This window comes from Oceanimonas sp. CAM02, assembly GCF_032842915.1.
Taxonomy (GTDB): domain Bacteria; phylum Pseudomonadota; class Gammaproteobacteria; order Enterobacterales; family Aeromonadaceae; genus Oceanimonas; species Oceanimonas smirnovii.
This window is the reverse complement of sequence record NZ_JAWJBK010000029.1, coordinates 341,866-396,511: the sequence shown is the minus strand read 5'-3', so window position 1 is coordinate 396,511 and position 54,646 is coordinate 341,866. Positions and strand designations below refer to the sequence as shown.

60 protein-coding genes and 1 other RNA gene (2 of these 61 running past the window's edge) are annotated in these 54,646 nt (G+C 57.1%); 38 read left to right on the top strand and 23 right to left on the bottom strand.

Annotated features, from left to right (window positions below):
- The 4 genes in view from cmoB to R0I78_RS11115 are tightly spaced (at most 5 nt apart) and all read left to right on the top strand, a layout consistent with a single transcriptional unit that may run on beyond the window.
- Positions 1 to 308, top strand: partial view of a tRNA 5-methoxyuridine(34)/uridine 5-oxyacetic acid(34) synthase CmoB gene (gene cmoB, locus R0I78_RS11130; RefSeq protein WP_019936138.1) — the 3' portion only. It extends 700 nt beyond the left edge of the window; only the last 308 of its 1,008 coding nucleotides appear in the window; the start codon falls outside the window, past its left edge; the stop codon is at positions 306 to 308.
- Positions 305 to 1,069, top strand: a complete 765-nt coding sequence (locus R0I78_RS11125; protein ID WP_019936139.1) for an ATP-dependent zinc protease — start codon at positions 305 to 307, stop codon at positions 1,067 to 1,069. The genes cmoB and R0I78_RS11125 overlap by 4 nt, the downstream gene beginning before the upstream one ends.
- Positions 1,070 to 1,074: 5 nt before the next feature.
- Positions 1,075 to 2,586 (top strand): inactive transglutaminase family protein, encoded by a 1,512-nt coding sequence (locus R0I78_RS11120; protein WP_317075350.1) that lies wholly within the window; start codon positions 1,075 to 1,077, stop codon positions 2,584 to 2,586.
- The gene (locus tag R0I78_RS11115; protein WP_019936141.1) at positions 2,583 to 3,554 is read left to right on the top strand and encodes an alpha-L-glutamate ligase-like protein; all 972 of its coding nucleotides are present in this window, start codon (positions 2,583 to 2,585) and stop codon (positions 3,552 to 3,554) included. The genes R0I78_RS11120 and R0I78_RS11115 overlap by 4 nt, the downstream gene beginning before the upstream one ends.
- A 69-nt stretch (positions 3,555 to 3,623) precedes the next feature.
- Here R0I78_RS11115 and R0I78_RS11110 read toward each other — a convergent pair whose 3' ends face one another.
- From R0I78_RS11110 to rnm, 4 genes are all read right to left on the bottom strand, one after another.
- Positions 3,624 to 3,938 (bottom strand): GIY-YIG nuclease family protein, encoded by a 315-nt coding sequence (locus tag R0I78_RS11110; RefSeq protein WP_317075349.1) that lies wholly within the window; start codon positions 3,936 to 3,938, stop codon positions 3,624 to 3,626.
- Between the two features lie 191 nt (positions 3,939 to 4,129).
- Positions 4,130 to 5,065 carry a 23S rRNA pseudouridine(2605) synthase RluB gene (rluB, locus tag R0I78_RS11105; protein ID WP_040614648.1) on the bottom strand — a complete coding sequence of 312 codons (936 nt, stop codon included), beginning with the start codon at positions 5,063 to 5,065 and terminating at the stop codon, positions 4,130 to 4,132.
- A 9-nt stretch (positions 5,066 to 5,074) separates the two neighbouring features.
- Complete coding sequence (locus R0I78_RS11100; protein ID WP_019935613.1) at positions 5,075 to 5,695, bottom strand: L-threonylcarbamoyladenylate synthase; 621 nt, start codon at positions 5,693 to 5,695, stop codon at positions 5,075 to 5,077.
- 18 nt (positions 5,696 to 5,713) lie between these two features.
- The gene (gene rnm / locus R0I78_RS11095; RefSeq protein ID WP_019935612.1) at positions 5,714 to 6,538 is read right to left on the bottom strand and encodes an RNase RNM; all 825 of its coding nucleotides are present in this window, start codon (positions 6,536 to 6,538) and stop codon (positions 5,714 to 5,716) included.
- 383 nt (positions 6,539 to 6,921) lie between these two features.
- Here rnm and R0I78_RS11090 point away from each other — a divergent pair, with 383 nt between their 5' ends.
- From R0I78_RS11090 to R0I78_RS11060, 7 genes are all read left to right on the top strand, one after another.
- On the top strand, positions 6,922 to 8,469 hold the full coding sequence (locus tag R0I78_RS11090; RefSeq protein ID WP_317075348.1) for an anthranilate synthase component 1: 1,548 nt from the start codon (positions 6,922 to 6,924) through the stop codon (positions 8,467 to 8,469).
- Positions 8,466 to 9,062: an aminodeoxychorismate/anthranilate synthase component II gene (locus R0I78_RS11085; protein WP_317075347.1), complete on the top strand. Its 597-nt coding sequence runs from the start codon at positions 8,466 to 8,468 to the stop codon at positions 9,060 to 9,062. Before R0I78_RS11090 ends, R0I78_RS11085 begins: the two co-directional genes overlap by 4 nt.
- Positions 9,059 to 10,066: an anthranilate phosphoribosyltransferase gene (gene trpD / locus R0I78_RS11080; protein ID WP_019935609.1), complete on the top strand. Its 1,008-nt coding sequence runs from the start codon at positions 9,059 to 9,061 to the stop codon at positions 10,064 to 10,066. The genes R0I78_RS11085 and trpD overlap by 4 nt, the downstream gene beginning before the upstream one ends.
- The gene (gene trpCF / locus R0I78_RS11075; protein ID WP_317075346.1) at positions 10,060 to 11,445 is read left to right on the top strand and encodes a bifunctional indole-3-glycerol-phosphate synthase TrpC/phosphoribosylanthranilate isomerase TrpF; all 1,386 of its coding nucleotides are present in this window, start codon (positions 10,060 to 10,062) and stop codon (positions 11,443 to 11,445) included. Before trpD ends, trpCF begins: the two co-directional genes overlap by 7 nt.
- The gene (trpB, locus tag R0I78_RS11070; protein ID WP_317075345.1) at positions 11,442 to 12,635 is read left to right on the top strand and encodes a tryptophan synthase subunit beta; all 1,194 of its coding nucleotides are present in this window, start codon (positions 11,442 to 11,444) and stop codon (positions 12,633 to 12,635) included. Before trpCF ends, trpB begins: the two co-directional genes overlap by 4 nt.
- On the top strand, positions 12,632 to 13,438 hold the full coding sequence (trpA, locus tag R0I78_RS11065; RefSeq protein ID WP_317075344.1) for a tryptophan synthase subunit alpha: 807 nt from the start codon (positions 12,632 to 12,634) through the stop codon (positions 13,436 to 13,438). Before trpB ends, trpA begins: the two co-directional genes overlap by 4 nt.
- Positions 13,439 to 13,587: 149 nt before the next feature.
- Positions 13,588 to 14,721, top strand: a complete 1,134-nt coding sequence (locus R0I78_RS11060; RefSeq protein WP_317075343.1) for a DNA cytosine methyltransferase — start codon at positions 13,588 to 13,590, stop codon at positions 14,719 to 14,721.
- Here R0I78_RS11060 and R0I78_RS11055 read toward each other — a convergent pair.
- Entirely contained in the window at positions 14,707 to 15,342 is a 636-nt protein-coding gene (locus tag R0I78_RS11055) for a GIY-YIG nuclease family protein (protein ID WP_317075342.1), read from the bottom strand. The genes R0I78_RS11060 and R0I78_RS11055 overlap by 15 nt on opposite strands.
- The gene (locus R0I78_RS11050) at positions 15,326 to 15,811 is read right to left on the bottom strand and encodes a nucleoside deaminase (RefSeq protein ID WP_317075341.1); all 486 of its coding nucleotides are present in this window, start codon (positions 15,809 to 15,811) and stop codon (positions 15,326 to 15,328) included. The genes R0I78_RS11055 and R0I78_RS11050 overlap by 17 nt, the downstream gene beginning before the upstream one ends.
- A 144-nt stretch (positions 15,812 to 15,955) precedes the next feature.
- On the opposite strand from R0I78_RS11050, the gene fabG reads away from it, so the two are divergent.
- Entirely contained in the window at positions 15,956 to 16,711 is a 756-nt protein-coding gene (fabG, locus tag R0I78_RS11045) for a 3-oxoacyl-ACP reductase FabG (protein ID WP_317075340.1), read from the top strand.
- Between the two features lie 32 nt (positions 16,712 to 16,743).
- Here the strand turns inward: fabG and R0I78_RS11040 are convergent, their stop codons facing one another.
- Both R0I78_RS11040 and miaE read right to left on the bottom strand, forming a co-directional pair.
- Complete coding sequence (locus R0I78_RS11040; RefSeq protein WP_019935602.1) at positions 16,744 to 17,826, bottom strand: membrane protein; 1,083 nt, start codon at positions 17,824 to 17,826, stop codon at positions 16,744 to 16,746.
- Positions 17,827 to 18,034: 208 nt separating this feature from the next.
- Positions 18,035 to 18,826 (bottom strand): tRNA isopentenyl-2-thiomethyl-A-37 hydroxylase MiaE, encoded by a 792-nt coding sequence (gene miaE, locus R0I78_RS11035; RefSeq protein ID WP_317075339.1) that lies wholly within the window; start codon positions 18,824 to 18,826, stop codon positions 18,035 to 18,037.
- Between the two features lie 240 nt (positions 18,827 to 19,066).
- On the opposite strand from miaE, the gene rbsD reads away from it, so the two are divergent.
- The 16 genes from rbsD to galU all read left to right on the top strand — a co-directional run bounded on the left by rbsD (position 19,067) and on the right by galU (position 32,698).
- A complete protein-coding gene (gene rbsD / locus R0I78_RS11030) occupies positions 19,067 to 19,486 on the top strand; it encodes a D-ribose pyranase (RefSeq protein WP_317075338.1) in 420 nt (139 codons plus the stop codon).
- An 8-nt stretch (positions 19,487 to 19,494) separates the two neighbouring features.
- Complete coding sequence (gene rbsA / locus R0I78_RS11025) at positions 19,495 to 20,997, top strand: ribose ABC transporter ATP-binding protein RbsA (RefSeq protein WP_019935599.1); 1,503 nt, start codon at positions 19,495 to 19,497, stop codon at positions 20,995 to 20,997.
- A complete protein-coding gene (rbsC, locus tag R0I78_RS11020) occupies positions 20,994 to 21,959 on the top strand; it encodes a ribose ABC transporter permease (RefSeq protein WP_019935598.1) in 966 nt (321 codons plus the stop codon). Before rbsA ends, rbsC begins: the two co-directional genes overlap by 4 nt.
- Positions 21,960 to 21,985: 26 nt before the next feature.
- Entirely contained in the window at positions 21,986 to 22,867 is an 882-nt protein-coding gene (gene rbsB / locus R0I78_RS11015; RefSeq protein ID WP_019935597.1) for a ribose ABC transporter substrate-binding protein RbsB, read from the top strand.
- Positions 22,868 to 22,880: 13 nt separating this feature from the next.
- Entirely contained in the window at positions 22,881 to 23,792 is a 912-nt protein-coding gene (gene rbsK / locus R0I78_RS11010; protein WP_317075370.1) for a ribokinase, read from the top strand.
- Between the two features lie 3 nt (positions 23,793 to 23,795).
- A complete protein-coding gene (locus R0I78_RS11005; protein WP_317075337.1) occupies positions 23,796 to 24,800 on the top strand; it encodes a substrate-binding domain-containing protein in 1,005 nt (334 codons plus the stop codon).
- A 46-nt stretch (positions 24,801 to 24,846) separates the two neighbouring features.
- Positions 24,847 to 25,722, top strand: a complete 876-nt coding sequence (locus R0I78_RS11000) for a DMT family transporter (RefSeq protein WP_317075336.1) — start codon at positions 24,847 to 24,849, stop codon at positions 25,720 to 25,722.
- A gap of 16 nt (positions 25,723 to 25,738) precedes the next feature.
- Complete coding sequence (locus tag R0I78_RS10995; protein WP_317075335.1) at positions 25,739 to 26,653, top strand: LysR family transcriptional regulator; 915 nt, start codon at positions 25,739 to 25,741, stop codon at positions 26,651 to 26,653.
- A gap of 116 nt (positions 26,654 to 26,769) precedes the next feature.
- On the top strand, positions 26,770 to 27,801 hold the full coding sequence (gene dctP / locus R0I78_RS10990) for a TRAP transporter substrate-binding protein DctP (protein ID WP_317075334.1): 1,032 nt from the start codon (positions 26,770 to 26,772) through the stop codon (positions 27,799 to 27,801).
- Positions 27,802 to 27,879: 78 nt separating this feature from the next.
- Entirely contained in the window at positions 27,880 to 28,329 is a 450-nt protein-coding gene (locus tag R0I78_RS10985) for a TRAP transporter small permease (protein WP_228211848.1), read from the top strand.
- Complete coding sequence (locus R0I78_RS10980; protein WP_317075333.1) at positions 28,326 to 29,612, top strand: TRAP transporter large permease; 1,287 nt, start codon at positions 28,326 to 28,328, stop codon at positions 29,610 to 29,612. Before R0I78_RS10985 ends, R0I78_RS10980 begins: the two co-directional genes overlap by 4 nt.
- The gene (locus R0I78_RS10975; RefSeq protein WP_317075332.1) at positions 29,609 to 30,358 is read left to right on the top strand and encodes a M15 family metallopeptidase; all 750 of its coding nucleotides are present in this window, start codon (positions 29,609 to 29,611) and stop codon (positions 30,356 to 30,358) included. The genes R0I78_RS10980 and R0I78_RS10975 overlap by 4 nt, the downstream gene beginning before the upstream one ends.
- 79 nt (positions 30,359 to 30,437) lie before the next feature.
- Complete coding sequence (locus R0I78_RS10970) at positions 30,438 to 30,977, top strand: septation protein A (RefSeq protein ID WP_317075331.1); 540 nt, start codon at positions 30,438 to 30,440, stop codon at positions 30,975 to 30,977.
- A 21-nt stretch (positions 30,978 to 30,998) separates the two neighbouring features.
- Positions 30,999 to 31,298, top strand: coding sequence for a YciI family protein (locus R0I78_RS10965; RefSeq protein WP_317075330.1), 300 nt, complete (start codon positions 30,999 to 31,001; stop codon positions 31,296 to 31,298).
- Between the two features lie 107 nt (positions 31,299 to 31,405).
- Entirely contained in the window at positions 31,406 to 31,699 is a 294-nt protein-coding gene (locus tag R0I78_RS10960) for a helix-hairpin-helix domain-containing protein (RefSeq protein ID WP_317075329.1), read from the top strand.
- A 96-nt stretch (positions 31,700 to 31,795) separates the two neighbouring features.
- Positions 31,796 to 32,698 (top strand): UTP--glucose-1-phosphate uridylyltransferase GalU, encoded by a 903-nt coding sequence (gene galU, locus R0I78_RS10955; protein ID WP_317075328.1) that lies wholly within the window; start codon positions 31,796 to 31,798, stop codon positions 32,696 to 32,698.
- Here the strand turns inward: galU and R0I78_RS10950 are convergent, their stop codons facing one another.
- The gene (locus R0I78_RS10950) at positions 32,699 to 33,679 is read right to left on the bottom strand and encodes a response regulator (RefSeq protein ID WP_317075327.1); all 981 of its coding nucleotides are present in this window, start codon (positions 33,677 to 33,679) and stop codon (positions 32,699 to 32,701) included. It abuts the gene before it with no gap.
- A 126-nt stretch (positions 33,680 to 33,805) separates the two neighbouring features.
- On the opposite strand from R0I78_RS10950, the gene R0I78_RS10945 reads away from it, so the two are divergent.
- Positions 33,806 to 34,489 carry a DnaT-like ssDNA-binding domain-containing protein gene (locus R0I78_RS10945; protein WP_019935588.1) on the top strand — a complete coding sequence of 228 codons (684 nt, stop codon included), beginning with the start codon at positions 33,806 to 33,808 and terminating at the stop codon, positions 34,487 to 34,489.
- On the top strand, positions 34,473 to 35,321 hold the full coding sequence (locus R0I78_RS10940; protein ID WP_317075369.1) for a DnaA ATPase domain-containing protein: 849 nt from the start codon (positions 34,473 to 34,475) through the stop codon (positions 35,319 to 35,321). Before R0I78_RS10945 ends, R0I78_RS10940 begins: the two co-directional genes overlap by 17 nt.
- Here R0I78_RS10940 and R0I78_RS10935 read toward each other — a convergent pair.
- Genes R0I78_RS10935 through R0I78_RS10925 form a run of 3 tightly spaced genes read right to left on the bottom strand, consistent with a single transcriptional unit; the run spans position 35,318 to position 36,278 of the window.
- Positions 35,318 to 35,557 (bottom strand): hypothetical protein, encoded by a 240-nt coding sequence (locus R0I78_RS10935; RefSeq protein WP_317075326.1) that lies wholly within the window; start codon positions 35,555 to 35,557, stop codon positions 35,318 to 35,320. The two genes, R0I78_RS10940 and R0I78_RS10935, sit on opposite strands and share 4 nt — an antisense overlap.
- A 9-nt stretch (positions 35,558 to 35,566) precedes the next feature.
- A complete protein-coding gene (locus tag R0I78_RS10930; protein WP_317075325.1) occupies positions 35,567 to 35,959 on the bottom strand; it encodes a phage holin family protein in 393 nt (130 codons plus the stop codon).
- Positions 35,960 to 35,963: 4 nt separating this feature from the next.
- Positions 35,964 to 36,278 carry a YqjD family protein gene (locus R0I78_RS10925; protein WP_317075324.1) on the bottom strand — a complete coding sequence of 105 codons (315 nt, stop codon included), beginning with the start codon at positions 36,276 to 36,278 and terminating at the stop codon, positions 35,964 to 35,966.
- A gap of 182 nt (positions 36,279 to 36,460) precedes the next feature.
- On the opposite strand from R0I78_RS10925, the gene R0I78_RS10920 reads away from it, so the two are divergent.
- Positions 36,461 to 37,033 carry a YceI family protein gene (locus R0I78_RS10920; RefSeq protein ID WP_019935583.1) on the top strand — a complete coding sequence of 191 codons (573 nt, stop codon included), beginning with the start codon at positions 36,461 to 36,463 and terminating at the stop codon, positions 37,031 to 37,033.
- Positions 37,034 to 37,086: 53 nt separating this feature from the next.
- On the opposite strand, the gene R0I78_RS10915 is transcribed toward R0I78_RS10920, so the two are convergent.
- The 7 genes from R0I78_RS10915 to R0I78_RS10885 form a co-directional block, all read right to left on the bottom strand.
- Positions 37,087 to 37,491: a host attachment protein gene (locus R0I78_RS10915; RefSeq protein WP_019935582.1), complete on the bottom strand. Its 405-nt coding sequence runs from the start codon at positions 37,489 to 37,491 to the stop codon at positions 37,087 to 37,089.
- A gap of 129 nt (positions 37,492 to 37,620) precedes the next feature.
- Positions 37,621 to 40,503: an aminomethyl-transferring glycine dehydrogenase gene (gcvP, locus tag R0I78_RS10910; protein ID WP_317075323.1), complete on the bottom strand. Its 2,883-nt coding sequence runs from the start codon at positions 40,501 to 40,503 to the stop codon at positions 37,621 to 37,623.
- Positions 40,504 to 40,637: 134 nt separating this feature from the next.
- On the bottom strand, positions 40,638 to 41,027 hold the full coding sequence (gcvH, locus tag R0I78_RS10905) for a glycine cleavage system protein GcvH (protein WP_317075322.1): 390 nt from the start codon (positions 41,025 to 41,027) through the stop codon (positions 40,638 to 40,640).
- Between the two features lie 20 nt (positions 41,028 to 41,047).
- On the bottom strand, positions 41,048 to 42,151 hold the full coding sequence (gene gcvT, locus R0I78_RS10900; RefSeq protein ID WP_317075321.1) for a glycine cleavage system aminomethyltransferase GcvT: 1,104 nt from the start codon (positions 42,149 to 42,151) through the stop codon (positions 41,048 to 41,050).
- Between the two features lie 331 nt (positions 42,152 to 42,482).
- Positions 42,483 to 43,697, bottom strand: a complete 1,215-nt coding sequence (locus R0I78_RS10895) for an FAD-dependent monooxygenase (protein ID WP_317075320.1) — start codon at positions 43,695 to 43,697, stop codon at positions 42,483 to 42,485.
- Between the two features lie 3 nt (positions 43,698 to 43,700).
- A complete protein-coding gene (gene ubiH, locus R0I78_RS10890; protein WP_317075319.1) occupies positions 43,701 to 44,891 on the bottom strand; it encodes a 2-octaprenyl-6-methoxyphenyl hydroxylase in 1,191 nt (396 codons plus the stop codon).
- Between the two features lie 21 nt (positions 44,892 to 44,912).
- Positions 44,913 to 45,479, bottom strand: a complete 567-nt coding sequence (locus R0I78_RS10885) for a UPF0149 family protein (protein WP_019935576.1) — start codon at positions 45,477 to 45,479, stop codon at positions 44,913 to 44,915.
- Positions 45,480 to 45,623: 144 nt separating this feature from the next.
- Here R0I78_RS10885 and R0I78_RS10880 point away from each other — a divergent pair, with 144 nt between their 5' ends.
- The 5 genes from R0I78_RS10880 (at position 45,624) to rpiA (ending at position 47,856) form a co-directional block, all read left to right on the top strand.
- Positions 45,624 to 45,923, top strand: coding sequence for a cell division protein ZapA (locus R0I78_RS10880; RefSeq protein ID WP_019935575.1), 300 nt, complete (start codon positions 45,624 to 45,626; stop codon positions 45,921 to 45,923).
- A 15-nt stretch (positions 45,924 to 45,938) separates the two neighbouring features.
- Positions 45,939 to 46,120: non-coding RNA, 6S RNA (gene ssrS, locus R0I78_RS10875), on the top strand.
- A gap of 57 nt (positions 46,121 to 46,177) precedes the next feature.
- On the top strand, positions 46,178 to 46,408 hold the full coding sequence (locus R0I78_RS10870) for a VF530 family protein (protein ID WP_317075318.1): 231 nt from the start codon (positions 46,178 to 46,180) through the stop codon (positions 46,406 to 46,408).
- Positions 46,409 to 46,425: 17 nt separating this feature from the next.
- A complete protein-coding gene (locus tag R0I78_RS10865) occupies positions 46,426 to 47,004 on the top strand; it encodes a 5-formyltetrahydrofolate cyclo-ligase (protein WP_019935573.1) in 579 nt (192 codons plus the stop codon).
- A 192-nt stretch (positions 47,005 to 47,196) separates the two neighbouring features.
- The gene (rpiA, locus tag R0I78_RS10860; protein ID WP_317075317.1) at positions 47,197 to 47,856 is read left to right on the top strand and encodes a ribose-5-phosphate isomerase RpiA; all 660 of its coding nucleotides are present in this window, start codon (positions 47,197 to 47,199) and stop codon (positions 47,854 to 47,856) included.
- A gap of 2 nt (positions 47,857 to 47,858) precedes the next feature.
- Here the strand turns inward: rpiA and modC are convergent, their stop codons facing one another.
- Genes modC through modA form a run of 3 tightly spaced genes read right to left on the bottom strand, consistent with a single transcriptional unit; the run spans position 47,859 to position 50,354 of the window.
- The gene (modC, locus tag R0I78_RS10855) at positions 47,859 to 48,920 is read right to left on the bottom strand and encodes a molybdenum ABC transporter ATP-binding protein (RefSeq protein ID WP_317075316.1); all 1,062 of its coding nucleotides are present in this window, start codon (positions 48,918 to 48,920) and stop codon (positions 47,859 to 47,861) included.
- Positions 48,917 to 49,597: a molybdate ABC transporter permease subunit gene (gene modB, locus R0I78_RS10850; RefSeq protein ID WP_317075315.1), complete on the bottom strand. Its 681-nt coding sequence runs from the start codon at positions 49,595 to 49,597 to the stop codon at positions 48,917 to 48,919. Before modB ends, modC begins: the two co-directional genes overlap by 4 nt.
- 1 nt (position 49,598) lies before the next feature.
- Positions 49,599 to 50,354: a molybdate ABC transporter substrate-binding protein gene (gene modA, locus R0I78_RS10845; RefSeq protein WP_317075314.1), complete on the bottom strand. Its 756-nt coding sequence runs from the start codon at positions 50,352 to 50,354 to the stop codon at positions 49,599 to 49,601.
- A gap of 126 nt (positions 50,355 to 50,480) precedes the next feature.
- On the opposite strand from modA, the gene R0I78_RS10840 reads away from it, so the two are divergent.
- The gene (locus R0I78_RS10840; protein WP_317075313.1) at positions 50,481 to 51,254 is read left to right on the top strand and encodes a TOBE domain-containing protein; all 774 of its coding nucleotides are present in this window, start codon (positions 50,481 to 50,483) and stop codon (positions 51,252 to 51,254) included.
- Positions 51,255 to 51,330: 76 nt separating this feature from the next.
- Here R0I78_RS10840 and acnA read toward each other — a convergent pair whose 3' ends face one another.
- Complete coding sequence (gene acnA / locus R0I78_RS10835) at positions 51,331 to 54,024, bottom strand: aconitate hydratase AcnA (RefSeq protein ID WP_317075312.1); 2,694 nt, start codon at positions 54,022 to 54,024, stop codon at positions 51,331 to 51,333.
- A gap of 284 nt (positions 54,025 to 54,308) precedes the next feature.
- Between acnA and rimK the strand changes: the two genes are divergently transcribed.
- Positions 54,309 to 54,646, top strand: the beginning of a protein-coding gene (gene rimK / locus R0I78_RS10830) for a 30S ribosomal protein S6--L-glutamate ligase (protein ID WP_019935566.1). Its footprint extends 565 nt past the window's final position; only the first 338 of its 903 coding nucleotides appear in the window; it begins with the start codon at positions 54,309 to 54,311; the stop codon falls past the right edge of the window.

Sequence of the window (54,646 nt, the reverse complement as noted above, 5' to 3'; positions counted from 1 at the left end):
ATCAAGTACTGGTACCCGGTGAGCGCTACGGCAAAATGCGTAATGTCTGGTTTATTCCAAGCTCGGCCGCTCTGGTAAACTGGCTGGCCAAATGCGGCTTTGAACATATTCGGGTAGTGGATGAAAGCGTCACCACCCTGGACGAGCAAAGACGCACCGACTGGATGCGTAATGAATCACTGGCAGACTTTCTCGACCCGGTTGATGCCAGCAAAACCATAGAAGGCTATCCGGCTCCCAAGCGCGCCATCATTATTGCCAACAAGCCGGTAGACCCCCAATACAGACCACAAGAGAGTAAAGGATGAAAAAAGCAGCGTTATCATTGCTTACCCCCCTGTTGCTGAGTGCCTGTGCCGGTCAGTTTGCCGATGCGCCACCGCCACCCCAGCCGGTGTCTCACCCCGAGCTGAACGACGCTCTTAACAACCAGGAAGCGCGGCTGATCACCGCCATGGAGCAGCAGAACACCCGGCTCAGCACCAACCACCATGCCTTTATGACGGCGCTGCAGCAGGAAATCCGCCACCTCAAAAAACAGATTGCCGCTACTCAGCCGGCCACCACACCAGCACCGGTCAACCCGCCTGCAGTCAACAACACACCGGATAACGAAACCCGGGATGGAAAATTGATAGTAGGGGAAACCGAAGACATCTGGCTGGATGCCGTAAACGACATGTTTCCTGCGCGCATTGATACCGGGGCCACCACCTCATCCCTGAGCGCTCAGGACATTACCGAGTTTGAACGCGATGGCAAAGCCTGGGTGAGCTTTAATATGGCCCACGAAGGAGTGGACGAAAAACTGCCGGTGGAAGCGCCGCTGGTACGCCATGTGCGTATTCGTCAGGCCTCGGCTGAAGAGCCTGAACGCCGCCCTGTGGTGGAGCTGACCCTGCGCATGGGCCGGCTGACAGAGAAAACCGAATTTACCCTGGCTGACCGCTCCCAGATGACCTACCCGGTGCTGCTGGGGCGGGAGTTTCTGAAAGATATCGCCGTGGTGGATATTGCCCGCCGTAATGCGCAGGGCAAGCCCAAGCGCCCCATACCTTCTGACGAGTAAAGTTCATGTACTCACGCAAACCTTTTTATCTGATCGTGGCGGCTCTGTTTCTGGTGGGGCTGGCATTAATGCTGCACCGTCACTTTGTGTATGAAGTGCCCTGGCTGCCCGGTGAAAAACGCCAGATCTGGTCAGTGGAAGCCAAGGTGGAATTTGAGGCCGATGGCCGCCCGGTGAAAGCGTCGCTGGCCGTGCCCGGCAGTCAGCCCGGCTTTACCCTGATGAACGAGTCGGCGGCATCACCCGGCTATGGGCTGTCGTTTGTGCAGGCTAACGGCGGCACCCGGGCAGAGTGGTCCATTCGTTCCGCGTCAGGCCATCAGGAGCTGTATTACAAGGTCGACATGATGCTCGATCCTTTCGCCACCGGCCCCATTGCCAACACACCGCCCACTGTAACCACAGTGGAGGTGGCCGAGCCCTATGCCACTGCCATGGATCAGGTGCTTAACCTGGCACAAGAGCGCTCCGCCGACAACATTACCCTGACCCGGGAGCTGCTCAAGGAGCTGAACAGCGGCGGCCAGAACGCCGAGCTGCTTGCCCAGCACAAGTCTGCCGGGCCGCTGCTGGTCGACATGCTGCAACGGGCTGCCGTGCCTGCCCGGCTGCTGAAGGGCCTGCAGCTGGAAGACGGCCGCCGGCGGCAGCAGCTGGTGGATGTGATTCAGGTGTTTGACGGCGAACGCTATGAAATTTTCAACCCGCAAACCGGTGCCCAGGGCATGCAGGAAAATCTGCTGTTGTGGGAATATCAGTCGGCTCCGGTGCTGGATCTGGTGGGTGGCAGCAACTCCCGGGTCAGCTTCTCCATGCTGGAGCAGGAGCAGCCGGTCAATGTGGCTCTGGCCAAAAAATTTGATCAGCCGGAATGGATTAACGTCTCACTGTATAACCTGCCGCTGGAAGAGCAGGCGCTGTTCAAGGGGATTCTGCTGATCCCCATCGGCGTGCTGGCGGTGGTGTTCCTGCGCATTATTGTGGGGGTAAAAACCTCGGGCACCTTTATGCCGGTGCTGATTGCCATGGCCTTTATTCAGACCAGCCTGCTGACCGGCCTGGTGGGCTTTCTGATTATTGTGGGCACAGGTCTGGTGCTGCGCTCTTATCTGTCTCACCTTAACCTGCTGCTGGTGGCCCGCATATCGGCGGTGATCATTATGGTGATCGGCATGATTGGCTTTTTCAGCATTGTGGCCTATCAGCTGGGCCTGACCGAGGGCATGAAAATTACCTTCTTCCCCATGATTATTCTGGCCTGGACCATAGAACGCATGTCAGTACTGTGGGAAGAAGAAGGTCCCAAAGAAGTGGTCAAGCAGGGCGGTGGCTCCCTGGTGGTAGCGGTGATGGCGTTTCTGGCCATGAACAACGAGCTTATCCGCCATCTCACCTTTAACTTCCTGGGGCTGCAACTGATTGTGATGGCAGCCGTGCTGCTGCTGGGTAACTATACCGGCTATCGTTTGACCGAGCTCAAACGGTTCAAGCCTCTGGTCGATGAGCTGAAGCAATGATCAAGAACCTGCTAGCCAACTATGCCTCGCCCTTTGAGCTGGGCCGCCATGGCATTATGGGCATGAACCGGCGCAATATCTCCTATATCAGCCGCTATAATCCGCGGCGGCTGTATCCGCTGGTAGATAACAAGCTCAAAACCAAGCAAATTGCACTGGACGCCGGCGTAACCGTGCCGGATCTGGTGGGTGTGATTGAATATCAGCATCAGGTCACCCGGCTGTGGGACATGGTCAAGGACTGGCCGGGCTTTTGCATCAAGCCCGCCAAGGGCTCCGGCGGCAAGGGCATTACGGTAATAGTGGATCATGATCGTCAGCGCTTTACCAAGCCCAGCGGCAAGGCTGAAACCATAGAGGATCTGGAACGTCATGTATCCAACATTCTGGCCGGCCTGTATTCTCTTGGGGGCAAGCCGGATGTGGCATTAATTGAAGCGTTGATCAACTTTGACGATGTGTTTGACGGCTTCTCTTATGAAGGGGTGCCCGACACCCGGGTGATAGTGTTCAAAGGCTTTCCCATTATGGCCATGATGCGGCTGTCTACCAAGGCATCTGACGGCAAGGCCAACCTGCACCAGGGTGCGGTAGGCGTGGGTCTGGATATTAACACCGGCCGCGCCATTCGGGCGGTGCAGTTCAACGCCGCCGTGCGCCACCATCCGGATACCGGGCGGGATCTGTTTGAGCTGAAGGTCCCCTACTGGGAGCAGCTGCTGAATTTGTCGTCGTCCTGCTACGAGATGTCGGGACTGGGTTATATCGGTACCGACATGGTGCTTGACAAGAAAAAAGGCCCCATGCTGCTGGAGCTGAATGCCCGCCCCGGCCTGGCCATTCAAACCGCCAACGCCGCCGGCCTGGTGCCACGGCTGCGCAAAATTGAAAAGCTGGGCAAAAAGATCACCATGACTCCTGACGAGCGGGTGGCGTTTTCACGACGGGAATTTGCCAGCGAACTGTAACCAAACCTTGTCATGCCGGGCTTGACCCGGCATCTTTCTTCAAATCACTCTGTTAGCTGGTAAGAGCCACTACCTCTCAGACTGAGTGCCACCATCAACTATCATTTCCCACAAATCATCCCATTGTGGGTTCAAGGATTCGATTAACTGGATCTTCCAGTCCCTTTTCCAGTTTTTAAGCTGCTTTTCCCGTGAAATTGCTCCATACATATCTTCAAGCACTTCAAAATACACCAGACGATGCAGGTGGTAGCGAGTCGTAAACCCAACAACAACTCCATGCTTGTGCTGCCACACACGTCGAACCAGGTTGCTTGTCACTCCGATATACAAGGTGCCCTGAGCCTTGTTAGACATGATGTAGACAGCCGGCAATTTATCCATGGCAGAGTTATTTCTTGGGAATGATAGAGAAGCATAGGCAAGATACCCTGACTTTGTGCAATCGAAGCAGCATAGTGCATTCTGTAAGAAGATTCCGGCTCAAGGCCGGAATGACTACCTGAAAAAAACGGCGTCGGGGTTAAGCCCGGCGCCGTTTTTATTTACGATGAACAATGTAATCAAGTCGAAGATTACATCCGCGTTTTGCGCTTCTGCTTTTGCCGCTGGCCCGGCTTGGGGCCACGGGCACCGGTGGGAGCCGGCTTTTTAGGGGCTGCGCCGGTGCCGGCCCCTTTAACACGGGTGTTATGCTTGCGCACCGCCTTGCGAATGCGGGCTACCTGCTTGAAACGGTCTGGCGCGTTGACATCCACCTTGCTTTCCTGCTCCGGCGGCAGTCCCACTTCCTTGCGCAGGTAGTTCACCTGATCCAACGCCAGCTCGGCCCAGCCGCCCCGGGGCAGGTTTTTGGGCATTTCAATCTTGCCGTAACGTACCCGCATCAGCCGGCTTACCTGCATACCCTGAGACTCCCACAGCCGGCGCACTTCCCGGTTGCGGCCTTCCTTCAGGGTAACGTGGAACCAGAGGTTCATGCCCTCGCCGCCGGTGTATTTCAGAGTGTCAAAGCGGGCCTCGCCGTCTTCCAGCATCACGCCCTTGCGCAGCCGCTGCAGCATGGCTTCGTCCACTTCACCAAATACCCGCACCGCATATTCACGGTCAATTTCATGGCGCGGGTGCATCAGCCGGTTGGCCAGCTCGCCGTCTGTGGTAAACAGCAGCAAACCGGAGGTGTTCACATCCAGCCGGCCCACCGCCACCCAGCGGGCCCCCTGCAACCGCGGCAGACGATCAAATACAGTAGGGCGGCCTTCCGGATCCTTACGCGTGCTTACCTCACCTTCCGGCTTGTGGTAGGCCAGCACCCGGCACACGATATCGCTTTCGGCCTGGGTTTCCACCACATGACCGTCCAGACGAATGTTCTCGCTGCCGGTGACCCGGTCGCCCAGCACCGCTATCTTGCCGTCCACGCTCACCCGGCCCTGGCTGATCATGGCTTCAATTTCCCGGCGCGAGCCCTTGCCGGCGCGGGCCAGCACTTTTTGCAGTTTTTCAGTCATTTTGTTCACTTATTCAAAAGGGGTGATATCGCCGGCACCTTCGCGCACGATCACCGGAGTGTCATCGTAAAGATCCACCACTGTGGTGGGCCGTGAATCGATCACACCGCCATCAATAATCAAATCTACTACCTTTTCCAGCCGGTTACGGATTTCAAAGGGATCATATTCTGCCTCGCTTTCACCGGGCAATATCAGGCTGCAGGACATCAGTGGCTCACCCAGCGCCTCCAGCAGGGCCAGGCTGATAGCATGATTCGGCACCCGCAGACCTATGGTTTTGCGCTTGGGATTCTGCAGCCGCTTGGGCACTTCCTTGGTGGCCCGCAAAATAAAGGTGTAGGCACCCGGCGTGTTATTTTTCATCAGCCGGAATGCAGTATTGTCTACCCGGGCGTAGGCCGACAGCTCGGACAAATCGCGGCACACCAGGGTGAAATTATGATCCTTGTCGATCTGGCGAATGCGGCAGATACGCTCCATGGCGTTCTTGTCGCCTACCAGACAACCGATGGCATAGCCCGAGTCGGTGGGATACACCAGCACACCGCCCTGGCGCACTATGGCCACCGCCTGATTGATCAGCCGTGGCTGAGGATTTTCTGGATGAATTTCAAAAAACTGACTCATGATTCCTCCCGGAATGATTTATAAAAAGCGTTCCCATACAGGAGTGGCTTCTTTGGGCAGCCACAACTGGCGGCCCAGCTCCCGCCACTGACTGGGAAAATGAAAGTCGGAGCCCACGGATGCATCCAGGCCATATTCCCGGCTCCACTTACCCAGCGTGGCACGTTCGTGCGGACTTTGCTGCGCCATAGACACTTCCATGGCATCACCGCCGGCCTCGGCAAAGGCGGTTAACATTTTTCTTATCCACTTGTTGGACAAGTCGTAACGGGTGGGATGGGCCAGCACCGCCACGCCCCCCGCCGCCTGAATGGCACCGATGGCTTCATGCAATGAGCACCAGTCCGGTGGCGCATAGCCGGTGTTACCCCGGCTGATAAATTTCTTAAACACCTTGGCCATGGAGTCGGCCGCGCCCTGCTCCAGCAGCCAGCGTGCCATGTGGGTGCGAGTAATGGCGGCGTCACCGGCCAGGGCTTTGGCCCCCTCATAGGCACCCGGATAGCGGGCCTTTTCCAGCCGTTCCCCCATTAACCGGGCCCGGGCATCACGGCGTGCTGCCTGTTCGCCCAGCAATCGCACCAGGCCGGCATGGCCCGGATCCAGGTTCAGACCCACCACATGAATTTCCTTGTGCTCCCACAGCGCCGAGATTTCCACCCCGGTTATCAGGCGTATGCCGTGCTCGTTGGCCGCGGCCTGCGCCTCCGCCAGCCCGGCGGTACTGTCGTGGTCGGTCAGCGCCAGCACATTCACCTCTTTTTCGGCAGCCCGGGCCAGTAGTGCAGCCGGCGTCAGGCTGCCGTCAGAGGCAGTGGAATGGCTGTGCAGATCGATACGCATAAAAAATCCTGTGTTCAGACTTGACTTGAACCCGCAAAAATCGTTTAACTATACCCAGTTTTTCGATTAGCGAGATGAGCGGCATGTTTCAGCAAATTTCCACTATTACCATTTGGTGGTGGCACACTCCCTGACGCGGGTGTGATTTGCTGTGTGCGCTTAACAGTCTCAGCGAAACATGAAAGCCCGCAACTATGCGGGCTTTTTTATTATCCAGCAAAAGGTAACGCGATGAAACCGACCTTTATGAATTTTTGGCGATGGCAATCCGACAACCGGTCTGAACCACTACCGGCATTCGCGTCTGTTACCGACGACGACATTGCCAGCCAGGTCATCAGACAGATTCCTGATGATCAGCATTAACTAAAAAGGAACACCCAATGGCGCAAGGTCAGCTCCACGTTTTATTGCACGATGCACCCTATACCGATGATCCTCTGGCGTTATACGCCGCCCTCAGCCAGCCCGGCGATAACAGCCTGCTGTTTGAGTCTGCCGAAATTGACACCAAGGCCGGCACCCAAAGTTTACTGATGCTCGACGCCTGTGTGCGTCTGGTATGCCACGGCCGCACCGTCACGCTCACTGCCCTGAATGCCAATGGCCTGCCGGCACTGGCGCTGGTTCACAGCGAACTGGGCGGCGAACGCAGCGACACCCGGCTTACCGTGACCCTGACACAAGCCGATGCCAACCTGGACGAAGACAGCCGCCTGAAAGCGCCTTCCGTGCTGGAAACCATACGTCTTATTCTTACCCGCTTTGACGCCGACCGCGGCCAGCAGCATCTGTTTATGGCCGGCACCTTTGCCTACGATCTGATTGCCGCCACCGAGCGTCTGCCCGAGGTGACCGAGGGCATTAACCATTGCCCCGACTTCTGTTTTTACTTGGCAGAGACCCTGATCACCCTGGATCACGTAACAGAGCAGTGCCATCTGGCCGCCTGCGCCTTTGACCCAAGAGAGCAGGAACGCCTGCAGACCCGCCTGAACACGCTTGCCGCCGCCTGTGGCGAGCGTCATGCCAGCCCACGGGCACAATCTGGCCTTAACGGTAAAGTGGCAACGAATAAAAGTGACGCCGAGTTTCGCGCCAGCGTGGAACGGCTCAAGGGCAACATAGTGGCCGGCGACATTTTCCAGGTGGTGCCCTCGCGCTGCTTTACCCTGCCCTGCCCCAGTCCGCTCGCGGCCTACGGCAAACTTAAACAGACCAACCCCAGCCCCTACATGTTCTATGTGAACGATGAAGACTTTATTCTGTTTGGTGCCAGCCCCGAAAGTTCGGTGAAGTTTGACCACGCCAGCCGTCAGGTGGAGATGTATCCCATTGCCGGTACCCGCCGCCGGGGTTTTAATCCGGACGGCAGCATCAATCTGGATCTGGACGGCCGCATCGAGCTGGAGCTGCGTCAGGATCAGAAAGAAACCGCCGAGCACCTGATGCTGGTGGACCTGGCCCGCAACGACATTGCCCGCATCAGCGAGCCCGGCAGCCGCTATGTAAAAGATCTGCTGAGCGTGGATCGCTACAGCCATGTGATGCATCTGGTGTCCCGGGTAGTAGGGACTCTGCGTGCCGATCTCGACGCCCTGCACGGCTATCAGGCCTGTATGAACATGGGCACCCTGACCGGCGCGCCCAAAATTCGCGCCAGTGAGCTTATTCGTGAGGTAGAAGGCCAGCGCCGGGGCAGCTACGGCGGTGCCGTGGGTTATGTCAACGGCCTGGGCGACATGGACACCTGTATTGTTATTCGCTCTGCTTTTGTGAGTAACGGCCAGGCCCATGTGCAGGCCGGTGCCGGCGTGGTGTATGACTCGGATCCGCAGGCAGAAGCCGACGAAACCCGCAACAAGGCGGCGGCAGTGCTCAATGCCATCGCTCTTTCCCACGGCACCACACTGGCGGAGGTGAGCCCATGAGCCCGATCATTTTCCTGCTCGATAACTACGACTCCTTTACCTACAACCTGGTGGATCAGTTCCGCTCGCTGGGTGCCACCGTCAACATTTACCGCAACACAGTGCCGGTAGCCCAGCTGCTCACCGCCATGGAGCAGGCCGAAAACCCGGTGCTGGTGCTCTCCCCCGGTCCGGGCAAGCCCAGTGACGCCGGCAATATGCCGATACTCATCAAGGAATGTCTGGGTCATGTTCCCATTCTTGGCATCTGCCTTGGCCATCAGGCACTGGTAGAGCATTACGGCGGCAAAGTAACCAGCGCAGGTGAAATCAAACATGGCAAAAGCTCCATGATCAGCCACAGCGGTGACGGTGCCTTTGAAGGCCTTGCCAATCCGCTGCCGGTGGCCCGTTACCACTCCCTGGTGGGCACCGACATTCCCGCCGGCCTGGAGGTGATTGCCGACTTTAATGGCATGACCATGGCGGTGCAGGACAAGGCCAACCGGGTGCTGGGCTTTCAGTTTCATCCCGAATCCATTATGACCACGGACGGGGCGCGCCTGCTGGCCCAGAGCCTGACATTTATCAGCAACAAGGAGAATGCCGCATGAGCCAGGCCATGGAGCAACTTTACCGGGGCGAAAACATCAGCCGGGAACAGGCCCACGCCCTGTTTGAGCAAGTGATGAGCGGCGATATGGATCCGATAGTGCTGTCTTCCCTGCTGACCGCATTAAAAATGAAAGGTGAAACCTCCGACGAGATCGCCGGTGCCGCCAGCGCTCTGCTGGCCGCTGCCAAACCCTTTCCGCGCCCCGACTATGCCTTTTGTGACATAGTGGGCACCGGCGGCGACGGCATGAACACCATTAACGTCTCCACCACCTCGGCGCTGGTGGCCGCCGCCTGCGGCATCAAGGTGGCCAAGCACGGCAACCGGGGCGTGTCGTCCAAGTCCGGCTCGTCCGATCTGCTGGAGCAGCTCGGCATTCGCCTGGACTTAAATCCGGAACAGGCCCGTCGCTGCCTGGACGACACCAATGTGTGCTTTTTGTTTGCGCCTCACTACCACGGCGGCATTCGCCACGCCATGCCGGTGCGCCAGGCCCTGAAAACCCGCACCATCTTTAACGTGCTGGGCCCGCTCATAAACCCGGCCCGCCCCGGCTTTATGCTGCTTGGCGTCTACAGTCCGGCACTGGTGCGCCCCATTGCCGACACCCTGGTGGCCATGGGCCTTGAGCGCGGCATGGTGGTGCACGGCAGTGGTCTGGATGAAATTGCCATTCACGGCAGCACTCACATTGCCGAGATCAATAAGGGTGACATCACCGAATATGACATCACCCCGGAAGCGCTGGGGCTGGAGCGTCATGATATCAGCGCCATTGAAGGCGGTGAACCGGCAGAAAACCGCCTGATCACCGAGGCACTGCTGGCCGGCGAAGGCACCCTGGCGCAGCAGAGCGTGATTGCCATGAACGTAGCACCGCTGCTGGTAATGAGCGGTCAGGTGGAAAATCTCAAGCAAGGCGTGGAGCGGGCGCTGTCCGTGTTAAGATCCGGCCGTGCCATGGATGTAGCCAAACAACTGGCGGAGTTGAGTCAATGCTGAATACAGTGCTCGGCAAAATCGTTGCCGACAAAAAAATCTGGGTGGAAGCGCGCAAGCAAAGCCAGCCGCTGGCAAGCTTTGAAGCCGGCCTCACCCCCAGTGATCGCCCCTTTGCCGAGGCCCTGGCCGCCGGCAAGCCGGCCTTTATTCTGGAGTGCAAAAAAGCCTCGCCGTCCAAAGGCCTGATTCGCGAAGTGTTCGACCTGGACGCCATTGCCGGCGTCTATGGCCGCTACGCCTCGGCCATTTCGGTGCTCACCGACGAGAAATACTTTCAGGGCCGTTTTGAGTTTGTCACGCAAGTGCGCAACCAGGTGACCCAGCCGGTGATTTGCAAGGACTTTATTATCGACCCCTATCAGATCAAGCTGGCCCGGTATCACCAGGCCGACGCCATTCTGCTGATGTTGTCGGTACTGAATGACGAGGAGTATGCCGAGCTTGCCGCCGTGGCCGAGTCCCTCAACATGGGTGTGCTCACCGAAGTGATCGACGAAGATGAAGTGGCCCGCGCCCTTAAACTGGGTGCCAGGGTCATTGGCATCAACAACCGGGATCTGCGGGACCTCAGCATCGACCTCGACCGCACCAAACGGCTGGCGGCGCTGATCCCCGACGACCGAATCGTGATTTCTGAGTCCGGCATTTATCACCACGGCCAGACCAAGGCCCTCTCGGCCCATGCCGACGGCTTTCTGGTGGGCAGCTCGCTGATGGCCGAAGACGATCTGGAACTGGCGGTGCGGCGGCTGATCCTGGGCGACAACAAGGTCTGCGGCCTGACCCGGCCGGAAGACGCCACCGCTGCCTATGACGCCGGGGCCGTGTATGGCGGGCTGATCTTTGTGGAAAAAAGCCCCCGTTGCGTAAGCCTGGATCAGGCCCGCCGCGTAATGGCCGGTGCCCCGCTTCACTATGTGGGCGTATTTCAGAATCATCCCATAGACGAGGTGGTTGCTACCGCGCAGGAGCTGAACCTTTCTGCGGTGCAACTGCACGGCGATGAGAACGACGCCATTATAGATGCGCTGAAAGCCAGGCTACCCGGCGTGGCCATCTGGAAAGCGGTGGCAGTCAGCGATGCGCTGCCGGCTCTGCCCGAGCACGCCGACCGGCTGCTGTTCGACACCAAAGCCGGCAACCAAAGCGGCGGCACCGGCCTGGCCTTTGACTGGGCGCTTTTGAACGACATCGACAAGGCCAGTGCCATGCTCGCCGGCGGGCTCACTCCCGACAACGCCGCCACCGCCGCCAGCCAGGGCTGCCTTGGGCTGGACTTTAACTCAGGCGTGGAAAGCGCCCCCGGCCAAAAAGACGCCACCAAACTCAAGGCGACCTTTGCCACCCTCAGACATTACGGACGCAGGACACAGAAATGAGCTTACTTAACCCCTTTTTTGGTGATTTTGGCGGCATGTATGTGCCGCAGATCCTGATGCCGGCGCTGCTGCAACTGGAGCAGGCCTTTGTGGATGCCCAGCAGGATCCGGAATTTGACCGCGAGTTTCGAGAGCTGCTGGCGGAATATGCCGGCCGCCCCACACCGCTCACTCGCGTGCGCAACCTGGCCAGCAATACCAAAACCCGCATCTACCTCAAGCGGGAAGATTTGCTGCACGGCGGTGCCCACAAAACCAATCAGGTACTGGGCCAGGCGCTGCTGGCCAAGCGCATGGGCAAAAAGCGCATTATTGCCGAAACCGGTGCCGGCCAGCACGGCGTGGCCACGGCGCTGGCCTGCGCCCTGATGGACATGGAATGCATCGTCTATATGGGTGCCAAAGACTGCGAGCGGCAAAAGCCCAACGTATTTCGCATGGAGCTGATGGGTGCCAAGGTAATACCGGTGCATGCCGGCTCTGCCACCCTGAAGGACGCCTGCAACGAGGCGCTGCGCGACTGGACCGCCAACTACGACACCACCCACTATATGCTGGGCACGGCCGCCGGCCCCCACCCTTTTCCCACCATAGTGCGGGAATTTCAGCGCATGATTGGCGAAGAAGCCAAGGTGCAGATAGTGGAGCACGAAGCGCGCCTGCCCGATGCGGTGATCGCCTGCGTGGGCGGCGGCTCCAACGCCATTGGCCTGTTTGCCGACTTTATTGAAGAAGACAGCGTCAAGCTCATTGGTGTGGAGCCGGCAGGCAAGGGCATTGACACCGGCGAGCACGGTGCCACCCTGGGGGAAGGCACCAAGGGCGTGTTCTTTGGCATGCTCTCTTTGATGATGCACGACCAAGACGGCCAGGTGGAAGAATCTTATTCTGTGTCTGCCGGCCTCGACTTTCCCTCGGTCGGCCCGCAGCACGCGTATCTGGCCACCACAGGCCGGGCTCAGTATGTGTCGGTGACCGATGATGAAGCCCTTGACGCCTTTCAGGCCCTGGCTCGTTCAGAGGGGATTATTCCGGCACTGGAGTCGTCCCATGCTCTCGCCTATGCATTGAAACTGGCCGAAGCCGAGCCGGAAAAAGAACAAGTTCTGGTGGTTAACCTGTCCGGTCGTGGCGACAAGGACATCTTTACCGTTGCCGAGATCCTGGAGCAAAAAGGAGAAATAAAATGAGCCGCTACCAGCAACTGTTCCAGCGCCTGAACGCCGCCAATGAGGGCGCCTTTGTGCCCTTCGTCACCCTGGGTGACCCTACTCCCGAGCAGTCGCTCAAGATCATTGACGCCCTGGTGGCCGGCGGTGCCGATGCGCTGGAGCTGGGCATTCCCTTCTCCGATCCGGTGGCCGACGGCCCCACCATTCAGGCTGCCACCCTGCGCGCCCGGGAAGCCGGCACCCGCACACAAACCTGCTTTGACATGCTCAAACAGGTGCGGGAAAAGTACCCCGAGCTGCCCATCGGCCTGCTGGTGTATGCCAACCTGGTATACGCACCGGGCATGGACAGCTTCTACTCCCGCGCCGCTGAAGCAGGGGTAGACTCTGTGCTGGTGGCCGATGTGCCGCTGGAAATGGCCGCACCCTTCAAGGCCGCCGCCGACCAGGCCGGTATTGAGAGCATTTATATCGCCCCGCCCAACGGCGACGAGGCCACCCTCAAGGCCGTGGCAGAAACCGGCTCCGGCTACACCTATCTGCTGAGCCGCGCCGGCGTGACCGGCACCGAGACCAAGGCCGGTGCACCGGTAAACACCCTGCTCGCCACCCTGGCCAAATATGACGCGCCGCCGTCACTGCTCGGCTTTGGTATCTCCAGCCCCGAGCAGGTGCGCGACGCCATCAAGGCCGGTGCCGCCGGTGCCATCTCCGGCTCCGCCGTGGTGAAGATCATTGAGCAGCATCTGGACCAGCCCCAGGCCATGCTCAATGCGCTGACCGCCTTTGTAAAAGAGATGAAGGCCGCGACCAGGAAGTAAGCTCCTCAGGCGGTGCCTGTTCGGGCACCGCCACTTTCATCATTATCTTCGTTAAGCGCTTAATGCGCTATGTGGTAACATGACAGCCTGTATACAGCTGCTACAATACTGTATGAATAAACAGCTTAAGACTTTCTTCAGGCAAGACCATGACACACTGCACTCCTCAACTTAACCTGATACTCGATACTCTTGAAGCTGATGCTTCATTGGGCTCGTCTGGTATGTTCAGGTGTGCGGATTTTTTTGCCGGCAGTGGCCTTGCCACAGCAGCACTGAGCCACTTTTTTGAGACCGTTTGGGCTAATGATATCTGCCCCAGAAAGCAGGCGGTGTTTTCCAGTAACCATGCCCACAAACCTTTTCTGCTTGGCTCCATTGAGCATGTTCATGGTAACAGCATTCCTCAGCATGATTTGTCCTGGGCAAGCTTTCCGTGCCAGGACTTATCTCTTGCAGGAAATATGAGTGGCATTCGAAGCGCGCGCAGCGGCATGGTCTGGGAATGGCTGCGGGTATTGGATGAAACCAGAGTAAAGCCAGCCATTGTAGTTGCCGAAAATGTTAAAGGTCTGCTGTCGTCCCGGGGAGGAGAAAACTATCTGTTTCTTCATGAGGCGCTTAAAGAAAGGGGCTATGCAGTAGGTGCTGTATTGCTTGATGCTGTGCACTGGCTGCCACAATCAAGACCAAGGATCTTTGTTATAGGTGTGCGTAATCATATTAATTTACGGGCATTCACCACCAATGGGCCCGGCTGGGCACAGCCGAACGTAGTGCAGTCGGTGGCAAAAAAAGCAGCAGACTGGCAATGGTGGAAACTTCCGCAGCCAACAGCACGAACGCTGACTCTGGAAGACGTTATCGATATGCACCATCCCTTTGATGATGAAAAAACAGTACGGCATCACCTTTCGCTGATCCCCGACAAACACTGGAAAAAAATCAACGAAGCGATAAAACAGGGCAAGTATATATTCCCCGGTTATAAAAGAACACGTGCCGGCAGACAGGTGCTTGAAGTCAGAACCGATGGCATTGCCGGCTGCCTGCGCACAGCATCCGGTGGCAGCAGCAGGCAACAGCTTCTTATCTATAAAAACGGCACTTTTGGTACCCGCCTGCTCACCATTAGTGAAGCTGCCAGACTGATGGGTGCCCCGAGTGGCTACCAGATCCCGGGCTCATACAATCAGGGCTACCAGGCCATGGGAGATGCTATTGCAGTGCCTGCCGTCAGCTATCTGGCAAAACACTTGTTGCATCCCTTACTTGCTCAATAAGTTATCGATATAAAGCTCAGTTTCTCCCGAGTCTTTCATAAAGTTCTCATAATACTTACGCATTCTTGATATGTGGACTCGCAGCATTCTTCTCTGCTCCGAGTTATTCTTGACCTCGAGAATATGGGAGAACAGATTACTGAAATGCTCAAGCTGACGGGGCAAGCGCCTCAAGGGATCGAGCCGGTATAACCTTTCCTGCTCATCCATAATGGATATTTTCTGAGCCGGCGCTGCTACCACTCCCGCATGCACGAGTTCGGCTGGTATCTTGCCGTTCACCAGCGGGCTTTTACGGTTGTAATGGTTAATAATTTCAGACTCCAGCACCTCGATATTATTACCCTCACGCTTCAGCGGCCAGGCCCACACTTGTGATATTTCCCATATATCCAGCTGCCTGTTGGCAATCACATCACTTCTGGCGCTGGTAAGGTGTCTTCTTACTCGCGTTCTGATGCCATCTTTGGATAAACCAATGTAGATAGGCACCTGATCGAGATCGCACAGCGCGTACACCCCGGTTTCATCCGTCAGCTCCTTTAGCGCACTGTCTCTTCTTTTTTGAATGTTCATGTTATTGCTTTCATCACCAAGGCTGATATTAATACTCAATTCCAAAATACTGCCGGTGCAGCTCGCGGATTTGTTCGGCCAGCTCGGGTACCGGACCGGCCACGGGAATGTCGGGGGCCACGTCGTTAATGGTCAGCGCCTTTACCGGTGAGGCACCCTGGCCCCATTGCTCGCACCAGGCTGCAAACTGGCCGGCGGAGCTGGCAAATACAATGCGCCCAAGGCCTGCCCAGGCATGAGCGGCGGAGCACATGGGGCAGTGCTCCCCTGAGGTATAAAGCGTAACGCGGGCTCGTTCGGTTTCGTTCAGGTTTTCCGCAGCCCAGCGGGCCAGCGCAATTTCGGGGTGCCAGGTGGGCTCACAGGTATGAATGCGATTGCGGTCTTCCGCCAGTACTTTCCCCTCGGCGGATACCAGCACAGAGCCAAAGGCCATATCACCTTCACTCAGGGCCTCTTTGGCCAGCTCCACACAACGACGCAAATGGCGCAGATCCTGCTCGAATATAGTCATGCTTACCTCCTCGCAGTAATTTATGAGTCTGCTATTCAAGGTACTGAAGAAAACAAATATTTAAAAGCCGATCAGCCTCACTCCTTTTATTTTCGGTTTATGCTTGCATGATTGCTTATATTTAAGACAAAACAAGGAGAGCAAATGTTTGATTTAACCGGACAGGTCGCCCTGGTCACGGGCGGTGCCAAGGGCATTGGCAAGGGCATTGCGCGGGTGCTGGCCAACGCCGGTGCCACCGTGATTATCGCCGATATTGATGAGGCCGCCGGCAAGAGCAGCGCCAAGGAGCTGGGAGCGCATTATTTTTATCTGGATGTATCCAACCAGGAAAGCTGCAAACAGGTTGTTGCTGCGGTTAAGCGGGACTTTGGGCAACTTGATATTCTGTGCTCCAACACCGGGATCTTTCCTCAGTGCAACCTGGCCACCATGACAGAGCAGCACTGGGATGAAATGCACAATATCAACCTCAAGGGTACTTTCTTTATGGTGCAGGCAGCACTGGAGGTGATGCGTACCCGGGGCTACGGCCGCATTGTGATCACCTCTTCCATTACCGGACCGGTAACCGGCTTTCCCGGCTGGAGTCATTATGCCGCCAGCAAGGCCGGCCAGCTGGGTTTTATGCGCAGCGCGGCGCTGGAGTGTGCCCGTGACGGTATTACCATCAATGCTGTGATGCCCGGTAATATTCTCACCGAAGGACTGCAGGCCCAGGGTGAGGATTACTTAGCGCAAATGAGGGCGGCCATTCCCACTCATACTCTGGGCACGCCTGACGACATTGGACATGCCGCCTGTTTTCTGGCATCAAGAGAAGCTCGGTATATTACCGGTCAAACCCTGATTGTGGATGGTGGACAGATACTCCCCGAGTCACCGGAAGCAATACAATAAAAAGGCCCGGTAAAACCGGGCCTTTTATCTGCTTATTGGGTGTCGGAGACCGGCTGCAATATTTTGTCACCGGCACGCTTCAGTCGCAGTGGCGCATAGATGAGTGCGCCCACCAGAAAGAGGCCAAGATAGCCGATTAGCGGATAGAAAAACGCCACCAGCTGAGTAAAGCCGGCAAAACTGGCCACAAAGCCCACCACCATGGTTACCATGCTGAAACGGTTTGCCGCCGGCGTACGCATTTCTACAAAACGGGCAACAAAGGCATAGAACATGCTAGCACCCGTACTGAAAATCATGCCAAACAGCACAAAGGCCATGGCCTTGGCCAGCCAGGGTGAAATGCCGTCTATGATTTTGAGCAGCGGTAACGGATAGCCTGCCACCACATCAATTTGCGAGAACATGGCCAAATGGCTGATCATGATCATCACGCCCACACCGGCTCCCCCCAGCAGACCGCCCCAGCGGGCGATACGGGCATTGGGCTCGGCACCGCCCATAACCAGTGACATGGCTGCACCCACGGCAATATTGAACGACACATAGTTCACCGCCGACACCAGCCAGTGCGGCAGAGTCGACTCAATACCTTCGGCAATGGGGGCCAGCTCTTCAAAGCTGCGCTCCATGGTAAACAGGCTGTAAATACAGATAAGGATCAGCGCCAGCACCAAAAACGGCGTAATGCTGCCAATCAGCCCCACTACCCGTTTTACATTCAGCATCAGGGTAGCCCCCATCATCAGTGTCATCAGCACACTGCCCACCACAGGTGACAAGCCAAATTGCTGATTGAGTGTGGAGCCGGCACCAGCAATCATGACCACACCCACTCCAAACAGGGTAAAGATGATAACGCCATCCACAATCACGCCCAGATAGCGGCCACTAATCTGATATACCACGGTTTTATGAGAGCGGGTTTGAGTGCGGCTGCCCAGCCAGGTGAGCATCATGCCAAGATAGGCAAACAGAGCAGTGGCTACCACGGCCGCGGCTGTTCCCAGGTAACCGAAGCTGGTGAAGTACTGCAGCACTTCCTGCCCGGAAGCAAACCCTGCTCCCACAATGATGCCAATAAATGCACTGGCGATTTTGATGATATTCCACATGATCGTCTGCCTGTCCCTTCTTTAACCAAAATACAACAACACTAATGGGCAAAAGAGTAAAACATGATTTCGCCGCACAGCAAAGCGGGCGACCTTATCAGAAGACATCTGCCAACAGTATTAAACCTTGGTCGGATACAAGGCGTTATTCAGGTACTGGTTTGCCGGCATGATTCAGAGTGTGCAGACGATAGTCTTTAACATTCGATCAGCGGCCGCCCTGTGCGCTTGAACCTGGCACACCACTGTGAAAACGAAACAGGGGATCAGGCGATTGAATCAGCGCCGCTTCCTGCTCGCCAAAAAAGGCGATTCGATCCGCTATGCATGCTCCGGCATAGTCCCGGGCCAGTGTGAGATAGTCCTGATAGTGGCGAGCTTCAGAGCGCAGCAATGACACATAAAAGCGGCTCAGCTCTTCATCCAGAAAAGGTGCCAGCCGGGCAAAACGCTCACAGGAGCGCGCTTCTATATAAGCGCCTATGATCAGGCGGTCTACAATCGCTGCCGGCTCAAAGGTTCGCACATGCGCCAGCATACCCCTGGCATAGCGAGACGCTGACAGCGTACTGTAAGGCACATGACGAGACTCCATTATCTCCAGTACCTGCTCAAAATGGTGTAGTTCTTCCTGAATTAACCGCACCATTTTTACCAGCAGGTCGTTTTTGGCCAGCTCGTCAAACACCCGGCGGTTATCCGCTGTTTGAGTTTGTTTGCCCAGCACCTCTCCCTTTTCCGGCAGCGCATCCAGTGACTTATAAAAATCCAGGTTAGGCAATAACTTGCGCTGCTCCCTGGGCAGACAATAGCGTCTCACCAGGCTGTGGGCACTCATGGCCGCTTTCATTTCACAGTTGGCATGATCCACCAGCAACACCGGTAACCGTTCCGGCTTTCGGGCTTCATCCAGCCAGGCTTTGGGGGTGGCGCAATGCAGAAAGTCATCAATGGGGGCCAGTAACTGGCTGTATTCGGCATTAACTGATCTGGCGTTCACTATGTTACCTGTTAAGTGCAATACACGGCGGCCCGCAGTGTACCAATTCACTTTTCTCAAGGCAGCCCGATACCGGATTTTTTAGTCTTCCGGCACAGCCAAAAAAAATTTGATATTGATCACAGTTTTTAGCGAAACATGATTTTTCGCCTAACATTATTTTGGGTTTTACCTAAAATTCAGCCATCGAATCGTTTGCGTAACCGATTCGCCGAATAATTTCCCAGAAAAGGCCCAGTCGTGAAAAAGACCACTCTGCTGAATAGTCAGCTCTCTGCCCTGGTGGCCAGCCTTGGCCATACCGATGAAGTAACGCTGGGCGATGCCGGCCTGCCGGTGCCTGCCGATGTGCCACGCATTGATCTGGCTATCTGCCCCGGCCTGCCGGGTATTGAAGACACTCTGACGGCCCTGCTCACCGAGCTGCAGCTGGAAGCCGTGGTGCTGGCCACAGAAATAAAATCCGTCAGCCCCGGGTTGCATCAGCGTCTGTTAGCTCACATTGCCACCGCCGCCTCTGCGCAGGGTCGCGATATTACTGTGAGCTACATCAGCCATACTGAATTCAAGCAGCGCACCGGCCATAGCCGGGCAGTGGTTCGCACCGGCGAGTGCACTCCCTACGCTAACCTTATTTTGTGCGCCGGTGTCCCCTTCTGAGGAAAATTATGAATCCGATATTGTCCCTTTCCGGCATTGATAAAGCCTTTCCCGGCGTCAAGGCACTGGATCAGGCCGGTTTAAATGTTTATTCCGGTCAGGTCATGGCGCTGATGGGAGAAAACGGCGCCGGCAAGTCCACTCTGATGAAAGTGCTGACCGGTATTTATCAGGCCGACGCCGGCACCATTGAATACCGGGGCCAGCACTGTCATTTCAAGGGGCCTCGTGAGTCTCAGGAAGCAGGCATCGGCATTATTCATCAGGAGCTGAACCTGCTGCCTCACCTCACCATTGCCGAAAATATCTTTCTGGGGCGCGAGCCCACAGCAGCGCTGGGTCGAATTAACTGGCGCAAACTGTATGCCGATGCTCAGGCCCTGCTGGACCGGCTGCAAATAAAACACTCCCCCAAAACCCGGGTTGGCGATCTGAGCATCGGAGCCCAGCAAATGGTGGAAATTGCCAAAGCACTGTCGTTTAACGCCGATGTCATCATTATGGACGAGCCAACTGACGCTCTCACCGACACGGAAACCCGCGCTCTGTTTCGAGTGATTGAAGAGCTGCGTCAGGATGGCTGTGGCATTGTTTACATCTCTCACCGGCTGGCTGAAATCTTTGAAATCTGCGATCGCATTACCGTGCTGCGTGACGGCAAATGGATTGGTGAAAAAGCGGTGGCCGAAATCGATGAAGATACCTTGATTGAAATGATGGTGGGCCGCCGCCTTGACGAGCAATATCCGCGTCTGGTGCAGCCGGCCGGCAAGGAAGTACTGCGAGTGGAAAAACTCAGCGGCCCCGGCGTCAGTGACGTGAGTTTTACGCTGCATGAAGGTGAAATTGTCGGCTTTTCCGGCCTGATGGGTGCCGGCCGTACCGAGCTTGCCCGCATTCTTTATGGTGCCGTGCCCCGCACCGGCGGCCGGACCCAACTGGCCGGCCAGCCCTATCGGGCCGGCACGCCCCATCAGGGCCTGAATGCCGGTATTGCCTATATTTCCGAAGACCGCAAGGGCGATGGCCTGGTGCTGGGTTTGTCGGTACTGGCCAATATGAGCCTGTCGGCACTGGGAGAGTTCAGTAAAGGACCACAGCTGCTGCACGGAGCCGAGCGCGAGGCAGTAGACGAGTTTATCGGTCTGTTCAATATCAAAACACCGGGCCGGGAGCAGCTGATTGGTCACCTTTCCGGAGGTAACCAGCAAAAAGTAGCCATTGCCAAGGGGCTGATGACCCATCCCCGCGTACTGATCCTGGACGAACCCACCCGCGGCGTAGACGTGGGTGCCAAAAAAGAGATCTATCAGCTGATTAACCGCTTCAAACAGCAGGGCATGGCCATTTTGCTGCTGTCGTCGGACATGCCGGAAGTACTGGGCATCAGCGACCGTATTCTGGTGATGCACGAAGGTCGGGTCACCGGTGAATTCAAGGCCGCCGAGGCCACTCAGGAACAACTGCTGGCCGCCGCCGTGGGCCAGACGCAACAAGAGGAAAAGGCATGAACTCCACTCTCAACCCCGGCCGTCGCTGGTTCAGCAAGGAATGGCTGATTGCCCAGAAGTCGCTGATTGCCCTGATCCTGCTGATTGGGGTGGTGTCACTGATCAATCCGCATTTTTTCACCCTGGACAATATGCTTAATATTTTGCGCCAGACCTCGGTAAACGCCATTATTGCCGTGGGCATGACCCTGGTCATTCTGACCGCCGGCATCGATCTCAGTGTGGGCTCGGTGCTGGCCCTGTGCGGTGCATTTGCTGCCAGTATGGTGGCCATGGAACTGCCTGTTTTTGTGACGCTGCCGGCCGTGCTGCTGGCAGGTTTTGCCCTGGGGGGCGTAAGTGGTGTCATTGTTGCCAAGGGCCGGGTTCAGGCTTTTATTGCTACCCTGGTCACCATGACCCTGTTGCGCGGCATAACCATGGTGTATACCGACGGCCGCCCCATTTCCACCGGCTTCACTGATGCCGGCGATCTCTTTGCCTGGTTTGGCACCGGTTATGTATTTGGTATTCCGGTGCCGGTATGGCTGATGGCCATCACGTTTCTGGGTGCCTGGTACCTGCTTAATCACACCCGCTTTGGTCGCTATATTTATGCCGTAGGCGGTAATGAAGCGGCAGCCCGGCTGTCGGGCATTAATGTGGACAGAGTCAAAATGGGGGTTTATGCCATCTGCGGCATGCTGTCGGCGCTGGCTGCCATTATCGTCACCAGCCGGCTGTCATCGGCTCAGCCTACTGCCGGCACCTCCTATGAGCTGGACGCCATTGCTGCCGTGGTGCTGGGCGGCACCAGTCTGGCCGGTGGCCGGGGTGCCATTATGGGCACCCTGATTGGTGCACTCATTATCGGTTTTCTTAACAATGCGCTGAACCTGCTTGATGTCTCCTCCTACTATCAGATGATCGCCAAGGCATCGGTGATCCTGCTGGCGGTACTGGTCGACACCAAAAACAAGTAACTCACACACTGAAAAGGAACGTCATCATGAAAAAACTGACCACACTGCTGTCCGCCGCCCTGGTAAGCGCCACCATGACCGCCGGTGCCTATGCTCAGGATACGCTTGCACTGGTGATCTCCACTCTTAATAATCCCTTTTTTGTGACCATGAAGGAAGGCGCGGAAAAGAAGGCAGCCGAGCTGGGTTATAACCTGATTGTGCTCGACTCCCAGAACGATCCGGCCAAAGAGCTGGCCAATGTGGAAGATCTCAATGTGCGCGGTGCCAAAGTGCTGCTGATCAACCCCACCGACTCCGATGCCGTGGCCAACGCCATTCGTCTGGCCAACCGCGCCAGCCTGCCGGTGCTGACGCTGGACCGCGCCGCCAACCGGGGGGATGTGGTCTCTCACATTGCTTCCGACAACGTGGCCGGCGGCAAAATGGCCGGTGACTTTATTGCCGGGCAAATCGGCGATAGCGCCAGAATCATTCAGCTGGAAGGCATTGCCGGCACCAGTGCCGCCCGGGAACGCGGGGCTGGCTTTGCTCAGGCCGTCAGCGAGCACAACTTTCAGCTGCTGGCCAGCCAGCCTGCCGACTTTGACCGCACCAAAGGTCTGAACGTGATGGAAAACCTGCTGACCGGTAACCCGAATGTACAGGCGGTATTCGCCCAGAATGACGAAATGGCGTTGGGTGCTCTGCGTGCGCTGCAGGCCGCCAACAAGCAAGACGTGCTGATTGTAGGCTTTGACGGCACCGAAGACGGCATCAAGGCCGTGCAGGGCGGCCGGCTGGCAGCGACCATTGCTCAGCAGCCTGGTGAAATTGGTGCCATTGCAATTGAAACCGCCGACAAAATTCTGAAAGGCGATACCGTGGCCGACCATATTCCGGTGCCACTGCAGGTGATCAGCAAGTAATTCAGGAACTGATATCATGACGTTAACCGTAACCGGCAGTATTAATATCGATCATGTGATCCGCCTGCCCGAGTTTCCCCGCCCCGGGGAAACGCTCACCGGCAGTGACTATCGCATTGTGCCCGGCGGCAAAGGAGCCAACCAGGCGGTTGCTGCCGCCAGAGCGGGTGCCCGCACCCGGCTGGTGGCCTGTGTGGGCGAGGATGCCCTCGCTGCCAGCCTGATACAGGGCTTTGCTGAGGATGGCATAGACATAACGGCCATAGATACTATAACGGGTGTCAACACAGGCGTTGCCCTTATTCAGGTTAACAACAATGGTGAAAATACCATTGCCCTGGCTCCCGGTGCCAATGCCGGACTGACTCCGGCACAGCTGCAACGCCACAGCAGCGCCCTGCACTGCCGGCAACTATTGTTGCAGCTGGAAATTCCGCTGGAAACCAATCTGGCCGCAGCCAAAACCGCCCGCGACCAGGGTGCGCAGGTGATTCTTAACCCTGCCCCCGCTCAGGCACTGCCTGACGAGCTGCTGAACCTGGTAGACATCATTACCCCCAACGAAACCGAAGCCGAGCGCCTCACCGGTATAGCGGTCAGAGACGAGGCAGGTGCCGGGGCCGCCGCCAGGGCGCTGCACGACCGGGGCATTGCCACCGTGATGATTACGCTGGGGGCCCGCGGCGTCTGGCTGAGTGAGCTGGGCCATGGCCGGCGCATTCCCGGTTTTGCCGTCAAGGCTGTGGATACCACTGCCGCCGGCGATACCTTTAATGGTGCCCTGATGGCCGCGCTGCAGCAGCGGCTGCCGCTGTCCGAGGCAGTTCGCTTTGCCCAGGCCGCCGCGGCCATTTCCGTTACCCGCCCCGGCGCTCAGACCTCCATTCCTTACAAGGCCGACATCGACGCCATGCTGGAGCAGTAATTAATGGCCACCATCAAGGACGTGGCCAAACGGGCACAGGTGTCTACTTCCACTGTCAGCCACGTGCTGAATAAAACCCGTTTTGTCAGTACAGAAGTCACGCAGCGGGTGCAGCAGGCCATTCATGAGCTGCACTATACGCCTTCGGCACTGGCGCGCAGTCTTAAAGTCAATCATACCCGCACACTGGGCATGCTGGTCACGTCCAGCACCAACCCGTTTTTCGCCGAAGTGGTACAGGGTGTGGAGCAGCGCTGCTATGAGCTGGGCTACAGTCTGGTGCTGTGCAACACTGGCGGTGATGTCAGCCGCCTGCAGGCCGGCCTCGATATGCTGCAGCAAAAACGGGTAGACGGCATAATAGTGATGTGTACTCAGGCAAGCCCGGATGAGAGCGCCTTTGAACATCGCGCCGGCATGCCCATGGTGATGGCAGACTGGGGGCCGGCACAACTGAATGCCGACTTAATCAAAGACTCGGGTCACGAAGGCGGCCGGCTGGCTACCGAACACTTGCTGGCACTGGGCCATCGCCACATTGGCTGCATCACTGGCCCGTCCGGTCAGCGTGCCAGTGATGAACGACTGGCCGGCTTTTATGCCGCCATGGCCGCAGCCGGCCTGGCTGTTAACCCCGACTGGGTTCAGCAGGGTGGTTTTGAGCTGGAAGGCGGTGAGCAGGCCATGGGACGTATTCTGCAGCAAGCCAACCGCCCCAGCGCCATTTTTGCCTGCAACGACATGATGGCTGCCGGTGCCCTGCGGGCGCTGGCCGATGCCGGTATCAGGGTGCCGGAACACATGTCGGTGATCGGTTATGACAATATTGAACTGGCCGGCTTTCTGGTACCCCGGCTCAGCAGCATAGAGCAGCCCAAAGCTGCCCTTGGTGCACTGGCGGTAGATACACTGCTGGAACGCATTCATCATCCCGAGGTGCCCAGACGGGTACTACCCTTGGCACCAGCTCTGGTTGCACGGGAAAGTACTGCCAGACTGGCCATTTAATCCCCGTAGCGTTAGCCTCTGGGTTTTGCCGTTAAACTGGTGAACAATGGACGCACGACAGAAAGGATTTTTGCTCACCGCCCTTGGCGTGTTAATTATCTCTCCCGATGCCCTGCTGCTGCGGCTGATTGATATACCGCCGGAGCAGCTGGTGTTGTGGCGGGGGCTGCTGAATATCATCGGCTTCTGGCTGATTGTAGTGGCACGCTACCGCCGCCACTGGTTTCGCGCCTATCTGGCCTGTGGCAAGACCGGCCTGGGCTGCGCCTTGCTGTTTACCTTCAGTACCCTGGGCTTTGTGCTGGGCAATCATTTTACCAAGGCCGGCAATGTGCTGGTGATCCTGGCCAGCTCACCGCTGATTGCTGCCCTGCTGAGCCGGGTATTTTTAGGTGAACGACTGCCGCTGCACACCTGGCTGGCCATTATCGCCTGCCTGTTTGGCATCAGTCTGATTGTGCTGGACGATGCCGGATCCGGCTCCACCACCGGCAACCTGCTGGCACTGATGGCTGCCGTCGGGCTGGCCGGCAACCTGACCCTGGCCCGCAGCAAACCCGGCACAGACATGAGTCCCATGCTGGCGCTAAGCGGCCTGTTCACCTTTTTACTGACCTTTGCCTGGAGCGGCCGGGTCATGCTGCCCGGAGCCGTTGACATGGGCTGGCTGATATTACTGTGCCTGATATTACTGCCCATTGGCTTTACGCTGATACAACGCGGGCCGCTCTATCTGCCCTCGGCGGAAGTGAGCCTGCTGATGCTGCTGGAAACCGTGCTCGGCACCCTGCTGGTGTGGTTGTTCTTAAGCGAGCGGCCAGGCAACCTGGGCTTGCTGGGCGGAGCCATTGTGCTGCTGGCCATGGTCGCCAAAATTATACTGGACCGCCGCTCATTCAATTCCGCCCCCGTGCGGGCCTGATCAAGGATCGTTTTTCATGTGGAAACTCAACCCGCGGGCACTTCGCTATCTCAATGAAGTCGCCAGTCAGGGCTCGCTGCGCAAGGCCGCCGCCAGACTGAACATTGACGTCTCGGCCATCAGCCGGCAACTGCATCAGCTGGAAGAGGAAATAGGCCTGCCGATAGGCTATCGAAGCGGCCAAGGCTTTATGCCAACCGAGGTCGGCGAAGAGTTGATCTCCCTGTATCGTCAGCAAAAAGCGAGTGAAGACGCGACCCTGTCCCGGATCGAAGCATTACAGGATCTGCGTCGTGGTCAGGTCACCCTGGCGGTGGGAGAAGGCTTTATTGCGGATCTTATCTCGGCACCGCTGCAAAGCTTTATGCAGCATTACCCGGATATCGCTATTTCGGTGGAAATGGCCGGGGCCAATGAAGCCGTCAGACTGGTAAAAGAAGATGTTGTTGATCTGGCGGTGGTCTACGCACCTCAGCCGGATCCCGAGCTCGTCTCTCACGTAACCCGAAACCGTCCACTGGACCTGATCACCCCACCAGGACATCCGATTACACGTAAGGGGCGGCCCGACATTCACGACATCCTGAACTATCCGCTGGCGCTGATAGATCAACAGTTTGGCATGGGGCAACTGCCCATGCTGGTTGAACAACTGGAGCACATCCGTTTCAAACCCCAGCTAAAAACCAACTCGGTGTCCGTGCTCAAAAACTTTGTTCTGTCAGGTATGGGGCTGACATTCATGCCCAGGCTCACCGTGCATGAGGAAGTGCTGGCAGGGAAAATTGTCTGTTTACCGGCACCACACCCGGTGCTGGCAGAAGCCAAAGCCCATATCGTCAGCCACAAAGGCCGCGAGCTGACAGTGGCTGGCGAACACCTGCTCCGGCATCTGAGCGAGGGAATGCTGTTCTTCAGCCAGATCAAATAACCACCACCGCTGTTAGTGTTGTCTAAATATCAACACTTTCACTATTGAAAAGTCAACATCTCAACACCTAACCTGAATCTGTACACCAACCTGTATCACGATATGGAGATCATTCAATGGACGTATCCTTTACTCTCTCTCCCCTGCGCAAGGCCATGGTCACCCTTCTGGGTGCCGGCAGCCTGATGATGGCCAGTGCAGCTCAGGCTGCCACTACCATCGATCTGTCTTACAATGGCGCCCCGGATGCAGAAAAAAATGCGGTTCACCTGTTTGCCAGCAACCTGAAACGACTGGTGGAAGAAAAAACCGACGGTGAACTGGAACTCACCCTGTATCCCAACAGCATGCTGGGGGAAGAAGTGCAACGGATGGAACAAGTGATGGCTGCTCCCGGCCTGAACATTGCCTCTTTTGCCGGCATTTCTCCTGTATTCCCGGAAATTTATGCCAGCTCGATTCCCTTTCTGTTCCGCGACTTTGAGCATGCCCGCCGCTTTTTTGACGAAGGCGAATACTGGAAGGCTTCCCAGCAGGAGTTTACCGCCCGCACCGGAACTCACCTGCTGGCAGTGGTAGAAGAGGGTGGTTTCCTCGCATTTACCAACAACAAGCGCCCGATCAAGTCACCGGATGACTTTAACGGTCTGCGCTTCCGTGCCATGGATAAAAGCCAAGTAGCCCTGTATGACGCCTTTGGTGCTTCCGGTACCCCCATTCCCTGGACCGAAGTCTACATGGCACTGAAAACCGGTGTGGCCGATGGTCAGATGAACCCTCCCATGTACATCATTCTTGGCAGCTTGCACGAAGTGCAGCAACACCTGACCCTGGCCAATATTCAGTATTCCGACCAGTTCCTGGTCGCCAATGGCGAGCTGCTTGAGTCGCTGCCCGAGGCTCAGCGCCAGGCACTGGAAGAAGCCGTAGCGGAAGCTAACCAGCTCAACCGCGAGTCAGTCGAGTCTAAAGTAGAAGAGCGCGTTCAGTTCCTGGCCGATAAGGGCATGGAAGTGTACCGCCCAACAGCAGCAGAACTGACGCAGTTCCAGGAAAAGGCCAAGCCTTCCTACATTAGCTGGCTCAAGGAACAAAATATTGAGCAGAAATGGGTAGACCTTGCTCTGGAAGACGCCGGCAAGCTCTGATTTTTTCTTCATCATCCTACCTTTCAGGCGGCCTGACGGCCGCCCTTTTTCGCCATGAGACAAAGACTGATAACCCTGATGAGCCGGCTGGTTGAAGCGGTGGTCGGTACCCTGATCCTGACCAACCTGCTGGTATTGCTTTATGGTGTGGCCGCCCGTTATTTACTGGGCCGTTCGCCCATCTGGATGGACGAGCTGTCACGTTTTCTGATCATCGCCTGTGCCTTGCTGATGGCCGGTGTGCTGCTGGTACGCAATGAACACATGCGGATTGGCCTGCTGGAGCAGCGCCTGCCTGCCACCCTGTCCCGTATCCTCAAGCTGTATCAATGGCTGTTGATCCTGATCATCAGCGCCGGATTTTGCTGGTATTCCTGGCATTACGCCTTCTCGGTCAGCCGCTTTACCACCATGGGACTGGGTATCAGCCGTACCTGGCCTGTGCTCAGCCTGCCCCTGGGCTTTGGCCTGCTGTTTGTGTTTAATCTGTTACGCGGCCCCTTTGGCTGCAAGGAAGCCCGTTCATGACTCTGGCCATGTTTGCCTCTTTCATTGTGCATGTTTTATTGGGACTGCCACTGTTCATTGCCCTGCTGGTCACCGCAGTGATCGGTTTCATGTTTATCGATCCGTCCATGCTGGGACGTATCGTGCCGCAGCAGTTTTTTGGCGGCATCAACGTTTTTTCCCTGATGGCCATTCCGCTGTTTATTCTGGCTGGCAACCTGATGAACAGTGCGGGCCTGACACAACAGCTGATGACCCTTGCCCGGGTCCTGGTAGGACATCTGCGCGGTGGTCTCGGCTATGTCAATGTGGTGTCCAGTGTGTTCTTTGCCGGTGTGAATGGCTCCGCCGTGGCCGATACCTCGGCGCTGGGCTCCTTGCTGGTGCCGGCCATGAAAAAGGAAGGCTACTCCCCTTCCTATGCGGCCGGTCTGACCGCGGGCAGCTCGCTTATCGGCCCCATCATTCCCCCCAGCATTTTCATGATCCTTTATGCCTCACTCACCAATACCTCGGTGGGAGACCTGTTCCTGGCCGGCGTGATTCCCGGTTTGCTGCTGGGCCTGGTGTTTATGGTGATGAACTGGCTGTATGCCCGTAAAGCGCAATTGCCGGTATCTGGCCAGCGTCCTACCATGGGGCTGTTCCTGCAGGCGTTATGGGGTGCTATGCCGGCACTGCTGGCTCCCTTTATCATTGTTGGTGGTATTGTCTTCGGGGTGGTTACTCCCACCGAGTCAGGCGCTCTGACGGTCGCCTATGTGGCGGTTATCGGCCTGTGCAACAAACAGCTGAGCTGGCAACGACTGTGGAGCGCACTGGTAGAAACTGCACGTCTGACCAGCGCCGTTTTTCTGATCATGGCTGCGTCTGCAGTCGTCAGCTGGCTGCTGTCATACGCTCAGGTGCCAAAGGCCTTTATCACACTGTTTGATCCGATTATTGAACAACCGATACTGGTATTACTGCTGCTCAGCCTGATCACTTTTGTCACCGGCATGTTTATGGAAGAAGTGTCCGCGCTGATGTTGCTGACGCCTATTTTCATGCCTGTTGCCATGGCCGCAGGGGTGGATCCGGTGCACCTGGGGATTATTATTACTCTGAACATCACCATTGCCCTGATCACACCACCCATGGGGGCTTGCGTTTTCGTCGCTGCGGCTGTCAGCCGGCTTGAGATTACCGAGCTGTTCAAAACCATCTGGCCCTTTGTTGCCATTGCGCTGCTGGTACTGATACTGCTGATCCTGTTTCCCGGGCTGGTTCTGTGGTTGCCCGGTCTGTTCGGAGGACAAGCATGAACAAGCCTATCCCTCTGCTGAATGATCCCGACTGGAAGCGCGTCTCGGCGCTTCCCATCAACGAAAACAATGAGGCTCTGGTACCCGCCAGCCTGGCTTCAACCGGCCTGCATTGCTATCCGGCCTATTACAAGCTGGGTATTCCCAATGCCGTGCCTGAATGCCATATGCGACGGGGAGTATACCAACGTCTGCTGACGGCATCCCGCAGCCTGCCTGAAGGGCTGACACTGCTGGTACTGGACAGCTGGCGGCCTTACTCGGTGCAGCAATATCTGTACGACACCCTGTATAACGCCATAGAAAACCACTGGCCCGACAAACCGGCGGCGGAACTGGAGCAACTGACCCGGGAATTTGTGTCGTTGCCCAGCACCGACCCCAGTGCCCCCAGCCCCCACCTGACCGGAGGCTCGGTCGATGTCACGCTGGTCGATGAACATGGGCTGATGCTGGATATGGGCACGCAATTTGACGAAGCCACCTCCTGGTCACACACCGCCGCCTTTGAGCAACTGGACACGCCCACCGCCCATGAGCAAAAGGTCATAGCCAACCGCCGGTTGCTTTACCAGGCCATGACCGGTGCCGGATTTACCAATCTGCCCAGCGAGTGGTGGCATTACGACTTTGGCAACCAGCTGTGGGCCTGGTACAGCGGCCAGCCCCAGGCCTGCTACGGCCCGACCCACCCTGAAAGCCTGGAAAGCCGCTGGCGCAAGGAAATAGATCGTCGCCATCAATAAGGCTGGCGACCAGAGTGGCTTTGCCAGCCACTCTGGTAATGAGTAAACTGCCGTTATCTAAACTATTCGGATATTACCCATGAAGCAGTTTGCCGAGTTTATTCCGCTGATCATCTTTTTCGTTGTGTACAAGACCGTGGACATTTACGCCGCCACCGGTGCGTTGATGGCAGCGACCTGTGTGCAGATGCTGGTACAGTGGCTGCGGCACAAAACCCTGGAAAAAATGCACCTGGTCACCCTGGTACTGGTACTGGGCTTTGGCGGCATGACGCTGTTTTTTCAGGACGACGCCTTTATCAAATGGAAAGTCACCGCCGTCAACGGCCTGTTTGCGCTGGGGCTGCTTGTCAGCCGCTACGGCTTTGGTAAAAATCTTATTCAGCAGATGCTGGGCAAGGAGCTGACGCTGCCCGATGCCGTCTGGGACAAGGCAAATCTCGCCTGGGCCAGCTTTTTTGCCTTTTGTGGTGCGCTCAATGTGTATGTGGCGTTCAGTCTGCCCGAAGCCTGGTGGGTGAATTTCAAGGTGTTTGGCCTGCTTGGCCTGACCCTGCTGTTTACTCTGGCCACCGTACTTTATCTTTATCGCCAGCAACCGGCACAATCCACCAAATAATACCGATTAAGGAAAAACAAAATGTGGTATGTAATTTTTAGTGAAGATAACGCCAACAGCCTGCCCCTGCGCAAGGAAGCCCGCCCCGCTCACCTGGCCCGCCTGCAGGCACTGGCCGACGAAGGTCGCCTGCTGGTAGCCGGCCCCAATCCCGCCATCGACGCCGACGATCCGGCCGATGCCGGCTTTACCGGCAGCACCGTGATTGCCGAGTTTGATTCGCTGGAAGCAGCACAAACCTGGGCCGATGCCGACCCTTATGTGGCCGCTGGTGTCTATGCCCAGGTCATCGTCAAGCCCTTCAAGAAAGTGCTTCCCTGATTAATTTTTAATCAAAAATTTGCTTTAACCGGTCTCCTGGCCAACCCTTTAGATGCCCCTGCAGTGCGGGAGTTATCTGAATATCAATGTAAAGAAGGAGACACGGCATGAAAAAACTGCTTACCCCTGTTTTGCTGTCATTGCTGATAGCCACCGGTGCACCGGCGTTTGCCAACGAGGAAAACGCAGAAGCACAAAGTGCAGTGGTTACCAGCATTAACATCAATACTGCCAATGCCGACCAGCTGGCACAGCTGTCTGGTGTCGGGCCGGCAAAGGCAGATGCCATTGTGCAGTACCGGAACGAAAACGGCCCTTTTGAATCCGTTGACGATCTGGTGCAGGTAAGGGGTATTGGTGAAGCTACGGTGGAGAAAAACCGTCACCTGCTAAGCAATTAATGAGCACTCGGTATAATCCTCTGCCCCGTTTGGCCCATGGTCGTTCGGGGCAGCTTTGGTTATGATAAGGCACTTTTCAAGCCACTGGTTTTTTCAATGTCATACCAAGCCTCCATTCGTAAAGCCGTGATCCCCGTTGCCGGCCTTGGCACCCGCATGCTGCCCGCCACCAAGGCCATTCCCAAGGAAATGCTGCCTGTGGTCGACAAGCCCCTCATTCAATATGTGGTGAATGAGGCCGTGCAGGCTGGCATCAAGGAAATTGTACTGGTCACTCATGCCAGTAAAAACTCCATTGAAAACCACTTTGATACCAGTTTTGAACTGGAGGCGACGCTGGAGAAGCGGGTCAAGCGCCAGCTGCTGAATGAAGTTCAGAAAATCTGTCCGCCCGATGTCACCATTATGCATGTGCGTCAGGGTGAAGCCCGCGGTCTGGGACACGCGATTTTATGCGCCAGACCACTGGTAGGCGATGCCCCCTTTGCCATTTTGCTGCCCGATGTGCTGATTGACGACGCTGCCTGTGACCTGGGCAAAGACAACCTGGCCGCCATGATCAGCGCCTTTGCCGAAACCGGCCACAGCCAGATCCTGGTAGAGCCGGTGGCACAGGAGCTGGTAGATCAGTTTGGCATAGTAGATCTGGGTGACAACAGTCTGGCTCAGGGCGAGTCTGCTCCCATTACTGCCATGGTGGAAAAGCCGGCCCGGAATGAAGCGCCGTCCAATTTATCGGTGGTGGGCCGCTATGTGCTGCCCGCCAGCATCTGGCCACTGCTGCAAAAAACCCCGCTGGGCAAAGGCGATGAGGTTCAGCTGACCGATACCATTGCCATGCTGATGGAGCGGGAGCCGGTAGATGCGCACCATATTACCGGCAAAAGCCACGACTGCGGCAGCAAGCTGGGTTATTTGATGGCCAACGTGGAATATGGCCTGCGCCACAGTGAGCTGGGTAATGACTTTAGCCGCTACCTGAAACAACTAAAGCCCTGATCATGCTTCGCGGCTGGCGGTCAGTTCAATGCGCCCGCCATGGCTGCCGCAAAGCTGCAGCTGTAATGGAAAACGACAGGGTTGCCGCCTGGGGCTGGCTCTGAACAGGGCTTGCCCCAGAGGCCCGGCATTACAGCTGCATAGCCAGTCGCATCCCGTCATGCCACCATTGGCCACCTCCACCGTGTTGTTATCAGCGTTCAGCCGCAGCAACATCAGGCTTACTCTGGCGTTAAGCCCGGCTTCATAGAGCTGCTGATTGATATATTCGAGAGTACGCGCAGGATGGTTCAACAGACTGTCTTGTCCTTGCCTGAAGCGCCGCAATGGCTCATTCAGCAAAAACGCTACCAGCACCATCAACATGGGGGTATCCGGGTGCAGCGGATCAAACTCGGCCACCATTAACAGCAAATCCTGCTCAAGTCGCACCGACTGGGTCAGCACCCAGGGGGTGCTGTGTTTCAGACTAAGCCGCCAGCTGCCCAGCTGCCTGTCTCCTGACATGACCAGATCCCGCAACAGACGAGAGGCGGCCATGTCCTGACGCCGGAAAAAAGCCAGGTGGGAGTGAAACTCCGCCAGCTCCTGCTGAGTGCGATAACCGGAAGGCAGCAAACTGGCTGCCAGCCGGTGTTTAAGCCCACTCCAGTCGGTAACGGGCTTTATCAGATAATCCACCGCACCGGCACGCAATGCCGCTGCCACCTCGGCCATATTGCTGGCACTGGATGTCACCACAAAAGGCAAAGCGGGAAACTGCCGGCGAAAAACGCTCAGCACAGCAACAGACCGCGAGGTTTGCATCATCAGGTTACCCAGCACCAGATCAGGCGGTTTTTTCTCTGCCAGCAGCAAGGCTTCGTCAGCACTGTCAGTTTCCTGCACCTGAGCCCCCCACAACTCCAGCCATGCCAGTAATTGCCGGCGGAACAAGCTGTCGTCATCTATCAGCAAAATGTTTGAGTGTCTAATATACATGGATGGTTCCGCAGGATAGTCATACTTAAATTGAGCCTAGCTGATTTTCACCCGGCAGCAGGGCATGGCTGTATTCTGCCGGCACTTTATTGGATAATGCCCACACCATTTCAGCATTCAGGCACCATGACTCCCGCAGAATATCAGGCGCTGACCTCTTCAAAACTGTCGCACCCCGCCCGCAGCCTTTATCTGTTGTATCTCAGATATCAGGCCAGAGCCGACTTGACCCAACCGCTGGATTACCCTGAGCTGGGCCGAGCACTGGCTGTGCAGGGAAAAGGTGACTACCGCTACCGGGTTACTCCCGCTGAACTGACCGCCCTGATAGACGAGCTGCAGCAAGCCGGACTGCTGAGTCTGACGGAGCGCACTCATCCGCAGAATTATCATGGTGCCCGCTTTAGGCTGGCATTAAAAAATCTGCAAGGGCTGGCTCCCCTGCCTGCCCGTCAGTTTGCCATGTATCCCGAATGGCGGCCCGATGAACAGCTGGACAGCCTGGCCCGCTTGTGTGGTCTGCTCGACAGCCATTTTGATGAAACCGAATTGGGCGAGTTCATTGCCTACTGGCTGGGCCGGCCGGAAGTATTTGAAAATCAGCATCAGTGGATGCTGCGTTTTGTGCGCCAGCTGAAAAATCGCCGTGCCCTGCGCCGCGATCCAACGGCGCCGGTAACCGGTTATCAGCAAGCGGCGGCGCCGGCCAAAGCTGATGGCAGCCCCAGCAAACGGGCACAGGAAATGATGGAAGAGGCGCGCCGCCTGCGCGACAAGCAACAGGAGAGCCATGATGAAGAAAACACCTGAAGAAATTGCCGCCGACATGGCTGATATTGCCCGCCGTCGTCGTCAGCAGCAGCGCCCGCAAAAAGATACCAGCCCGGCCGCCGCCAAAGGTGATGTACAGCATGTGTTGCAGCAACTGCAGCAATTGCGGGCCGGCGGCAAACTGCCCCGCTACGACTACGAAACGCTACGCCGTCAGTATGAGCAACAGGCTAATGCCGATGTAAAGCAGCTGCAGCAGGAAGCCAAAATACATCGCACCGAAAAACTGCTGGCCCAGGCGGACTTAAACGCCGACTGGACCTTTGACAAGATGGACGTCAATGATCCGGCGCTGGCTCATCATATTGAAACCGCCCACCATTTTATTAATGCGTTTGATCACTGGGAGCAAAAAGGGGGGACCGGTATTTTGCTGTATGGCGATTTTGGTACTGGCAAATCCACCCTGGCCGGTGCCATTGCCCATGAGCTGATCCACAAGCACCAGAAGTCAGTGATCTTTCAGCAGTGGGCGTCAGTGGTAGACCGGCTGTTTTTTGGCGTAATAGAAGATCAGGACAGCCGCAATCAGTATCGCCGCGCCCTGGAAGAAGTAGACTTGCTGGTGCTGGATGAAGTAGCTGCCAACCGCAGCCGGCTGGCAGAAAGCCAGTCCAGTTTTCTTGGGCACCTGCTGCGTCGCCGGCGCAACCTGTCAAAAAGCATCATTATTATCAGTAACCACGATCCCCAGTCACTGCACAGAGCGGTGGGTGATTTCTGCTTTGAGGCCATTAAGGCATTTCATCCGGTAGACATTGCCCTGCGCGGCCCCAGCCGCCGGCCGGACATTGGTGACTATCACAGTTAAAGCCGCCACCACACCAGCGCCAGTAATCCCGCTCCCAGCAGCAACTTGTTGCGCAAGCGCTTCGGGCTGCTGGCCAGTCGCCAGGCCAGGCTTACTTTAGGCACCTGATCGGCCAGTGCCAGCCAGTCTACCTGGCTGTGCTGACGGCGCTGGGCCTGCTGGGTTAACAGTTTCAGCCGCAGTGCTTCGGCCTTGAGTTGCAGCATCTGCTGCTCTTCCTGCAGGTTTCTGTGCATTTGTTCTCCTCAGCCTTTGTTGGACCAGTCGTCCATATCGCGCCGGCCACGCAGATAGGCCACGTCTTCCTGCACATCTTTCAGGGTCTGCTCCAGAAAGCGGCGTTGTCCGGCCAGGTTGCGTACCATGGCCACACACGCCACTGCCATTAACACCAGCAAGACCACCCCCAGCCCGAAGAACACCCATATTCTGGCCACCGGCGACAGCACTTCATTCAGGCCAAACAACAGGCTGATAAAGGCCATAAAGAACAGCGCCACCATGGCCAGCGCCAGCACACCCAGGCGCACCATACGTTCTTTCTGGGCAATGAATTCAATGCGCGCCAGCCTGAAGCGCACAAACAAGAGTTCAATAATGGTATCGAGCACGTCTCTCAGGGGTGGTTTGCCGCTCATGGAATTAACGGCCCCGGCACAGCAGGGCACCCAGCAGCAGACCCACTACCGCCGCCACCCCCATGGCATGATAAGGTTTGCTGTGCACCAGATCGTTGGTCTGGCTGGCAGCCTGGCGAGTACGCTCAATCACCGAGTCTTCCATCTCGGAGTATTGCTGCTGAGCCTTGTCGAGCTGGGATTTCAGTTTTTCTTTTAACGCCTTGCCTTCTTTAGTGCCGTCATCAGCAGCAGCATGATAAAGGGCCTCTGCGTCTTTCAGCAGTTGTTTTACATCCTTCATCAGGGCTGCGCGTTCAGCTTCATATTTAGCGGCCATAGTGCCTCCTTGTTTCATTTAATAAGAATAAAACTCAACACTTGCTTTACTACCTTATTCCCTTGCATGGTCATTGGCCAGTGATCCTATGCATTAAATAAACAGTTGCGAACGGAACTGTCGTATTTATCACGCAGACTGCTGCTCTATACTCGTTTTATTCATGAATAAAGGAGAACGCCATGATAAAGAAACTGTTACTCACCTCACTCTGCGTTGCCAGCACCTCGGCGCTGGCCGACTGGCAGCTGAACAACGAGCTCAGCCGGGTCAGCTTTGTCACGATTAAAAATGAAAGTGTGGGTGAGCCCAACCATTTTCAGCGAGTATCCGGCAATCTGACCGACGATGGCCAGTTTACGCTGAGCATAGATCTGGCCAGTGTGGAAACCGGTATTCCCATTCGTAATGAGCGTTTGGGTGAGTTTTTGTTTGAAACCGGAACCTATCCCGAGCTGAGGTTAAGCGCCGACTTGTCTGAACACCTGGATACCATTAACAGCAGCAACGACAGCCTGGTTGAAACCAGCGCCACCCTCAGCCTGCACGGCCAGGACAAAGTCATGCCGGTTACTGTATTGGTCAGTCGCAAAAGCAATGGCGATTTGCTGGTATCCAGCTGGGATCCGGTCATAGTGCATCAGCAGGACTTTGCCCTGACAGCAGGCATCGACAAACTGCAGGAATTGGCGGGGCTGCCTTCCATTACCCGCGCCGTGCCGGTGAACTTTGTGCTGAGTCTGAACAAGCAATAGTAAAAAGCCGCAGTGATAAACTGCGGCTGCTGGTTTTCATTTACTCAGCGGGCTTATTTGCCATTTTTAAAGGCTGCCAGCACCTCGCTGTGAGATGCGCCACTGAGGTTTTTATCCAGATCCTTTTGCAGTGCCTTGCGCAGCCTGTCATCCATGGCCTCACGCAGCAGGCCAAGAAACTGGGGCGGGGCCGCCATATAAAAACCGCCAATTTCATTATGATCCAGGGCATGACGCACTCTTGCCATGATATCGCGGGCAAAGCGCTGATTTTCAGTGTGGCCGGGCTCGGTTCTCTCGGGCATGGCTGAAACATCCGTTGTCAGATCACTGGCCTTCAGCCTTGCTTCCGGGTGAGCAAGATCCAGCACTTCTTCTCCTGTGTTTTCTACCCAGTCCTGCTTGTATACAACCGCCTTGGCGGCATCGGCAACCACAATCCAGTCTGGCAATGGCATAGCAAACCTCCTTTGATGGTGAAAGGCCAAACAAGTTGGTGAATAGTCTAAGTATTGTCGATTTCTGACAATTTGCATGGGGCTGAATGGCACCACAAAAAAGCCCCGCTTTTCAGCAGGGCTTTTACGTTACTCGCCGTAGGCTTCGGTGGGCAGGCAGCTGCAGAACAGGTTGCGGTCACCGTAAACATCGTCGATGCGGTTGACGGTAGGCCAGAACTTGCTGCGGCGTACCTCGCTCGACGGGAACACCGCCAGCTCGCGGCTGTAGGCACGGTTCCACTCGGCATCCATGATGTCGTCCTGAGTGTGCGGGGCGTGTACCAGGGGATTGTCCTCCAGAGTCCACTCGCCGCTTTCCACCTTGCGCATTTCGGCACGAATTTGCTTCATGGCGTGAATAAAGCGGTCGATCTCGGCCTTGGACTCGGACTCTGTGGGTTCAATCATCAGGGTACCCGCTACCGGAAAGCTCATGGTCGGCGCATGGAAGCCAAAGTCGTTCAGGCGCTTGGCCACGTCCATTTCGCTGATGCCGCTGGACTCTTTCAGCGGGCGAATGTCCACAATGCACTCATGGGCTACCCGGTCGTTACGGCCGGTGTAGAGGATGGGGTAATCCTCGGCCAGGCTGCGCATCAGGTAGTTGGCGTTGAGAATGGCCAGCTGGGTGGAGCGCTTGAGGCCTTCGTCGCCCAGCATGGCAATGTACATCCAGCTGATCGGCAGAATGCTGGCTGAGCCGAACGGAGCGGCCGACACGGCGCCGTTGTTACGGCTTTCCTTGTCGGTTTTCACCACACTGTGGCCGGCCACAAAAGGTGCCAGGTGCGCTTTTACGCCAATGGGCCCCATGCCCGGACCGCCGCCGCCATGAGGAATGGCAAAGGTCTTGTGCAGGTTAAGGTGCGACACGTCGGAGCCGATAAAGCCCGGTGAGGTAATGCCCACCTGAGCGTTCATGTTGGCACCATCCATATAAACCTGACCGCCAACGCTGTGCACGATTTCGCATACTTCACGAATGTTCTCTTCATACACGCCATGGGTGGACGGATAAGTCACCATGATGCAGGACAGGTTCTCACCCGCTTCCTCGGCCTTGGCCTTGAGATCGTCCATGTCGATGTTGCCCTGCTTGTCGCAGGCCACTACCACCACCTTCATGTTGGCCATCTGGGCCGAGGCCGGGTTGGTGCCGTGAGCGGAGCTTGGGATCAGACAGATGTCGCGATGACCGTCGCCGCGGGACTCATGGTACTTTTTAATGGCCAGCAGACCGGCGTATTCCCCCTGCGCACCGGAATTGGGCTGCATGCACACGGCGTCGTAACCGGTGACCTTGACCAGCCAGTTTTCCAGCTCGCCAATCATGGCCTGATAGCCCTGAGTCTGATCCAGCGGCGCAAAGGGGTGAATTTGCGCAAACTCGGGCCAGCTCACCGGCACCATTTCAGCGGTGGCGTTCAGCTTCATGGTGCAGGAGCCCAGCGAAATCATGCCGTAGTTCAGGGCCAGATCCTTCATCTCCAGCTTGTGGATGTAGCGCAGCATCTCGGTTTCCGAGTGATAGCTGTTGAACACCTCGTGGCTGAGGATGGCGCTGTCGCGCAGCAGGCTGGCGGGAATGGAATCGATACCGGCGGCAGCCTTGGCATCCAGCGCGTCCACGGTCAGGCCATGGCCGTCACCGAGGAAGATGTCGAACAGCTCGGCCACGTCACCCCGGGTGGTGGTTTCGGACAAGGATACCCCAAGGGCACCGGCCAGATCGGTGCGCAGGTTGGCACCTTTGGCCAGGGCGCGGGCGATAATGGCGTCCTTGTCGGCGGTCTCAATGGTGAGGGTGTCGAACCAGGTGTCGTGCTTGAGTGCCATACCCTTGCTCTTGAGGCCCAGGGCCAGAATGTCGGTCAGGCGGTGAACCCGGTCGGCAATGCGCTTCAGGCCTTCCGGGCCGTGATACACGGCATAGAAGCTGGACATGTTGGCCAGCAGCACCTGGGCGGTACAGATGTTGGAGTTGGCTTTTTCACGGCGAATGTGTTGCTCGCGGGTCTGCATGGCCATGCGCAGGGCCGGCTTGCCACGGGTGTCTTTGGACACACCAATAATGCGGCCCGGCAGGGAGCGTTTATGCTCATCGCGGGTAGCAAAGAAAGCAGCGTGGGGGCCACCGTAGCCCATGGGCACACCAAAGCGCTGGGCGTTGCCCAGTACCACGTCGGCGCCCAGCTCGCCCGGGGCCTTGAGCAGCACCAGAGAAAGAATATCGGCGGCCACACAGGCAATGCCCTTGCCACTTTGAACCTGAGCAATCAAATCCTTGAGATCACGAATTTGACCGGTGGTGGACGGATACTGGAACAGAGCACCAAAGACGTCGTGCTCCACCACTGCTTCGGCGGGAGCCACCTTGATATCAAAGCCGTAGTGCTCGGCGCGCTCACGCACCACGTCGATGGTCTGGGGGTGCACGTCGTCGGCAATAAAGAAAATATTGGCTTTTTTGTTCTTGCTGACGCGGCGGGCCAGGGCCATGGCCTCGGCAGCAGCGGTAGCCTCATCCAGCAGCGAGGCGCTGGCCAGGGGCAGACCGGTCAGATCCTGGGTCATTTGCTGAAAGTTGAGCAGGGCTTCTAGACGACCCTGAGCGATCTCCGGCTGATACGGGGTATAGGCGGTATACCAGCCCGGGTTTTCCAGCACATTACGCTGAATCACCAGGGGCACATGGGTATCGTGATAGCCCATGCCGATATAGCTCTTGCACACCTTGTTCTGGCTGGCCAGCGACTTCAGGTAGCGAAGGGCTTCCTGCTCAGTGCGCGGAGCGCCAATGCCAAGGGGCTGGTCATTAAGAATGCTCGCCGGTACCGTCTGTTTAATCAGGTCGTCCAGGCTCTCGGCCCCGACTGCTGCCAGCATGGCAGCCACTTCCTGCTCGGAAGGTCCGATATGACGGCCGGTAAAGGCGTTATTCTGCTCAAGTTCAAACAAAGACTGGGTCATTTTTCTTACTTCCTTCTTCGGGGCTGGCCCGAGGGTGAACAGACGACCGGCAAATGGGGGGTACTGGCCGGCTAAAGTCTGGCGGTGGAATGGCACGTCAACGGCAATGCCCCCCGCAGGGGGCACAGGTGAACTTAGTCTTCGTCGATGCTGTTTTCATAGCCTTCGGCATCAAGCAACTCATCCAGTTCGGATTCATCGGTCAGCTTGATGCGGAACAGCCAGCCATCACCGTAAGGGTCTGAGTTCACCAGCTCGGGGCTGTCTTCCAGATCGTCGTTTACCGCAATGATTTCACCACTGACCGGGGCATAGATGTCTGAAGCGGCCTTGACCGACTCGGCCACACAGCACTCTTCGTTAGCATCTACGGTGCGACCGGTTTCGGGCAGCTCAACAAACACCATATCACCCAACAGATCCTGCGCATGTTCGGTAATACCGATCACCACTTCACCGTTTTCTTCAATCCGGACCCATTCGTGAGTACGGGCATATTTCAGTTCACTGGGGATATTGCTCATTTTGTTGTTCCTCTTGGTTCTTAAAACTCGGCGACCGCTTTGCCGAAACGTACAAAAGTCGGTTTTACCACGGACACCGGCATCCATTTTTTGCGCAGTTCCACTTCGGCATTGTCGCCAATGGAGCGCGGAACCCGCGCCAGGGCAATGCTGAAGCCCAGTGTAGGCGAGAAGGTACCGGATGTGATCACTCCCTGCTGCTCATTGCCATCGGCATCGGTAAAACGTACCGGGGTACCGGCGCGAAGCACACCTTTCGCCTTCATCACCAGTCCTACCTGCTTGGGTTGAGTCCCCGCTGCGCGCTGGGCTTCAAGGGCGGTACGGCCGATAAAGTCACGATTTGCCGGCTCCCAGGCAATGGTCCAGGCCATGTTGGCGGCCAGCGGCGAGGTGTCTTCATCCATGTCCTGGCTATAGAGGTTCATGCCCGCTTCCAGGCGCAGGGTGTCACGGGCACCCAGGCCGCAAGGGCGCACACCGGCGTCTTTCAGGGCATTCCACAGGGCGGCCGCCTGCTCGGCTGGCACCACAATTTCATAGCCGTCTTCACCGGTGTAGCCGGTGGTGGCGATAAACAAATCGCCTGACTGCACGCCAAAAAAGGGCTTCATGCCTTCCACGGCAGCGTTTTGCTCTGGAGTAAATACGGCAGCGGCTTTGGCCTTGGCGTTGGGGCCCTGTACCGCGATCATGGCCAGCTCGGGGCGTTCGGTGAGGGTCACATCAAACCCTGCGGATTGTTTGGCCATCCACGCCAGATCTTTTTCGCGGGTAGCAGAGTTGACGATCATGCGGTAATCGTCTTCGGCAAAATAATAGGTGATGAGATCGTCAATCACACCGCCCTGCTCGTTCAGCATGCCGCTGTAGATGGCCTTGCCCGGCTGAGTGACACGGGCAATGTCGTTGGCCAGCAGGCGCTGCAGAAAGGCCTTGGCCCCGGCACCCTTCACATCAACAATGGTCATGTGCGACACATCGAACATGCCGGCGTCCTGACGCACGGCGTGATGCTCCTCCAGCTGGGAGCCATAGTTGATGGGCATATGCCAACCGTGAAAATCCACCATTTTGGCACCGGCTTCCAGGTGCTGCGGATGCAAAACTGTTTGCTGAGTCATGACGCTTCCTTAATATTGCGGGCCCGGCCAGCGAGCGATAATCCGGTAGTGCCGTTCGATTATACTCATGCGGTGTTGGGATAACACAGCGCAGCTGTTAAAAAAAACTAATCCGTAAACCTTTCGGTGCAAAATGTGAGCTGTACCACGACAGCTTTTTCAACGTAAAGAAAGCAACAAACACTGCAATTAAAACCAAAAATTAACAATCATTTAAACAATACTGCGATAATATGCGCTCATTTCAGTACAAGCGAAAAAAAGAGGCTTTTCAGCCTCTTTCGCATTACTTAAAAAAACTAATCACAAAACCTGATCGCATTAGTTTTTCTCATTCATTTTCATGAAGGCGCGACAAGGCCGGCTGCAAGCCACCCACGCCCAGGGCATGAGCGGCCAGCCGGCGCTTGAGCGGAGTCAGCCGGTCAGTCAGCCCAAGTCCAAACGCACGCAGTCCTTTAACCGGCCCCAGCTCACTGCCAAACAGCCGCTTGAGCCCTTCCATGCCTGCCAGCATGGTGGTGGCTTCGGCCTTGCGCCAGCGTTCAAAACGACGCAGCCCCGCCAGCTCGCCAATATCCTGACCTTCGGCATGGCGGGTCATCAGGGTATCAGCCAGGGCGGCAGCATCCTGAAGGCCCAGGTTTACTCCCTGCCCTGCCAGCGGATGTATGGTGTGAGCCGCATCGCCAATCAGTGCCCAGCGTGTACCACAGAACTGCTGGCTGTAGCGGGCCCTGAGCGGAACAGCCATGCGCGGCCCCAGCACCCGGCACAGGCCCATGCGCAGATCAAAGGCAGTGGCCAGTTGCTTGTTAAAGTCGTCGTCACTGAGTGCCAGCAGTTCCTGAGCCCGTTCCGGCGTACAGGACCAGACCAGTGAGCAGCGGTGCGCACCGGCCAGGGGCAAAAAGGCGATAATATTATTGCCGCTGAATATCTGACGGGCACACTGCTCATGGGGCTCATCGGTTTCGATGGTGGCCACCAGCGCATTGTGGTCGTAGTCCCATTCAACCATGCCCGGCTGCATCTGGCCGCGCAGCCAGGAGCGGGCACCATCGGCACCCACCAGTAGCCGGCCGGTAATGGGAGTGCCGTTATCCAGCAGCACAAAAGCACCGCTGTCACTGGCCGACACGCTCGCCGCCCGGGCCGGCATGTGCAGACTGATGTGCGGACATTGCCGCGCCTGCTCCAGCAGATGGTGCTGCAGCAGCCGGTTTTCCACGATATGACCCAAGTGAGACTGGTGCATCAGCCCGGCAGAAAAGCCTATGCGCCCACGGCTCTGGGCTTCCCATACTTCCATGCTGGTGTAGAGCCCCAGCCGGTTGCTGTGCGCAGGCCAGGCATTCAGCCGCTCCAGCAAAGTCTGAGAGGCCAGGTTGATGGCACTGACCCGGTTGTCGGCCACCTCATTAAAGGTATCGTCCGGTACCTTGCCTTCCACCACGGCCACTTTCAGGCCGCTGGGCTTCAGTGCCAGTGCCAGGGTCAGCCCCACCATGCCGCCGCCAATAATAATCACATCTGCTGCTTGCATTGCTTACCTCTTGCCCATGGCCCGCCAGGCCAGTTGACTCTTCAGCGGCGCGCAGGCCGCCATTACCGACAGCCCCAGATTTCGCCCGGCTGCCAGCGCCGAGTTATCATTGGAAAACAGCAGTGCCAGCGCCGTGGTCAGGCCAACAATGCCACTCTGATCCGGCTGCCGCGAGCGGCCATAACCACTGAGCACCTTGTGGCTGCCAATATCCTGTTCAGCCAGCAGCGCCGCCTGAATGTGCCGGGTGAGTGCTGCCACATCCCTGAGCCCCAGATTAAAGCCCTGGCCGGCAATAGGATGCAGCAAGTGTGCCGCATTACCCAGTAACACTACCCTGTGATGCCAGGGTTTACACACCTGGTCCAACACCAGCGGATAACGAAAGCGTTCACCACAGCGCTGCATTTTGCCCAGCCGGTAGCCGAATTCCCGCTGCAGTGCTGCCAGAAAGCCGGTATCGTCCATTGCCATTAATGTTTCTGCCCGCGCTGGCGTCACACACCACACCAGCGAGCTGCGGCCTTCACTCATGGGCAGCAGCGCCAGCGGCCCCTGAGGTGTAAAACGCTCAAAAGCCCGGCCGGCATGGGGTATGCCAGTGACAATATTGGTAATAATGGCGCTCTGGCCATAATCCAGCTGCTGCCGGGGCAGCCCAAGCTGCCGGCTGACGGGAGAGCGGCTGCCATCGGCAGCCACCAGTAAAGCCGCCGTCAGTGTTGTGCCCGAGTCCAGCTTTACCATCACCTGATGCAGTTGCTGCTCAATGTCTGCAATTTGATCGGGACAAAACAGCCGTATATTGTCGCACTCTGCCAGACGGCGATGCAGCTCCCGGCCAGCCAGATGAAGTTCTAGCACATTGCCCAGGGCCGGCACGCCATATTCGGCCGCGTTCATTTCAACCCGGCCAATATGCCCCTGATCGGAGACCTGAACCTGAGTAATGGGAGTAACAAGGGGTGCCAGTGCCGGCCAGATCCCCAGCCGGTCGAGCTGCTCACAGCTGTGCCAGGCCAGCGCTATGCTGCGGGCATCAAAGCCGGGATGCTGCCCATGGTCAGGCACCTGTGCCTCAACTATTGCAATATCGAGCCGGCGGCCATCGGGCCGGCGCAGCCCGGACAGGCTTAACGCCAGCACAGCACCGGCCATGCCGGCACCATTGATTACTACATCATAATGAGTCATGGGTGTGCCATATTGAACAAATCAGTGCAGTGTGGGTTGCTCTGGCTTGGGGCTGCCTTTGCCAAACTCTTCAAAGGCCAGCGTAGCGCCCAGCTTGAGGTGCTCATACAGAACCACAAAAGCCGCCTCGCTTTCTTCATCTTCCTGTTCAAACTCGCCGGATACCTGAGTAATGCTGCTGATATCCTGGATCATTTCCTGCAGTTCGGCAGAAGCCTTGTTCAGCTCCTGCTGCACCACGCCAAAACCGGCCAGAAAGGCACCGGCCCATTCCATCATGGCATCAAGGCGATCATCCAGCGGCTCTTCATCGTCGGGCAGCAGCAGTTCAAAGCGGGTTTGATCAAGCAGATCATCATAAACCCGGTTAAACAGCAGGTTAACGGCTTTTTTCAGCTCGGCGGGCAGGCCGAAGCCGTCATTGAGCAGGTCGTTGAAATGCTGTTGCCAGCGCACATCGTCCCGTGCCATGCCTCCCCCGATAAGGCCGCAAATGACGCCATGCACTTCGGCGGCGGTCACCACCATATTGTGCTGCTCTAGCAGAGTGGTAAAGGCATCATAATTAAGGCGGGCGCTATTGTTCATTGTTTACTCGACCATAAGTACTAGAATTAATGCAGATCCTAGCACCGTCACCGGATGCAGACCAGCAACCCCTTGAAAGTTCTGGTGTGCCACTATATATTCGCGGGACATTATTTTGCTCATTGCAAGCCACCTGAGGACCACATGACCACAGCGGCAATCGACATCGTTATTCTCGGGCGCCCTTATAAGGTGGCCTGTCCTGCCGGGCAGGAAGATTCACTGCACCGGGCAGCTGATATGCTCAACGAGCGTATTCGCAAATTCCGTGAAAGCGGCAAGCCGGCATCCAATGAACAAATTGCCATTATGCTGGCACTGAATGTCTGCCACGAGCTTGAGCTTGAAAAAGACAAAAACCACCAATATGCTGACGCCATGGACAAACGCATCAAGATGCTTCAGCATACTATTGAAGAGGCACTGGCCAGTAAGGTTGGCTGAGGTCCGTACAATTTGTTTTCCCTGGGGTGTGCGTCAGTGAGTGGTGTCCCTGAGCCGATATCAACAGCACAGGAACGCCGTGTTATTCGCTATTGAGCATGCTCGGCCCGACCGAGACGCCTGCGGCGGATACCGGAGTTCCGCCTTGAACCGACGGGTTCAAGGACTAACACTCGCAACGGCACCCTGGGACCCTATTTAAAAAGACCGGCTTGCCGGTCTTTTTGTTTATGTTTCTCAACAGGGCCGCGGCCATGAACCAACAACCCAACAACCCCCTGCACGGCATTACCCTTGAACACCTGCTGACAGAGCTGGTAGAAAAATACGGCTGGGACGAGCTGGCCCGCCGGGTCAATATCAACTGTTTTAAAAACGATCCCAGCATCAAGTCGAGCCTGAAATTTTTGCGCCGCACGCCCTGGGCCCGCACTCAGGTGGAAACCCTGTATCTTCATCTTAAAAATAGCCCCTGGAACCGTTGATATATTGGAGTGAGCCAGTGACTGAACGCCACCATATTCGCCAGCAGATTCGGGAAGCCCGCCGCCGACTGAGCCGTACCGAACAACAAGCTGCTGCTCATGCCATCAAAGACAGAGTTGCCGCCACGCCACACCTGGCACAGGCCGGCAAGGTGGCGCTGTATCTGGCCAATGACGGTGAGCTCGATCCTCATCCTTTAATCAACTGGTACTGGTCTCAGGGCGCTCAGGTGTACCTGCCGGTGCTGCATCACTTCAGCCCCGGGCATCTGATGTTTTTGCGTTACGATCCGGACGCTCAGCTGATCGCCAATCGCTTTGGCATTCCCGAGCCCCGCCTCGATATTCGCCTGCTGTTGCCCAAGCAGCAGCTTGATGTGATTTACACCCCCCTGGTGGCCTTTGACGCTGCCGGCAACCGCATTGGCATGGGCGGCGGTTTTTATGACCGCACCCTGGCCGGCTGGCATCAGGGCACAGGCCCGCGCCCGGTGGGCCTGGCCCACGACTGCCAGCAGTTGCCCGCCATTCCTGTCGACCACTGGGACGTGCCCCTGCCCGAGCTGCTGACTCCAGGCCGGCACTGGCGCTGGTGAGGCTCTAGGCCTCCTTAACCAAGGCACCGCAGGCGGGATTACCGTATTCGACCGTCAAATGCCATGGATGGCATTTGCCGAGCGACACATGGATGTGCTTGAAGCATGTCGAAGGAGGTAACCCGGCTGCGGTGTTCTCAGGGGCCGGCTTTGCTATAATGCGCGCCACTTATGCAGGAGAACAGCACAGCCATGACACAAGACGAAATGAAAAAAGCCGCCGGCTGGGCGGCACTCGAGTTCGTAACCCCGGGCAGCATTGTTGGTGTGGGCACCGGCTCTACCGTAAATCACTTTATCGATGCCCTCGGCTCTATCAAGGATCAAATCAAGGGTGCCGTTTCCAGCTCAGAGGCTTCCACCCTGCGCCTGAAAGATCTGGGCATTCCGGTATTTGATCTCAACGACATCAGCGGGCTCGACGTCTATGTGGATGGTGCCGATGAAATCGACGGCTCCATGGCCATGATCAAGGGCGGCGGTGCGGCCCTGACCCGGGAAAAAATTGTGGCCGCTGTGGCCGGCAAGTTCGTATGCATTGTGGACGGCACCAAAACCGTGGACGTGCTGGGAACATTCCCCCTGCCGGTGGAAGTGATCCCCATGGCCCGGGAATATGTGGCCCGGGAACTCGCCCGTCTCGGGGGCACCCCGGTTTACCGGCAAGGCGTAGTAACCGATAACGGCAACCATATTCTGGATGTGCATGGTCTGCGCATTACCGCGCCCCGTGAACTCGAAACCCGCATCAATGGCATTGTGGGTGTGGTCACCAACGGCCTGTTTGCAGAGCGCGGTGCCGATGTGCTGCTGATCGGCACCGCCGACGGCGTAGTGCGCAAGAGCGCTTAAGATCAGTTCACCAGCGCCACGGCTTTTATCAGGGCATAACATCTCATGCCCTGATGCAGCCCCAGCTGATTTGCCGACCAGGCAGATACCTCGGCCAGCAGCCGCTTGCCGCCGTTCAGCTCACAGTCGGCCAGTACCCTGCCCTCTTGCACACTGTGCAGTGCCCGCAAAGTCACCGGCAACTGGTTCAGCACCGAAATACCTGCTACCGGCGCCAGCGCCAGGCTCACATCCGACGCCAGCACCCTGACTCTGGCCCCCTTGCCGCCGGGCTTGCGTGCATGCACCAGCCACAGGGTCTGATCGTTGAACACAAAAGGCGTACGGCCATCGGCCAGCTCGTCGTTCAGATGGCCGTCAATCATGCTGGCCGCGCCCTGCTCCACAAACAGCGGTGAATCGGGCCGTGCCATGGCCTGCTGCAATGACTCCATGCGGGTGGTGCGTCCGTCCTGCATAAAAATCACCCTGTCAGCCAGTCGCTCCACCTCTTCCGGCGCATGAGTGACATAAAATACCGGCACACCGGCGCGCTCTGCCAGACCTTCAATCCAGGGCAGTATCTCCCGCTTGGCCTGCGTATCCAGCGCCGACAGCGGCTCATCGAGCAGCAGCAAGCGCGGTGCCGTCAGCAAAGCCCGGCCAATGGCCACCCGCTGACGCTGACCGCCAGAAAGCGAGGCGGCACTCTGGTCAAGCAAGTGCTCTAGTCCCAGCCAGCCCACCACTTCATCAAAGTCCGGTCGCGGCTGTCCCTTGGGTAAACGCCGCCAGCCATAAGCCAGATTGTTGCGCACCGACAGATGGGCAAACAGGCTGGCCTCCTGAAACACATAGCCAAAACGACGCTGATGCACCGGCACCGACCGCCTGCCTTGCTGTATGCACTGCTCCCCCAGCCACAGCTCGCCCTCGGCTTTTTCCAGCCCGGCAAGGCAGCGCAGCAGCGTGGTTTTGCCGCAGCCAGAAGGGCCAAACAGCGCAGTCACGCCAGTGGCCGGCTGTGCAAAGGCGGCATCCAGGCGAAACCCTGGCCGCATAAGCTGAAACTGCGCCTTGATCATGGGTGTACCACCGAAAAGCGACGATTAAGCATATATACCGCCATCAGAATACTGAATGACAGCACCAGCAGCAGCCCCGACAGCAAATGCGCCTGGCTGTATTGCAGCATTTCCACATGATCATAAATGGCGATGGAAATGACCTGAGTGGCACCGGGAATATTGCCCCCCAGCATCAGCACCACGCCAAATTCCCCCAGAGTGTGGGCAAAACCCAGCACAATGGCGGTAAGAAACCCACGGCGGGCCAGCGGCATGGCCACGGTCACAAACCGATTGAGCGGCGAAGCACCCAGGGTGGCGGCCACTTCCAGCGGTCGCCGCCCCAACGACTCAAAAGCCCCCTGCAGCGGCTGCACCACAAAGGGCAGTGAATAAAACGCCGAGCCAATCACCAGGCCGGTAAAGGTAAAGGCCAGACTGCTGCCCCCCATGACTTTGGACAAACCGCCAATCACTCCATGGGGGCCGAGTGATAACAACAGATAAAACCCCAGCACGGTGGGCGGCAATACCAGCGGCAGTGCCACCACCGCCTCAATGGCGGTTTTCAGCCGGCTTTGGGTCTGGCTCAGCCACCAGGCCAGCGGCGTGCCCAGCGCCAGCAACACCAGCACAGTGACGCCTGCCAGCCGCAGCGTCAGCGTCAACGCTGCCATATCCTGAGGGGCCAGCATCTCAGTTGGCCGCTTCGGTGCCGTAGCCGTAGGCGTGGATCACCTTGAGGCCTTGTTCGGAACGCACAAACTCCAGCAGCTCGGTGGCCGCGGCAGAGTCGGTCAGCTGTACTGCCTGCTGTACTATGGGTGAATACAGCTCTGCCGGCACTTCCCACCAGGAGCCGTTGGCATATTCGCCCTGGCTGAATACCTGAGACTTGGCCACAAAGCCCAGATCGGCATTGCGGCTGTAGACATACTGGTAGGTCTGACCGATGTTTTCGCCCCGTACCATTTTTTTGCTGAAGTCTTGCCACAGCCCCATACCGGTGAGCACTTGCTGCGCGGCGCGTCCATAAGGGGCGGTCACCGGGTTGGCCACCGCCAGAAACCTGAAATCACCGTTTTTCAGCACCGTCAGATCATTATCGATCAGCTTGTCATCGGGGCTCCACAGCACCAGGGTGCCCATGGCATAGGTAAAGCGCGAGCCGGGCACAATGGCGTTCTCCTGCTCCAGCAGCTCGGGACGCTTGTCGTCGGCGGCAAAAAACACATCAAAGGGCGCTTCGTTCTGGATCTGGGCATACAGCTTGCCGGTAGAGCCAGACGAGATCAGCACCTTGTGACCGGACGTTTGCTCAAACTGCTCTCCCAGGGTGGTAATGGCATCGAGAAAGTTGGCGGCCACCGCTACCTTGATTTCATCGGCCAGAGCCGGCATGGACGCGCCCAGGGCGCACATCAGCACAGATGCGGTACGAAGCGTTGACATAAGGTTTGGTCCTTCAGGGTTATGTAATTTGTTATACAGCGATATAAATGTATCGCTATATAAGCAAAAATACAACGGTATTGGAGTATCATGGCCACTCGTCAGCCGAACAACACGAGGAGCACCGTGGAACTGGATATATTGCTGAGCCTGCAACAGCAGGGCCGCCTGTTTATTACTCCAAGACGAGTACGCCTGCTGGAAGAAATTCAGCGGGAAGGCTCTATCAGCAAAGGGGCCAAAGCGGCTGGCATCAGCTATAAAACCGCCTGGGATGCAGTTAAAGAGATGAACGAGCTGGCAGATCAGCCTCTGGTAACCAGTGAGGCCGGCGGCAAGGGCGGCGGCGGTGCCCGGTTAACCGATTATGGCAACCGTGTTCTGAAAATCTACGGACTGCTGAACCGCATTGAACGCATGGCGGTGGATGCCCTGCAGGATGAAAATGCGTCTCTCGACAGCCTGCTGGCGGTGGTGTCCCGCTTTGGCCTGCAAACCAGTGCCCGCAACCAGTTTTTTGCTTATGTGCAGTCGGTGGGACGAGACGACCTCAGCCATCAAGTGAGCCTGACGCTGAATGGCGGTGCACATATTCTGGCCGATGTTACCGAGCGCAGTTGCCAGCGTCTGGGGCTGGCGCCGGGCAAGGAGGTGCTGGCGCTGATCAAGGCGCCCTGGGTCAGCATTGAAAGGGATCCGGTGCACAGCAGTAACAGCCTGTCGGGTGTAGTGCAGCAGGTGATTGCCGGTGACCGGTTTAATGAAGTAATACTCACTCTGGATCAGGGCGGCGACATCTGCGCCCTGCGCCCCGTTAACGAGCCATTGCCCGCTGAAGGCGAGCGCGCCACCGCCTGCTTCAGCCCGGATCAGGTTATTCTGGCCACGCTGGAAAACTGAACTAACTTGATGTAGGCCCGGCTTCAGCCGGGCAAATCAGCAAACACGCGACACCATTGCCCCAATAAATTGGGGCCTACAGCATATTGCGGATCACATAATGCAGTATGCCGCCGTGGCGATAGTAGGTCATTTCGTCCTGCGTATCGATACGGCACAGCGCCTCTATTTCCCGCTCCTTGCCATCGGCACCGGTAATAGCCACCGTCAGTGTACAACCGGGCTCAAGCTGGCTCAGGCCACGAATGGACAATTGCTCTTCGCCGGTCAGGCCCAGGCTTTCAGCATGGTCGTTGCCGGTAAACTCCAGCGGCAATACTCCCATGCCGATCAGGTTGGAGCGGTGAATCCGCTCATAAGAGCGGGCCAGCACGGCGCGCACACCCAGCAGCCGGGTGCCCTTGGCAGCCCAGTCCCGGCTGGAGCCGGTGCCATACTCCTTGCCGGCCACCACCACCAGCGGCACGCCTTCGTCCTGATAACGCATGGCAGCATCATAAATGGACAGCTGCTCACCACTGGGGTAATGCCGGGTTTCGCCGCCTTCCACACCGTCCAGCATCAGGTTGCGAATACGGATATTGGCAAAGGTGCCCCGCATCATCACCTCATGGTTGCCCCGCCGGGAGCCGTAGGAGTTGAAGTCCTTGCGCGCTATGCCCAGTGACTGCAGGTACTGGCCCGCCGGGCTGTCGGCCTTGATGCTGCCCGCCGGCGAAATGTGATCCGTGGTCACCGAGTCCCCCAGCAGTGCCAGCACCCGGGCCGACTCAATGTCGGTGACCGCTTCGGGCTCGGCCTGCATCTCGCTGAAGAACGGCGGATGACGAATGTAGGAAGAGTCCTGCTGCCAGTCAAAGGTGGCACTGCCGGTTACCTTAATGGCCTGCCAGCGTTCGTCGCCGTCAAACACGGCGGCATACTCCTTGCTGAACATCTCGGTTTTCACCTTGGCCACCGCCTCGGCCACTTGCTGTTGTGACGGCCATATGTCTTTCAGGTAAACCGGCTTGCCGTTTTTGTCTTGCCCGAGCGGGTCTTTGGTCAGATCCACCTTCATGTTGCCCGCCAGGGCATAAGCCACCACCAGAGGCGGTGACGCCAGCCAGTTGGTTTTCACCAGCGGGTGAATGCGTCCCTCAAAGTTGCGGTTGCCCGACAGTACAGACGCCACTGTGATATCGTCCTGGCGAATGGCCGCTTCAATAGGCTCGGGCAGCGGCCCCGAGTTGCCGATACAGGTGGTGCAGCCATAACCCACCAGATGAAAGCCCAGCTGCTCCAGCGCCGGCATCATGCCGGCGGCCTTGAGATAGTCGGTAACCACCTTTGAGCCCGGTGCCAGTGAGCTTTTCACCCAGGGTGCCCGGGTGAGGCCTTTTGCTACCGCCGCTTTGGCCATCAGGCCGGCGGCCATCAGCACACTGGGGTTGGAGGTGTTGGTACAGGAGGTAATGGCTGCAATCACCACAGCACCGTCGCGCAGGTGATGGGTGTTGCCGTTCAGGGTAAAGGCGGTGCCCTGCTGCGCCTGCTCATAGCCTACTGCGGTCTGGCCGCCCTCACCTTCCAGCCGGCTTTCGGCCTGCTGGCTGACGGTCTGCTCATGGGCCAGAGTAAAGGCGTCCGGCACTTGCTCCAGGGCCACTCTGTCCTGAGGCCGCTTGGGACCGGCCAGACAGGCTTCTACCTTGCCCATGTCGAGTTCAAGGGTGTCGGTAAAGACCGGCTCATCACCCGGGTTGCGCCACAGGCCCTGCGCCTTGGTGTACGCCTCAACCAGTTCGATATGGTCTTCGTCCCTGCCGGTTAGGCGCAGATAGCGCAGGGTTTCTTCGTCTACCGGGAAAAAGCCGCAGGTGGCACCGTATTCCGGGGCCATATTGGCAATGGTGGCTCTGTCTGCCAGCGGCAGGCTGGCCAGACCGTCACCGTAAAATTCCACAAACTTGCCTACCACGCCGTGGTTACGCAGCATTTCGGTGACGGTTAATACCAGATCCGTGGCAGTAATGCCTTCCCGCAGGGCACCGGTGAGTTTAAAGCCCACCACCTCGGGAATGCGCATGGACACCGGCTGACCCAGCATGGCAGCTTCAGCTTCAATGCCACCCACGCCCCAGCCCAATACGCCAAGGGCGTTGATCATGGTGGTGTGGGAGTCGGTACCCACCAGCGTATCCGGGCAGGCCAGGGTACCGTCGTCTGTTTTTTGCTGCCATACCGTCTGGCCCAGATATTCCAGGTTAACCTGATGACAGATGCCGGTGCCGGGCGGCACCACTCTGAAATTATCAAAGGTTTGCTGGCCCCAGCGCAAAAAGGCGTAACGCTCGCCGTTACGAGCCATTTCCATGTCTACGTTGGCGGCAAAGGCCTCAGGAGTCGCGAACTCGTCCACCATCACCGAATGATCTATTACCAGATCTACCGCCGACTGAGGATTTACCTTTTCTACCTTTCCTCCCAGCCGCTTCACCGCTTCGCGCATGGCCGCCAGATCCACCACCGCCGGCACGCCGGTAAAGTCCTGCATCAGCACCCGCACCGGACGAAAGGCGATTTCATGCTCGCAGCGGCCCTGTTTCAGCCAGTCCTCCATGGCCTGCAGATCGCCGGCCAGGCTGTCACCGCCATAACGCAGCAGGTTTTCGGTCAGTACCTTAAGGGACTTGGGTAACTGAGACAGTGAGGGAGTAATGGAAAAATAATGAAACTGCTGTTTTCCGGCCTGCAATGACTGCTTGCTTTTGTTCGCATCGGAACTCATGGCTCCTCCTCATTATTTTGCTCGCGGCGCACCGCTTTATGAATATTTTTTGGGAATATCAAACAATTAGGACTAGAGTATGGTTCATGGTGGCAGGGCCGGCAATCTGCTCTGCGACAATGACTGACCGCTGAAATTGCTCTTGTGCCTGGTGCCGGGCAAAGCAAACAAATTTTTTGTGTCTGAACTGCGGATTTTCTTGCTGGAATGCAAGGCTGCATTGGCGTAGATAGTGAGCCGAATTTCGCCGTCAGGCACATCACGTCAAGAGAACCGCGCTACCCATGAAAATTGCCATTCTGTCCCGTAATCCGTCTTTATATTCCACTCGCCGACTGCGTGAGGCCGCCGAGGCCCGCGGCCACGAGGTCACTGTGATCGACGTGTTGCGCTGTTATATGAACATTAACGATAACAAGCCATCCATTCATTATAAAGGGCAGGATCTGGATCAGTTTGACGCCATCATTCCCCGTATTGGTGCCTCTGTGACCTTTTATGGCACCGCTGTGCTGCGCCAGTTTGAAATGATGGGCTGCTATTCGCTCAATCATTCGGCCGCCATCAGCCGCTCCCGGGACAAGCTGCGTTCACTGCAGGTGCTGTCGGGCCATGGCGTAGG

What these genes read in the sequence shown, in the direction of transcription:
- R0I78_RS11125 (WP_019936139.1), top strand. Translation starts at nt 305, where the DNA reads ATGAAAAAAGCAGCGTTATCATTGCTTACCCCCCTGTTGCTGAGTGCC.
- R0I78_RS11120 (WP_317075350.1), top strand. Translation starts at nt 1,075, where the DNA reads ATGTACTCACGCAAACCTTTTTATCTGATCGTGGCGGCTCTGTTTCTG.
- R0I78_RS11115 (WP_019936141.1), top strand. Translation starts at nt 2,583, where the DNA reads ATGATCAAGAACCTGCTAGCCAACTATGCCTCGCCCTTTGAGCTGGGC.
- R0I78_RS11110 (WP_317075349.1), bottom strand. Translation starts at nt 3,938, where the DNA reads ATGGATAAATTGCCGGCTGTCTACATCATGTCTAACAAGGCTCAGGGC.
- rluB (WP_040614648.1), bottom strand. Translation starts at nt 5,065, where the DNA reads ATGACTGAAAAACTGCAAAAAGTGCTGGCCCGCGCCGGCAAGGGCTCG.
- R0I78_RS11100 (WP_019935613.1), bottom strand. Translation starts at nt 5,695, where the DNA reads ATGAGTCAGTTTTTTGAAATTCATCCAGAAAATCCTCAGCCACGGCTG.
- rnm (WP_019935612.1), bottom strand. Translation starts at nt 6,538, where the DNA reads ATGCGTATCGATCTGCACAGCCATTCCACTGCCTCTGACGGCAGCCTG.
- R0I78_RS11090 (WP_317075348.1), top strand. Translation starts at nt 6,922, where the DNA reads ATGGCGCAAGGTCAGCTCCACGTTTTATTGCACGATGCACCCTATACC.
- R0I78_RS11085 (WP_317075347.1), top strand. Translation starts at nt 8,466, where the DNA reads ATGAGCCCGATCATTTTCCTGCTCGATAACTACGACTCCTTTACCTAC.
- trpD (WP_019935609.1), top strand. Translation starts at nt 9,059, where the DNA reads ATGAGCCAGGCCATGGAGCAACTTTACCGGGGCGAAAACATCAGCCGG.
- trpCF (WP_317075346.1), top strand. Translation starts at nt 10,060, where the DNA reads ATGCTGAATACAGTGCTCGGCAAAATCGTTGCCGACAAAAAAATCTGG.
- trpB (WP_317075345.1), top strand. Translation starts at nt 11,442, where the DNA reads ATGAGCTTACTTAACCCCTTTTTTGGTGATTTTGGCGGCATGTATGTG.
- trpA (WP_317075344.1), top strand. Translation starts at nt 12,632, where the DNA reads ATGAGCCGCTACCAGCAACTGTTCCAGCGCCTGAACGCCGCCAATGAG.
- R0I78_RS11060 (WP_317075343.1), top strand. Translation starts at nt 13,588, where the DNA reads ATGACACACTGCACTCCTCAACTTAACCTGATACTCGATACTCTTGAA.
- R0I78_RS11050 (WP_317075341.1), bottom strand. Translation starts at nt 15,811, where the DNA reads ATGACTATATTCGAGCAGGATCTGCGCCATTTGCGTCGTTGTGTGGAG.
- fabG (WP_317075340.1), top strand. Translation starts at nt 15,956, where the DNA reads ATGTTTGATTTAACCGGACAGGTCGCCCTGGTCACGGGCGGTGCCAAG.
- R0I78_RS11040 (WP_019935602.1), bottom strand. Translation starts at nt 17,826, where the DNA reads ATGTGGAATATCATCAAAATCGCCAGTGCATTTATTGGCATCATTGTG.
- rbsA (WP_019935599.1), top strand. Translation starts at nt 19,495, where the DNA reads ATGAATCCGATATTGTCCCTTTCCGGCATTGATAAAGCCTTTCCCGGC.
- rbsC (WP_019935598.1), top strand. Translation starts at nt 20,994, where the DNA reads ATGAACTCCACTCTCAACCCCGGCCGTCGCTGGTTCAGCAAGGAATGG.
- rbsB (WP_019935597.1), top strand. Translation starts at nt 21,986, where the DNA reads ATGAAAAAACTGACCACACTGCTGTCCGCCGCCCTGGTAAGCGCCACC.
- R0I78_RS11005 (WP_317075337.1), top strand. Translation starts at nt 23,796, where the DNA reads ATGGCCACCATCAAGGACGTGGCCAAACGGGCACAGGTGTCTACTTCC.
- R0I78_RS11000 (WP_317075336.1), top strand. Translation starts at nt 24,847, where the DNA reads ATGGACGCACGACAGAAAGGATTTTTGCTCACCGCCCTTGGCGTGTTA.
- R0I78_RS10995 (WP_317075335.1), top strand. Translation starts at nt 25,739, where the DNA reads ATGTGGAAACTCAACCCGCGGGCACTTCGCTATCTCAATGAAGTCGCC.
- dctP (WP_317075334.1), top strand. Translation starts at nt 26,770, where the DNA reads ATGGACGTATCCTTTACTCTCTCTCCCCTGCGCAAGGCCATGGTCACC.
- R0I78_RS10985 (WP_228211848.1), top strand. Translation starts at nt 27,880, where the DNA reads ATGAGCCGGCTGGTTGAAGCGGTGGTCGGTACCCTGATCCTGACCAAC.
- R0I78_RS10980 (WP_317075333.1), top strand. Translation starts at nt 28,326, where the DNA reads ATGACTCTGGCCATGTTTGCCTCTTTCATTGTGCATGTTTTATTGGGA.
- R0I78_RS10975 (WP_317075332.1), top strand. Translation starts at nt 29,609, where the DNA reads ATGAACAAGCCTATCCCTCTGCTGAATGATCCCGACTGGAAGCGCGTC.
- R0I78_RS10970 (WP_317075331.1), top strand. Translation starts at nt 30,438, where the DNA reads ATGAAGCAGTTTGCCGAGTTTATTCCGCTGATCATCTTTTTCGTTGTG.
- R0I78_RS10965 (WP_317075330.1), top strand. Translation starts at nt 30,999, where the DNA reads ATGTGGTATGTAATTTTTAGTGAAGATAACGCCAACAGCCTGCCCCTG.
- R0I78_RS10960 (WP_317075329.1), top strand. Translation starts at nt 31,406, where the DNA reads ATGAAAAAACTGCTTACCCCTGTTTTGCTGTCATTGCTGATAGCCACC.
- galU (WP_317075328.1), top strand. Translation starts at nt 31,796, where the DNA reads ATGTCATACCAAGCCTCCATTCGTAAAGCCGTGATCCCCGTTGCCGGC.
- R0I78_RS10950 (WP_317075327.1), bottom strand. Translation starts at nt 33,679, where the DNA reads ATGTATATTAGACACTCAAACATTTTGCTGATAGATGACGACAGCTTG.
- R0I78_RS10945 (WP_019935588.1), top strand. Translation starts at nt 33,806, where the DNA reads ATGACTCCCGCAGAATATCAGGCGCTGACCTCTTCAAAACTGTCGCAC.
- R0I78_RS10940 (WP_317075369.1), top strand. Translation starts at nt 34,473, where the DNA reads ATGAAGAAAACACCTGAAGAAATTGCCGCCGACATGGCTGATATTGCC.
- R0I78_RS10935 (WP_317075326.1), bottom strand. Translation starts at nt 35,557, where the DNA reads ATGCACAGAAACCTGCAGGAAGAGCAGCAGATGCTGCAACTCAAGGCC.
- R0I78_RS10930 (WP_317075325.1), bottom strand. Translation starts at nt 35,959, where the DNA reads ATGAGCGGCAAACCACCCCTGAGAGACGTGCTCGATACCATTATTGAA.
- R0I78_RS10925 (WP_317075324.1), bottom strand. Translation starts at nt 36,278, where the DNA reads ATGGCCGCTAAATATGAAGCTGAACGCGCAGCCCTGATGAAGGATGTA.
- R0I78_RS10920 (WP_019935583.1), top strand. Translation starts at nt 36,461, where the DNA reads ATGATAAAGAAACTGTTACTCACCTCACTCTGCGTTGCCAGCACCTCG.
- R0I78_RS10915 (WP_019935582.1), bottom strand. Translation starts at nt 37,491, where the DNA reads ATGCCATTGCCAGACTGGATTGTGGTTGCCGATGCCGCCAAGGCGGTT.
- gcvP (WP_317075323.1), bottom strand. Translation starts at nt 40,503, where the DNA reads ATGACCCAGTCTTTGTTTGAACTTGAGCAGAATAACGCCTTTACCGGC.
- gcvH (WP_317075322.1), bottom strand. Translation starts at nt 41,027, where the DNA reads ATGAGCAATATCCCCAGTGAACTGAAATATGCCCGTACTCACGAATGG.
- gcvT (WP_317075321.1), bottom strand. Translation starts at nt 42,151, where the DNA reads ATGACTCAGCAAACAGTTTTGCATCCGCAGCACCTGGAAGCCGGTGCC.
- R0I78_RS10895 (WP_317075320.1), bottom strand. Translation starts at nt 43,697, where the DNA reads ATGCAAGCAGCAGATGTGATTATTATTGGCGGCGGCATGGTGGGGCTG.
- ubiH (WP_317075319.1), bottom strand. Translation starts at nt 44,891, where the DNA reads ATGACTCATTATGATGTAGTAATCAATGGTGCCGGCATGGCCGGTGCT.
- R0I78_RS10885 (WP_019935576.1), bottom strand. Translation starts at nt 45,479, where the DNA reads ATGAACAATAGCGCCCGCCTTAATTATGATGCCTTTACCACTCTGCTA.
- R0I78_RS10880 (WP_019935575.1), top strand. Translation starts at nt 45,624, where the DNA reads ATGACCACAGCGGCAATCGACATCGTTATTCTCGGGCGCCCTTATAAG.
- R0I78_RS10870 (WP_317075318.1), top strand. Translation starts at nt 46,178, where the DNA reads ATGAACCAACAACCCAACAACCCCCTGCACGGCATTACCCTTGAACAC.
- rpiA (WP_317075317.1), top strand. Translation starts at nt 47,197, where the DNA reads ATGACACAAGACGAAATGAAAAAAGCCGCCGGCTGGGCGGCACTCGAG.
- modC (WP_317075316.1), bottom strand. Translation starts at nt 48,920, where the DNA reads ATGATCAAGGCGCAGTTTCAGCTTATGCGGCCAGGGTTTCGCCTGGAT.
- modB (WP_317075315.1), bottom strand. Translation starts at nt 49,597, where the DNA reads ATGCTGGCCCCTCAGGATATGGCAGCGTTGACGCTGACGCTGCGGCTG.
- modA (WP_317075314.1), bottom strand. Translation starts at nt 50,354, where the DNA reads ATGTCAACGCTTCGTACCGCATCTGTGCTGATGTGCGCCCTGGGCGCG.
- acnA (WP_317075312.1), bottom strand. Translation starts at nt 54,024, where the DNA reads ATGAGTTCCGATGCGAACAAAAGCAAGCAGTCATTGCAGGCCGGAAAA.